Annotated in this window: 56 protein-coding genes and 1 pseudogene (2 of these 57 cut by a window edge); 33 read left to right on the top strand and 24 right to left on the bottom strand. The window is 47.8% G+C overall.

What is annotated here, in order from left to right:
- The 9 genes from HMPREF1207_RS27035 to HMPREF1207_RS27000 all read left to right on the top strand — a co-directional run.
- Positions 1-1,309 carry the 3' portion of an FAD-dependent oxidoreductase gene (locus HMPREF1207_RS27035; RefSeq protein WP_009674555.1) on the top strand. It extends 341 nt beyond the left edge of the window, so only the last 1,309 of its 1,650 coding nucleotides appear in the window; the start codon falls outside the window, past its left edge; the stop codon is at positions 1,307-1,309.
- Between the two features lie 174 nt (positions 1,310-1,483).
- On the top strand, positions 1,484-1,957 hold the full coding sequence (locus HMPREF1207_RS27030; RefSeq protein ID WP_016424189.1) for a DUF2975 domain-containing protein: 474 nt from the start codon (positions 1,484-1,486) through the stop codon (positions 1,955-1,957).
- Between the two features lie 16 nt (positions 1,958-1,973).
- The gene (locus HMPREF1207_RS27025) at positions 1,974-2,453 is read left to right on the top strand and encodes a DUF2975 domain-containing protein (protein ID WP_009674548.1); all 480 of its coding nucleotides are present in this window, start codon (positions 1,974-1,976) and stop codon (positions 2,451-2,453) included.
- Positions 2,454-2,463: 10 nt separating this feature from the next.
- Complete coding sequence (locus HMPREF1207_RS27020; RefSeq protein ID WP_004434885.1) at positions 2,464-2,682, top strand: helix-turn-helix domain-containing protein; 219 nt, start codon at positions 2,464-2,466, stop codon at positions 2,680-2,682.
- Positions 2,683-3,144: 462 nt separating this feature from the next.
- The gene (gene murD, locus HMPREF1207_RS27015; RefSeq protein ID WP_009674545.1) at positions 3,145-4,479 is read left to right on the top strand and encodes a UDP-N-acetylmuramoyl-L-alanine--D-glutamate ligase; all 1,335 of its coding nucleotides are present in this window, start codon (positions 3,145-3,147) and stop codon (positions 4,477-4,479) included.
- A gap of 127 nt (positions 4,480-4,606) precedes the next feature.
- On the top strand, positions 4,607-5,005 hold the full coding sequence (locus tag HMPREF1207_RS27010; RefSeq protein ID WP_016424188.1) for a hypothetical protein: 399 nt from the start codon (positions 4,607-4,609) through the stop codon (positions 5,003-5,005).
- A gap of 127 nt (positions 5,006-5,132) precedes the next feature.
- Positions 5,133-5,768, top strand: coding sequence for a CatB-related O-acetyltransferase (locus HMPREF1207_RS27005; protein WP_009674541.1), 636 nt, complete (start codon positions 5,133-5,135; stop codon positions 5,766-5,768).
- A gap of 1,029 nt (positions 5,769-6,797) precedes the next feature.
- Entirely contained in the window at positions 6,798-6,917 is a 120-nt protein-coding gene (locus HMPREF1207_RS30685; protein WP_331271715.1) for a GNAT family N-acetyltransferase, read from the top strand.
- The gene (locus tag HMPREF1207_RS27000) at positions 6,914-7,378 is read left to right on the top strand and encodes a VOC family protein (protein ID WP_016424187.1); all 465 of its coding nucleotides are present in this window, start codon (positions 6,914-6,916) and stop codon (positions 7,376-7,378) included. The genes HMPREF1207_RS30685 and HMPREF1207_RS27000 overlap by 4 nt, the downstream gene beginning before the upstream one ends.
- A gap of 121 nt (positions 7,379-7,499) precedes the next feature.
- Here HMPREF1207_RS27000 and HMPREF1207_RS26995 read toward each other — a convergent pair whose 3' ends face one another.
- Genes HMPREF1207_RS26995 through HMPREF1207_RS26980 form a run of 4 tightly spaced genes read right to left on the bottom strand, consistent with a single transcriptional unit; the run spans position 7,500 to position 10,283 of the window.
- Positions 7,500-7,850, bottom strand: coding sequence for a YxeA family protein (locus tag HMPREF1207_RS26995; RefSeq protein WP_016424186.1), 351 nt, complete (start codon positions 7,848-7,850; stop codon positions 7,500-7,502).
- A 22-nt stretch (positions 7,851-7,872) separates the two neighbouring features.
- Positions 7,873-8,604: an ABC transporter permease gene (locus HMPREF1207_RS26990; RefSeq protein WP_009673717.1), complete on the bottom strand. Its 732-nt coding sequence runs from the start codon at positions 8,602-8,604 to the stop codon at positions 7,873-7,875.
- A gap of 12 nt (positions 8,605-8,616) precedes the next feature.
- The gene (locus tag HMPREF1207_RS26985; protein WP_009673577.1) at positions 8,617-9,369 is read right to left on the bottom strand and encodes an ABC transporter permease; all 753 of its coding nucleotides are present in this window, start codon (positions 9,367-9,369) and stop codon (positions 8,617-8,619) included.
- Positions 9,366-10,283: an ABC transporter ATP-binding protein gene (locus HMPREF1207_RS26980; protein WP_009673863.1), complete on the bottom strand. Its 918-nt coding sequence runs from the start codon at positions 10,281-10,283 to the stop codon at positions 9,366-9,368. The genes HMPREF1207_RS26985 and HMPREF1207_RS26980 overlap by 4 nt, the downstream gene beginning before the upstream one ends.
- A gap of 164 nt (positions 10,284-10,447) precedes the next feature.
- Here HMPREF1207_RS26980 and HMPREF1207_RS26975 point away from each other — a divergent pair, with 164 nt between their 5' ends.
- The 6 genes and pseudogenes from HMPREF1207_RS26975 (at position 10,448) to HMPREF1207_RS29500 (ending at position 16,648) form a co-directional block, all read left to right on the top strand.
- Positions 10,448-11,161 (top strand): response regulator transcription factor, encoded by a 714-nt coding sequence (locus HMPREF1207_RS26975; protein WP_016424185.1) that lies wholly within the window; start codon positions 10,448-10,450, stop codon positions 11,159-11,161.
- Positions 11,161-12,579 (top strand): sensor histidine kinase, encoded by a 1,419-nt coding sequence (locus HMPREF1207_RS26970; RefSeq protein WP_009673782.1) that lies wholly within the window; start codon positions 11,161-11,163, stop codon positions 12,577-12,579. The genes HMPREF1207_RS26975 and HMPREF1207_RS26970 overlap by 1 nt, the downstream gene beginning before the upstream one ends.
- Positions 12,580-13,526: 947 nt before the next feature.
- Positions 13,527-13,616: pseudogene (locus HMPREF1207_RS30625) on the top strand (hypothetical protein); the annotation flags it as partial.
- Between the two features lie 52 nt (positions 13,617-13,668).
- Positions 13,669-14,025 (top strand): Mur ligase family protein, encoded by a 357-nt coding sequence (locus HMPREF1207_RS30435; RefSeq protein ID WP_269212176.1) that lies wholly within the window; start codon positions 13,669-13,671, stop codon positions 14,023-14,025.
- Between the two features lie 859 nt (positions 14,026-14,884).
- The gene (locus HMPREF1207_RS26955) at positions 14,885-16,357 is read left to right on the top strand and encodes a pyridoxal phosphate-dependent decarboxylase family protein (protein WP_009673905.1); all 1,473 of its coding nucleotides are present in this window, start codon (positions 14,885-14,887) and stop codon (positions 16,355-16,357) included.
- A 24-nt stretch (positions 16,358-16,381) separates the two neighbouring features.
- Complete coding sequence (locus HMPREF1207_RS29500; RefSeq protein WP_138918161.1) at positions 16,382-16,648, top strand: hypothetical protein; 267 nt, start codon at positions 16,382-16,384, stop codon at positions 16,646-16,648.
- Positions 16,649-17,691: 1,043 nt separating this feature from the next.
- Here the strand turns inward: HMPREF1207_RS29500 and HMPREF1207_RS26950 are convergent.
- The 3 genes from HMPREF1207_RS26950 to HMPREF1207_RS26940 form a co-directional block, all read right to left on the bottom strand.
- A complete protein-coding gene (locus tag HMPREF1207_RS26950; protein WP_009673848.1) occupies positions 17,692-18,582 on the bottom strand; it encodes an SDR family oxidoreductase in 891 nt (296 codons plus the stop codon).
- Between the two features lie 229 nt (positions 18,583-18,811).
- Positions 18,812-19,771, bottom strand: coding sequence for an AraC family transcriptional regulator (locus HMPREF1207_RS26945; protein ID WP_009673772.1), 960 nt, complete (start codon positions 19,769-19,771; stop codon positions 18,812-18,814).
- A 218-nt stretch (positions 19,772-19,989) separates the two neighbouring features.
- A complete protein-coding gene (locus HMPREF1207_RS26940; RefSeq protein WP_016424182.1) occupies positions 19,990-20,541 on the bottom strand; it encodes a TetR/AcrR family transcriptional regulator in 552 nt (183 codons plus the stop codon).
- Between the two features lie 163 nt (positions 20,542-20,704).
- Here HMPREF1207_RS26940 and HMPREF1207_RS26935 point away from each other — a divergent pair, with 163 nt between their 5' ends.
- The 3 genes from HMPREF1207_RS26935 to HMPREF1207_RS26930 all read left to right on the top strand — a co-directional run bounded on the left by HMPREF1207_RS26935 (position 20,705) and on the right by HMPREF1207_RS26930 (position 23,769).
- On the top strand, positions 20,705-21,631 hold the full coding sequence (locus HMPREF1207_RS26935; RefSeq protein ID WP_009673891.1) for a ketopantoate reductase family protein: 927 nt from the start codon (positions 20,705-20,707) through the stop codon (positions 21,629-21,631).
- Positions 21,632-21,808: 177 nt separating this feature from the next.
- Positions 21,809-22,087: a tyrosine-type recombinase/integrase gene (locus HMPREF1207_RS28965; RefSeq protein ID WP_370866951.1), complete on the top strand. Its 279-nt coding sequence runs from the start codon at positions 21,809-21,811 to the stop codon at positions 22,085-22,087.
- Positions 22,088-23,106: 1,019 nt separating this feature from the next.
- Positions 23,107-23,769, top strand: coding sequence for a DUF4145 domain-containing protein (locus HMPREF1207_RS26930; protein ID WP_009673693.1), 663 nt, complete (start codon positions 23,107-23,109; stop codon positions 23,767-23,769).
- Between the two features lie 856 nt (positions 23,770-24,625).
- On the opposite strand, the gene HMPREF1207_RS26925 is transcribed toward HMPREF1207_RS26930, so the two are convergent.
- The 4 genes from HMPREF1207_RS26925 to uvrA all read right to left on the bottom strand — a co-directional run bounded on the left by HMPREF1207_RS26925 (position 24,626) and on the right by uvrA (position 31,208).
- The gene (locus HMPREF1207_RS26925) at positions 24,626-25,339 is read right to left on the bottom strand and encodes a GntR family transcriptional regulator (protein WP_016424179.1); all 714 of its coding nucleotides are present in this window, start codon (positions 25,337-25,339) and stop codon (positions 24,626-24,628) included.
- Between the two features lie 160 nt (positions 25,340-25,499).
- Complete coding sequence (locus HMPREF1207_RS26920; protein ID WP_009673809.1) at positions 25,500-26,612, bottom strand: amidohydrolase/deacetylase family metallohydrolase; 1,113 nt, start codon at positions 26,610-26,612, stop codon at positions 25,500-25,502.
- A gap of 521 nt (positions 26,613-27,133) precedes the next feature.
- Complete coding sequence (locus tag HMPREF1207_RS26915) at positions 27,134-28,657, bottom strand: MDR family MFS transporter (protein WP_009673704.1); 1,524 nt, start codon at positions 28,655-28,657, stop codon at positions 27,134-27,136.
- Positions 28,658-28,703: 46 nt separating this feature from the next.
- A complete protein-coding gene (gene uvrA, locus HMPREF1207_RS26910) occupies positions 28,704-31,208 on the bottom strand; it encodes an excinuclease ABC subunit UvrA (protein WP_009673690.1) in 2,505 nt (834 codons plus the stop codon).
- Positions 31,209-31,472: 264 nt separating this feature from the next.
- Here uvrA and HMPREF1207_RS26905 point away from each other — a divergent pair, with 264 nt between their 5' ends.
- The gene (locus HMPREF1207_RS26905) at positions 31,473-31,910 is read left to right on the top strand and encodes a MarR family transcriptional regulator (protein WP_231392186.1); all 438 of its coding nucleotides are present in this window, start codon (positions 31,473-31,475) and stop codon (positions 31,908-31,910) included.
- Positions 31,911-32,188: 278 nt separating this feature from the next.
- On the opposite strand, the gene HMPREF1207_RS26900 is transcribed toward HMPREF1207_RS26905, so the two are convergent.
- The 5 genes from HMPREF1207_RS26900 to cls form a co-directional block, all read right to left on the bottom strand.
- Positions 32,189-32,878 (bottom strand): hypothetical protein, encoded by a 690-nt coding sequence (locus HMPREF1207_RS26900; RefSeq protein ID WP_009673618.1) that lies wholly within the window; start codon positions 32,876-32,878, stop codon positions 32,189-32,191.
- Complete coding sequence (locus HMPREF1207_RS26895) at positions 32,875-33,774, bottom strand: ABC transporter ATP-binding protein (protein WP_009673816.1); 900 nt, start codon at positions 33,772-33,774, stop codon at positions 32,875-32,877. The genes HMPREF1207_RS26900 and HMPREF1207_RS26895 overlap by 4 nt, the downstream gene beginning before the upstream one ends.
- Entirely contained in the window at positions 33,771-34,160 is a 390-nt protein-coding gene (locus HMPREF1207_RS26890) for a GntR family transcriptional regulator (RefSeq protein ID WP_016424177.1), read from the bottom strand. The genes HMPREF1207_RS26895 and HMPREF1207_RS26890 overlap by 4 nt, the downstream gene beginning before the upstream one ends.
- A gap of 178 nt (positions 34,161-34,338) precedes the next feature.
- Positions 34,339-35,055 (bottom strand): YebC/PmpR family DNA-binding transcriptional regulator, encoded by a 717-nt coding sequence (locus tag HMPREF1207_RS26885; protein ID WP_009673580.1) that lies wholly within the window; start codon positions 35,053-35,055, stop codon positions 34,339-34,341.
- A gap of 220 nt (positions 35,056-35,275) precedes the next feature.
- Positions 35,276-36,721 (bottom strand): cardiolipin synthase, encoded by a 1,446-nt coding sequence (cls, locus tag HMPREF1207_RS26880; protein WP_009673867.1) that lies wholly within the window; start codon positions 36,719-36,721, stop codon positions 35,276-35,278.
- Positions 36,722-36,935: 214 nt separating this feature from the next.
- Between cls and HMPREF1207_RS26875 the strand changes: the two genes are divergently transcribed.
- Both HMPREF1207_RS26875 and HMPREF1207_RS26870 read left to right on the top strand, forming a co-directional pair.
- Positions 36,936-37,121 (top strand): hypothetical protein, encoded by a 186-nt coding sequence (locus HMPREF1207_RS26875; protein WP_009673626.1) that lies wholly within the window; start codon positions 36,936-36,938, stop codon positions 37,119-37,121.
- Between the two features lie 163 nt (positions 37,122-37,284).
- A complete protein-coding gene (locus tag HMPREF1207_RS26870) occupies positions 37,285-37,857 on the top strand; it encodes a hypothetical protein (RefSeq protein ID WP_009673733.1) in 573 nt (190 codons plus the stop codon).
- Between the two features lie 154 nt (positions 37,858-38,011).
- On the opposite strand, the gene HMPREF1207_RS26865 is transcribed toward HMPREF1207_RS26870, so the two are convergent.
- Together HMPREF1207_RS26865 and HMPREF1207_RS26860 are read right to left on the bottom strand one after the other, a co-directional pair.
- A complete protein-coding gene (locus tag HMPREF1207_RS26865; protein ID WP_009673616.1) occupies positions 38,012-38,569 on the bottom strand; it encodes a hypothetical protein in 558 nt (185 codons plus the stop codon).
- 194 nt (positions 38,570-38,763) lie between these two features.
- Positions 38,764-40,065, bottom strand: a complete 1,302-nt coding sequence (locus tag HMPREF1207_RS26860) for a Stk1 family PASTA domain-containing Ser/Thr kinase (RefSeq protein ID WP_009673555.1) — start codon at positions 40,063-40,065, stop codon at positions 38,764-38,766.
- 258 nt (positions 40,066-40,323) lie between these two features.
- On the opposite strand from HMPREF1207_RS26860, the gene HMPREF1207_RS26855 reads away from it, so the two are divergent.
- The 4 genes from HMPREF1207_RS26855 to HMPREF1207_RS26835 all read left to right on the top strand — a co-directional run bounded on the left by HMPREF1207_RS26855 (position 40,324) and on the right by HMPREF1207_RS26835 (position 44,418).
- Complete coding sequence (locus HMPREF1207_RS26855) at positions 40,324-40,803, top strand: PH domain-containing protein (protein WP_009673581.1); 480 nt, start codon at positions 40,324-40,326, stop codon at positions 40,801-40,803.
- A 109-nt stretch (positions 40,804-40,912) separates the two neighbouring features.
- Positions 40,913-42,322 carry a PH domain-containing protein gene (locus tag HMPREF1207_RS26850; RefSeq protein ID WP_231392141.1) on the top strand — a complete coding sequence of 470 codons (1,410 nt, stop codon included), beginning with the start codon at positions 40,913-40,915 and terminating at the stop codon, positions 42,320-42,322.
- Positions 42,323-42,731: 409 nt separating this feature from the next.
- Positions 42,732-43,148: an organic hydroperoxide resistance protein gene (locus HMPREF1207_RS26840; RefSeq protein WP_009673630.1), complete on the top strand. Its 417-nt coding sequence runs from the start codon at positions 42,732-42,734 to the stop codon at positions 43,146-43,148.
- A 106-nt stretch (positions 43,149-43,254) separates the two neighbouring features.
- Positions 43,255-44,418: an iron-containing alcohol dehydrogenase gene (locus HMPREF1207_RS26835; RefSeq protein WP_009673688.1), complete on the top strand. Its 1,164-nt coding sequence runs from the start codon at positions 43,255-43,257 to the stop codon at positions 44,416-44,418.
- Between the two features lie 59 nt (positions 44,419-44,477).
- Here HMPREF1207_RS26835 and HMPREF1207_RS26830 read toward each other — a convergent pair whose 3' ends face one another.
- From HMPREF1207_RS26830 to HMPREF1207_RS26820, 3 genes are read right to left on the bottom strand one after another with little or no spacing between them, the layout of a single operon-like run.
- Entirely contained in the window at positions 44,478-44,720 is a 243-nt protein-coding gene (locus tag HMPREF1207_RS26830; RefSeq protein ID WP_009673773.1) for a hypothetical protein, read from the bottom strand.
- Positions 44,721-44,765: 45 nt separating this feature from the next.
- The gene (locus HMPREF1207_RS26825; RefSeq protein WP_009673729.1) at positions 44,766-45,278 is read right to left on the bottom strand and encodes a DNA-deoxyinosine glycosylase; all 513 of its coding nucleotides are present in this window, start codon (positions 45,276-45,278) and stop codon (positions 44,766-44,768) included.
- An 18-nt stretch (positions 45,279-45,296) separates the two neighbouring features.
- A complete protein-coding gene (locus HMPREF1207_RS26820; RefSeq protein ID WP_016424176.1) occupies positions 45,297-45,968 on the bottom strand; it encodes a DUF421 domain-containing protein in 672 nt (223 codons plus the stop codon).
- Positions 45,969-46,295: 327 nt separating this feature from the next.
- Here HMPREF1207_RS26820 and xerS point away from each other — a divergent pair, with 327 nt between their 5' ends.
- Positions 46,296-47,378, top strand: a complete 1,083-nt coding sequence (gene xerS, locus HMPREF1207_RS26815) for a tyrosine recombinase XerS (protein ID WP_009673862.1) — start codon at positions 46,296-46,298, stop codon at positions 47,376-47,378.
- Positions 47,379-47,607: 229 nt separating this feature from the next.
- Positions 47,608-48,162, top strand: coding sequence for a GNAT family N-acetyltransferase (locus tag HMPREF1207_RS26810; protein WP_009673611.1), 555 nt, complete (start codon positions 47,608-47,610; stop codon positions 48,160-48,162).
- Positions 48,163-48,288: 126 nt separating this feature from the next.
- Here the strand turns inward: HMPREF1207_RS26810 and HMPREF1207_RS26805 are convergent, their stop codons facing one another.
- A complete protein-coding gene (locus HMPREF1207_RS26805; protein WP_009673687.1) occupies positions 48,289-49,107 on the bottom strand; it encodes a methyltransferase domain-containing protein in 819 nt (272 codons plus the stop codon).
- A gap of 67 nt (positions 49,108-49,174) precedes the next feature.
- Positions 49,175-49,900, bottom strand: a complete 726-nt coding sequence (locus HMPREF1207_RS26800) for a YceI family protein (protein WP_009673840.1) — start codon at positions 49,898-49,900, stop codon at positions 49,175-49,177.
- A gap of 285 nt (positions 49,901-50,185) precedes the next feature.
- Between HMPREF1207_RS26800 and HMPREF1207_RS26795 the strand changes: the two genes are divergently transcribed.
- The 4 genes from HMPREF1207_RS26795 (at position 50,186) to HMPREF1207_RS26780 (ending at position 55,019) form a co-directional block, all read left to right on the top strand.
- Positions 50,186-50,866, top strand: coding sequence for a response regulator transcription factor (locus HMPREF1207_RS26795; protein WP_009673569.1), 681 nt, complete (start codon positions 50,186-50,188; stop codon positions 50,864-50,866).
- A complete protein-coding gene (locus HMPREF1207_RS26790) occupies positions 50,863-52,242 on the top strand; it encodes a sensor histidine kinase (protein WP_009673889.1) in 1,380 nt (459 codons plus the stop codon). The genes HMPREF1207_RS26795 and HMPREF1207_RS26790 overlap by 4 nt, the downstream gene beginning before the upstream one ends.
- A 75-nt stretch (positions 52,243-52,317) precedes the next feature.
- Entirely contained in the window at positions 52,318-54,552 is a 2,235-nt protein-coding gene (locus HMPREF1207_RS26785) for an MMPL family transporter (RefSeq protein WP_016424173.1), read from the top strand.
- Between the two features lie 26 nt (positions 54,553-54,578).
- On the top strand, positions 54,579-55,019 hold the full coding sequence (locus HMPREF1207_RS26780; protein WP_009673685.1) for a hypothetical protein: 441 nt from the start codon (positions 54,579-54,581) through the stop codon (positions 55,017-55,019).
- A 59-nt stretch (positions 55,020-55,078) separates the two neighbouring features.
- On the opposite strand, the gene HMPREF1207_RS26775 is transcribed toward HMPREF1207_RS26780, so the two are convergent.
- Entirely contained in the window at positions 55,079-56,293 is a 1,215-nt protein-coding gene (locus HMPREF1207_RS26775; RefSeq protein ID WP_009673844.1) for an MFS transporter, read from the bottom strand.
- A 204-nt stretch (positions 56,294-56,497) separates the two neighbouring features.
- Here HMPREF1207_RS26775 and HMPREF1207_RS26770 point away from each other — a divergent pair, with 204 nt between their 5' ends.
- Both HMPREF1207_RS26770 and HMPREF1207_RS26765 read left to right on the top strand, forming a co-directional pair.
- Positions 56,498-57,103 (top strand): TetR/AcrR family transcriptional regulator, encoded by a 606-nt coding sequence (locus HMPREF1207_RS26770; protein WP_009673876.1) that lies wholly within the window; start codon positions 56,498-56,500, stop codon positions 57,101-57,103.
- Positions 57,104-57,239: 136 nt separating this feature from the next.
- Positions 57,240-57,548, top strand: partial view of an AraC family transcriptional regulator gene (locus tag HMPREF1207_RS26765; RefSeq protein WP_009673892.1) — the 5' portion only. 561 nt of this gene lie beyond the right edge of the window; 309 of the gene's 870 nt are visible here — the first part of the coding sequence; its start codon is at positions 57,240-57,242; the stop codon falls past the right edge of the window.

Below are 57,548 nucleotides of genomic sequence, written 5' to 3'. Positions count from 1 at the left end.
CCTCAAAGAGATAAGTCCTGCTTCCAGCGTCCGTGCTACACAAAATCTGGTCGAACCCATCTTGCTTGAAGCAGCTCGCGAACGTGGGGGGGATCTGCGTTTTCATACAGAATTGACTGCTTTTGAACAAAATGAAGACCATGTTAGGGCTACCGTTCTCAATCGTACAACGGGTGTTGAAGAAACCATAGTAGCAGACTATATGATTGCTGCTGACGGTGCAAAAAGCCCGGTTCGTCAAATGCTGAACATCAAGATGACCGAAATGAATTCACACGGTCATATCATTAATATTTATTTTGAAGCAGATCTCGAACATTTTGTAAAGGGACGCGAATTCAGTGCGTGCAACATCACACGTACTGGGGCGGCAGGCGTGTTGCTTGCAATTAATAATCGTGACCGTTGGTGCTATCACGTTTCTTATGATTTTGAAGGCGGTGAGACTGCTGCTCATTTTTCAGAAGAACGATGCAGGGAAATCATACAAAAGGCGATTGATTTACCGGATCTCCAAGTAAAGATATTGAGTGTGCTGCCTTGGGAAGCAGCGGAAAAGGTCGCTGAGCAATTTCAACAGGATCGCGTCTTTTTAATTGGGGATGCAGTTCACCTCATGCCGCCGACTGGAGGTTACGGAGCCAACACGGGTGTACAAGACGCTCATAACTTAGCATGGAAATTGGCAGCAGCCGTTCATAAAGCGGCCAGCCCTGAACTGTTGAAAACTTATGAGGCTGAACGTCGTCCCGTCGCCCAAATGACGGTTTCAGAGGCCGGGCGAGTCGCCGACACGGGTGTGTTTTCGGCCATGAAAAAACAGACGGAAAAGAGAATATCTCCGTTTGACGATCTGATTGTATCGGTTGGCTATCATTACGAATCCAAAGCCATCCTTAAACAGGATGCCGCTCCTTCATCGCTCGATCATTTTGAACTAAAGGGGCGCCTCGGTACACGGGCCCCTCATATTTGGGGCGAATATCAAGGTAGGGAATGTTCCACGCTTGACTTGTTAGGATTAGGATTTGTTTTGTTTGTAGGGGAAAAAGCCGAGGGATGGGAGGATGCGGCGAAATACGTATCCGGGCAGTTTGGTGTCAAAATTAATACTTATAGCGTAGGACAGAATGGAGATTTCATTGACAAAGATCATGGCTGGCAGAATGCTTATCAAGCCAAGGAAAAAAGCGTTGTTCTCGTTCGCCCAGACGGTTTTGTATGTTGGCGTTGCGAAGAACATATTGAGCAACCGACCTTAACATTGGAAGAGGTTTTTGCCCAACTTCTCGGCAAAAAAAGAGCTTAACGTAAACGTCAAATAACCCCCGTCTGTTGAGACAGATGGGGGTTATTTGACGTTTAGACTCCAAACGCGCAATTATATTTTAATAACAATATAATAATATACAATATATATTTATTGTAAAACGATAAATCATGTGCTAAAATCATGTTGTCATAAATAAGTGAGGTGTTTTAAATGAATGTTAAACGAGGTTCAACCAATTTCTTAAAGGTAATTATTTTTCTGGCTGGAATTGCAGTGCTTGCTTTGTGTATCTATTGGTTGCCTGAAGCAACGAGGAGAGATGCCCTAGTAAATCCAGATTACCATTACCAGGTTTACCCCCTTTTAGTATGCGCGTATGGAATCTGTATTACGTTTTCTGTTGCATTGTATCATGTATTTAAGCTATTAACTTATATCGAAAAGAACAATGCTTTCTCCGAGTTATCCCTTAAATCTTTGAAGGTTATAAAGAGATGTGCCTTTACAGTCATTTTCTTCATTTTGTTAGTGATAGTAAACTTAATGGTGCTTGCTAAAACCACAGGAGATGACGCAGCGGGTCCGATATCGCTAAGTCTAATAGGTATTTTTGCAACAAGTATTGTTGCAGTCATTTTAGAAGTTCTTCAAAAACCAATAAAAAATCTCCTGGATAAAAAATAAAAAAGAGGTGTTATAAATGAAAGAAGCATCCACATTGTTTTTAAAATTAGCGGTTATTCTTATGGGGATTCCAGTTCTTGCTCTGTGTATATTTTTAGTGCCTAATGTAGCGAATTTTGCATCCGAATTATACCCAAATATCGCTTCAATGAAATATCTCGTTTTCATCCTTATGTATGGAGCGGCTATCCCGTTCTATTTGGCTCTCTATCAAGCTTTCAATCTTTTGCGTTATATGGACAAAAGCAAATCATTTTCGCAATTATCCGTAAATGCATTAAAGAATATAAAACATTGTGCGATTACCATCAGCAGTTTATATGTATTAGGCATGCCACTCATTCATTTTATAGCGAAGAAAGTTGACCCTCCTATTGGATTATTGGGGCTCATCCTCATTTTTTCTTCGTTGGTTATCGCCTTTTTTGCTGCTGTCCTACAACGGCTTTTACAAGAAGCGATTAACATAAAATCAGAAAATGATTTGACGGTCTGAGGTGGAGGATATGGCAATTATTATTAATATTGATGTGATGTTAGCAAAACGAAAAATGAGCGTAACGGAGCTTTCGGAGAGGGTTGGAATTACTATGGCGAATCTTTCCATTCTGAAAAATGGGAAAGCAAAAGCGGTTCGTTTTTCAACATTAGAAGCGATATGTAAGACTTTGGATTGTCAGCCAGGTGATATTTTGGAGTACAAAAGCGACGAAGACACTCAATAAAAACAGCGGGTACGATAGCTTAATAAACCTGCTAACTCGTAAAAAAATCTGCGGAATCGTATGAATGGATGGATACATACTTCTCACTGTATGAAAAACGTAGAAATAATGAATCGAAGGAAGGATCGTTTATTTCATATTCTGGCGCAGCCTTGGGATCCTCGCCATGAGACATGGGAGGAGTTTGAAAATAAACTAGATCAAGCATATAAGGAGTACTGTCGGATGACAAGAACATATATGCTAAAAAGTCGCGTAGCAGCGGCTTTTTTTATTTTAACGATATAAGTTCGTGCCACAAGTCAATGACAAGAACTTATATCGTTTGCCGTATTGGGACAAGAACAGTGATGCATTGACTGTAGGTGATTCTGTTTATGTATATAGTCCGCCAAGTAGAAGTAGAATAGTTACAGAATGTGGTATATTGGATGTAATGATACTTTCTAAGTGGAGGTGCTTATGAATCCTACTTTTAACACCTATATCCAATCGCTAGCCGGACGGGACGTGACCGTTATAGGGGCCGGCGTCAGCAACTCACCGCTGATCCGCATGCTGTGCTCAGCCGGGGCGCGCGTAATCGTACGCGACCGTAATCCAATTCTGCCACGGGATGAGTGGGACGAACTAGGCGTCGAGTTGCACCTAGGGGAAAGTTACCTAGATCGAGTTGGGGGCGATATAGTGTTTCGCACTCCAGGCATACGTCCAGACCATCCGGCGTTGGACTCGGCCCGCGCCGGTGGCAGCCGTGTGACTAGTGAGATGGAGGAGTTCTTCGCGTTGTGTCCCTGTCCCATTTTCGGTGTGACCGGTTCGGACGGTAAGACCACAACAACGTCACTGATCGCAGATATGCTGGCTAATGGGGGACATATGGTGCATCTGGGCGGTAACATTGGCACACCACTGCTGGCAAACGTGGGCGAAATGTCGCCGCTGGACACGTGCGTGGTCGAGCTGTCCAGCTTCCAGTTGATGGACATGACGTGTTCTCCCCATGTAGCGGTGATTACCAATATCTCTCCCAATCACCTCGACTGGCACCGCGACATGGATGAATATACCGCCGCGAAACGCCGCCTGTTGAATTTTCAGAGTAATGACGATCTTGCCGTTCTCAACGGTGATAATCCGGTGACCGCCTCACTGCGTGGGCGAGGGCGGACCAAGTATTTCGGAGGTCACACGATCCGCGATGGCGTGATCGACGGTCTAGTCCCAATTAATGACATTCGTTTGCCGGGGTGGTATAACGTGGAAAATGTCATGGCTGCCGTGGCCGCTGTGCAGGGGATTGTGCCGGACGAGGCAATCCTAGAGACGGTTCGTACTTTCGTTGGCGTGGAGCACCGAAATCAGTGGGTTGCAACTGTGGCCGGTGTGCATTATTATAACAATTCCATCGGTTCCAGCCCCGCCCGTACCGTCTCCACACTGCATGCTCACGTGGGCCGAGTATTGCTGATCGCCGGCGGACGAGATAAGAGGGTACCGTTTGACGAGATGGCCAAGCTGTTGCCCGATCATGTCAAGGTTTTGCTGTTGATCGGCGAAGCAGCCAGTCAAATCGAGATTGAGGCGCGCAAAGTGCCGAATTGCCCACATATTATCCGCTGTGAGGGTTTGGCTGAGGCAGTGGAGCAAGCGCACAAACTGGCCGTACCGGGTGACACTGTGCTGTTGAGCCCTGCCTGCACTGCATTTGACCAATACCGAAACTTTGAAGAGCGTGGGCATCACTTTGTAGAATTAGTCAGGAACTTATCAGTGGATGATAATCGGGTAAGGTAAGAGCAGCCGATCGATGTGATCGGCTGCTTTTTCATTGGACGGGCTTTAGCTAAAGCAAACTTATATAATGTGGCACATCTAAAAGATCATAAAAGAAGACCTTTGCACGGTTAGTTAAGAGGGAAATATGGGGAGCTATTTTCATCAATACTGTCCAGAGGGGACAGTTAGTAAGTACCGACTCATCGTATTTGATGATGAGAAGAAACCATTTATACCTCTCACCGAATATTATCATCATCAAATCACTAGAATTGGTGAGAGTTCTGTTATTGCGTATTTAAACGCTTTGGAACCCTTTTTCTACTGGCTAAATCATAAGAGTCAGTATCAGGGTAGATTAGTTCAATGGAATGATGAGGCAGCTGCTATACAAGTAGCCGTTAGAGATTACTTAATTTCGAGGATGGAATGTAAAGTTCGAGGTCGAGACGGTTATGAAGGAATCTACCTGACAAGCAAAAGCTCTAAGACGGTTAACCTGTTCTTAGCAGCGGCTAGAGGGTTTTACAAGTCGATGATATAGCTTAAACTTTATGCCAATCATAATCCACTGGTCGACATTCACTTCGAAGATCGAGTTGGTGGACAACCGTAAAATGGCGTATGGTATAATCGGATAATGAAATTGGATTTTGTGAAAGGTTGTGAAAATGATGGGTCCAGATATAAATAGTGTTTTTCCGATAAAAAATATCAGAAGCCTTTGTTTTTTAAAAAATGTAGTGATTAATCCAAATATTGAAGTTGGGGATTATTCCTATTACGATGACTTGAATAACCCTTTAGGTTTTGAGAAAAACGTCCTTTATCATTTTGACTTTATAGGAGATAAACTGAAAATCGGAAAGTTTTGTGCTATTGCATCCACCGCTAAATTTATTATGAATGGTGCGAATCATAATACAAATTCATTTACAACTTTTCCTTTTGGGGCATTTGGTGGAGATTGGGAAGTCGGATTAAAGAATTTAAGTGGTGGATTCAAAGGGGATACAGTTATAGGTAACGATGTTTGGATCGGTTATAATGCTACAATTATGCCAGGGATTCATATAGGAGATGGTGCGATAATCGCAACAAATGCTGTAGTAACCAAAGATGTTCCGTCTTATTCCATTGTAGGAGGGAACCCTGCAAAATTAATACGTTATAGATTTGACGAGGAAACGATTGATATTCTCAATACTTTGAAGTGGTGGGAATGGGATATTGAAAAAATAACTGAATTTATTCCCGTTTTGACAAGCAATAATACGGAAGCTTTAAAGGAACTTCTCAACACATAGTAAAAACTGTATTGAACTAACGGGTACTAGAGCTCAATAATACAACATGACGAGGCTGCCGACGAATCGATCGGCTTGCATATGTTTCAGGCCATGAGCAATCATAATCCACTACTTCGACTGTTTCCACTGGAGGACTTTGTTGAACTAACGGGTACGTTAGCTGAATAAACCTACAGCGGCAGCCGGCCAGTAAGTTGAATGGCACGAATCCCGAGACAAAATTCCAAAACACAACAAACAAGGAGCAAGATCGCCGTGGATCTTGCTCCTTGTTCTACATGAGGGAAAGAAAAGAGAATCCTTTGGCTGCCACGAAGACTATAAGAACAACAACTTAGTTTTTCAAGCGAGGAATAACAACTCATAAACAATGTCGGATGACAAGAACATATATGCTTACAAGTCGCGTAGTAGCGGCTTTTTTTATTTTAACGATATAAGTTCTTGTCACAGGTCAGTGACAAGAACTTATATCGTTTGCCGTATTGGGACAAGAACATATATCGTTAACCGTAATTGAAGATAATTTTCAATGAATTGTAAAAAAAAGCAACTTTAACTGTGACCAGAAGAGAGCACTGATGAACTTTCAATTGACAAGATCGATAAAATCAACCGAAAGGAATTAAAGGAACTAATGGTCTAAAATAACACCCGTATACGGAAATTTCACAGGTCGAGACTGGGTTAATAACGGATGCCATCGAGGTCTAAAAAGTGCGATGCGATGTCATTAATGGCACTGCATTTTTAGTTTTAGAGACAGTTAGAGACAGCATGAACAGAATGAGAAAGCAGCCGCGCATACGGCAAAAAAACAATGCCATTGTCGGGTGACAAAAACATAGTAACATTAGGAGTCGCTGATTATGCGGCTTTTTATATTCATGTTATCAAGTTCTTGTCATTGTGTTTTGACAAGAACTTGATAACATTCCCGATATGATTTCATCGACGGCGGTAGACGTCTTTTATTAAACTAACGGGCAGTTTAGTGGAATGTTATATGGAATATATTGGTGATATATGGTACATTGTATTTGTCCTTATGGGGAGATTTGTATAATTGTAGTAGGATCATCGGCAAAGCGACGTGGTATTGGAAGACAACTTATGAATTTTGCTGAGCGAGGAGCAGAGCTATGATTAAGAATCTATACGAGACTCATTTACAAGTTAAAGATTTGAATACTTCTATTGAATTTTATAACAAGTTGGGACTGGAACTTTCATTATTAATTGAGGAAAGAGGAATTGCATTTTTTTATATTGGAAAGGAACGTCAATTACTTGGTCTTTGGGAAGTTCCAAAGGGAAGTGATGTTAGCAAAAGACATTTTGCTTTTGGGACTGATTTGGATTTATTAAAGGATTCAATTGACTGGCTACGAGAAAGAGGCCTTGAACCCATTACAGCTTTTGGGAAAGAACCAATTGAGCCAATTGTACATACATGGATGCCTGCGGCAGCTATTTATTTTAACGATCCTGATGGTAACGAATTAGAGTTTATTTCATGGTTGCCGTCTGAACCTAAAAATTTGGGATATGCAGTTTATTTAAGTGAGTGGAACGATATGATAAAGTCCGAAAAATCACAAAATTAATAGTAACTGGTTTAGTAATTCATTCAAGTTCCAACCGCCTGAAGGTAACAGATTATTCCGTTAAAGCGAAATGTTGATTGAAAGACTAAAGGCTGCCTTATGGCAGCCTCAAAAAAACTTATTATTGTTGATATTGCTCCTGAACCGCCTTCGGCAACTCTGCGAAGGTAACCTCTTTCCAGTATGTTACGCCCCGAATCAACGTGTGATATAGCTGAACATAAGCTCCTTCTCTCAATTGCTTTCCTGCCGAAAAACCAAGCTTCTTTTCATTCCCTCCCTCATTATAGGAAGTCAGCTCATACTTATAACGCCCATTCTCATCTTGCACACCAAGTCCGGTTATCATCGCATAATAGATTGTTTTTCCCGCAGAAGTCTCAGGATTCAGCTTCTCCGGATTGAAGAAGAACATCCACAAGCATGTTCCAATCACGATGATGAGTCCCAGCACTAGCAACATTTTTTTCATTATAAATTCCTCCTAAGCGCAATCAGGATGAGACGATATCTTTACTCTTCAACCGGCGAATAGACATCGACGCAAAAATGATAATGAAAGCCAAATTAATCATCCAAAATAGAAAGATCTGCATATCAGTCAATTTATCCTGACTCATCACACGCATGCCAATGTTGAGTAATGAGAATGGGAACAATATTCCGAGCTTGGCAATATACATGCCAAGACCAATAAATACCGCACACAGGCTAATGCCGATAGGCGTAGCGAAGCTGCGGATCTGCAGCGAAAGTCTCAATTGAAGAGCGCTAATGGACATACATGCGTACCATCCACGTATCGTCCAACCTATCGTCTCTACAGGGAAAGGCCCTGGTAAGGAGAGCAAGGTACCTGCAAGCCAGTAGAGTCCCAAAAACAGCGCTTGCGCGAACAAGATTAAAATGCTAACGACAATCCATTTGGCAAGAAACACACTGGCAACTGATACAGGAGAGGTCATTACCATATTCCAATTTCGGTTTAAATGCTCCAGTCTGCATATGTAGGAACAACAGATGGCAATGAGAATAGGCAGGAAAAACACACCGTAAAACAGACTGACCTGGATCCACAGGCTATACCAACCATTTTGCAGGGCGCCCTGGTTCAAATAATAATTCGCACATCCAATCAACAGACTTATGATTGGAAGTACAGCGATGACAAGACTGATCCGGGAATGACGCAGTTTGAGCCATTCAGCAGAAATACTTCGTTTCATGAACTTCCCTCCTCAGATTTCCTGCCGGCTTACATGGATGTTCCCGGCGATATAGAACAGGACGGTCATTATTAACGCGCCCACTACAATTCCAAAGCTTACTGGCTGTACTAGATAGGCGCCCGCAGACTCGGCGTATCGATAAGTAACCGGACTGAGATCCAAATAGTAAGACCAGATAAAAATATGTCTAATTGCTGCTGGAAATAATCCAGCGGTCATTCCGATGAAACCGCCTAGCATGCCAATGCACAGCGCAAACGCCTGATTTTTAATAGCAAAAGAAATCCATTGTTGAAGTGCTGTGACAGCGAGAGTTGTCAGTAGGGTCCCCCCAATGAACCGGAATAGTAGATCAATAGGAAACGTACCGGGGAAATCCTTTATGACCCCAAACACGATGATGAATAAAGCTTGTACACAGATGCCATACAGGAGCAGACTATTGGTGCTAATATACTTCGCCGCGTAGAGATGCCTGCGTCCCACATTGGTAGCAACAAGCATTTTCCAGGTCGATCCCTTATGCTCCATATCACAAATGCGCGAGACAACAACGGCTGAAATAATCGGCATAAAAAAGCCATTCATGGAGGATATACTAAACAAAATAGATTCCCAAACGGCGTGATCCGGATTGCTCGCAATGGACCGGCTAATGGACATAAAAGCCCACAGCATCTCCACGACAAGAAATAAGATAATCATAATCCATATTTTTTTGCGACGGATTTTGAAATATTCCAGTCCTAATAACTTGATCACAAGCTCCGCTCCTTTCCTGTCAACTCAAGGAAGATATCCTCCAGACTTTTCTTCTGCTCCTCGATCCGAGTGACAGCGATTTGATGCTCAACAAGCAATTTGTTCATTTCCGCCACTTCCGAATCCTGAATATTGATAAGCTCAAGCCGGCCTCCGCTTTGTGTTGGACGGTATCCTTGCGTGAATAGTAGCTGCTCCGCTTTGGCATTGTCCCCCGTTTTCATAAAAATGGCGTTTCTATTTTTTTGCCGCAGGCTGTCCATACTGCCCTGATACAACAGATTCCCTTCGCTGATAATGCCTACTGAGGTAGCGATCTGTTCGATCTCGGAGAGAAGGTGGCTGGAGAGCAATATCGTTATTCCGTAGCGTTCGGGTAACAATTTGATAAGCTCCCGAATTTCACCAATGCCTGCGGGATCAAGACCGTTCGTCGGTTCATCGAGGATCAACAGCTTGGGGAAGGCCAGCAGGGCCATTGCGATTCCCAGTCGTTGCTTCATTCCTAGCGAATATTGTTCAGCTTTTTTGTTCTTCTGATTTTCTAGCCGTACAATACGAAGCGCCTCATCTACGTTTTTATCTGGCACGTTCCGCAGGCGCTGCATGACCTTCATATTCTCAAGCCCTGTCAAATGTCCGTAGTAGGAGGGAGATTCAATTAGTGATCCGGTACGTTGCAGTATGGATGGTCGATGTTTGCTCAGGCTTTCCCCGAAAATGTTAATTGTCCCTTCAGTAGGCTTAATTAGTCCGAGCAGCATTTTTAGCGTAGTCGTTTTACCCGCTCCGTTTGGGCCCAGAAACCCATAGATTTCTCCCTCCTGTACATGTAAATCAACTTTATTCACACTGTGAATTGCCCCATACGTTTTGGACAGATTTTGCGTTTGCACAATTGCTAATGCGCTCATAGAAAGTCAGCTCCATTCAAGTCTTTTTAAATATTTCCCTCTGTTTTAACAGTAAGGAATCCACCTTTCCTTAATCTTTAGAAGACCTTACGCCAACCTTAAATAGAATCTGAAAAACACAGCTATTCCCCCTGTTCATGTATAATAAATTCAGGTGGTGCAGCATGGAGAATTTAAAAGACAAAAAAATATTAATTGTAGATGATGAACCGGATATCAGAATTATGATAGAAAAATTTTTAAGAAAAGAGGGATTTTTCCGCATTTTCACAGCAGCCGACTGTGCTTCAGCTCTATCGATCTGCCACACAGGCAAGCCGGATATCGCGATTCTCGATGTCATGCTGCCTGATGGCGATGGATTCTCGCTTCTGTCTTCCATTAGACAGTTCTCGGAAACTCCTATTCTTTTTCTCTCCGCACGGGGTGAGGATGAAGACCGATTGCTTGGGCTAGGTTTGGGGGCAGATGATTACATTGTGAAGCCGTTTCTACCGCGGGAGCTGGTATTACGGCTTATGGCAATACTAAAGCGGGTCTACTCCTCTCCCGTGGTGGAGCGCTTGTCTGCTTTTCGATTGGGAGAACAAATCATTGATCTGGATAGCGCTGTTGTGCACAGGAATCATAAAGAGCTGCCATTGACGGCAAAGGAACATGCGATTCTTGTAAAGTTGTACGAAAACCAGAATCGCATTGTCACAAGTGACGCCTTATGTCAGGCCGTTTGGGGAGATGACAGCTACGGATACGAAAATACATTAATGGTCCATATCAGGCGGGTACGTGAAAAAATCGAGCTCGATCCCTCCAAACCGATCCATCTTCTCACCGTCAGAGGACTGGGATATAAGTTGCTGGTGAAGGAGATACGTTAGTGGAGGGAATTATTCGCATATTACGCCGGTTTGTCGCCACGACCATTTTTATCTCGATATTTCTGCTTATTTTTAATTTCGTACTCTTGGGCACGCTGGTGTTCTCAGAAAATTACCAGCACCCGTCCCCAGAAGGCATGGTTAAGCAAGTGGCCAAAAGTTTGGAGAAGCAGGTCGACAGCTTTCAACTGGACGAGCAGGCTACCGAGCTTCTGAAGCAGAATCATGCCTGGGCCATGCTGCTCGGTGAAAAAGGTCATGTGAGATGGGACTACCATCTACCTCATGATGTTCCTAAATCCTACAATCTAGTCGATGTAGCCAAGTTCTCGCGGTATTACCTTATGGATTATCCAGTGTATACGTCGGAACATAAGGATGGTCTGATGGTGGTAGGGTATCCCAAGGAAAGCCACTGGAAATATCAATTGGATTTTCTTCCAGATTGGATAAGTTCGTTGCCTCTGCGGATTGTACTATTGCTACTCTGTAATTTAGCGTTGGCTCTGCTGATATCTGTTGTCATTGGCACGCGTCTCATAAGTAAGATACGCCCTCTGGTGGATGGCGTTCACAATCTAGCCAGGGAGCAAGAATCGGTTCAGTTGGATGCCAAAGGTATATTCGGTGATTTAGCCCAGAGCATTAATTCCGCGTCAGCTATACTCCAGAGCAAGACAGCCGCGTTGCAAGCTCGGGATGAAGCACGCTCCAACTGGATTGCCGGGATTTCTCATGATATTCGGACACCTCTCTCGCTCGTGCTCGGTTATGCAAGTGAAATGGAGGATCATTCAGACTTGCCAAAGGAGCAGCGGCATCAGGCCGGTATTATCCGGCGGCAAGGCGAGAAACTTCGCTCACTCGTAAGTGACCTGAATCTGGTCTCCATGCTCGAGTATGAAATGCAGCCTTTGTATTTGAAGCCCCTCCGACTATCGGTTTTGGCAAGACAGGTTGTCACGGAATTTTTGAATAACGGATTGGATGACCGCTATGTGATTGAATTGAAACTGACCGATGAAGCGGTTCAGATCCATGGGGACGAGAAATTGCTTCTTCGGGCAATCAGTAATCTTGTTCAGAACAGCGTGCTTCATAACTCGCAGGGCTGCAAAATCATCATAGAAGCTTTTTTATCCAATGACCGATCCCATTATCTCTTTATCGTAAGAGATAGTGGACGAGGAATCCTACAGGAGCAATTGGCGGAGATTACCGAATTGCACTACTCAACGAGGAGAAAGCGGCCTGATCAGCAAGGTCACGGCCTGGGGCTTCCGATGGTGGCAAGGATTGCGAAGGCGCATCATGGCCGCCTCATTCTTACAAGTGGCGTAGACCAAAGAGGCCTAAGAGCGGTACTGGAATTCCCTGTACAGTCACCGAATGAAAAAGTAGACAATGAGGAAATTTGATTTTACATGTGGTTTTGGTGCGAAGCGGTATGCAAGTCTAATCTATGAAATAACACTTGTAGAATTTGACTAAGTTCATGTGAGAAAACCCGAAGGGAAGACATTCTTGATCAAGAGAAAATAGCTACCGACATAAGCTTGTTTAAGCGTCGTTTATTAAGCTAACGAGGAAACGTTAGTTGAATAGAAGACAAAAGAAGGCAGCCGTTTACGAGATCGGCTGCCTTTGTTCAACTAATGGGCAGGATGGTGGGATACAACGGCGAATACATACGTGATTTCAGTAAGGAGGTTCACTATGTCATGAGTACGGAACGGAAAAGAGGATCAAGTCAGGAAATGGGACAGGGGTATGCACACACAACCGGGATAAACATACCCAGGAGATGTCGGATGACAAGAACATATATGCTTAAAAGTCGCGTAACAGAGGCTTTTTTTGTTTTAACGATATAAGTTCTTGGCACAAGTCAGTGACAAGAACTTATATCGTTTGCCGTATTGGGACAAGAACATATATCGTTTTCCGTAATTGAGGATCTTTCTCAAGACGCAAAGAGAACGGTGTGAGTTAAACGTAGAAAACGCGACGTCCTGTGGTATATTTGATGTAGTGATACTTTCTAAGTTGAGGTGCTTATGAATCCTACTTTTAACACCTAAACTCACCGCTATCCAATCGCTTGCCGGACGGGAAGTGACCGTCATAGGGGCCGGCGTCAGCTGAGATCCGCAAGCTGTGCTCAGCCGGGGCGCGCGTAATCGTACGCGACCGTAATCCAATCCTGCCACGGGATGAGTGGGACGAACTAGGCGTCGAGTTGCATCTAGGGGAAAGTTACCTATATCGAGTTGGGGGCGATTTAGTGTTTCGCACTCCAGGCATACGTCCAGACCATCCGGCGTTGAACTCAGCCCGCGCCGGCGGCAGCCGTGTGACCAGTGAGATGGAGGAGTTCTTCGCGTTGTGTCCCAGTCCCATTTTCGGTGTGACCGGTTCGGACGGTAAGACCACAACAACCTCACTGATCGCAGACATGCTGGCTAATGGGGGACATACGGTGCATCTGGGCGGTAACATTGGCACACGTGGGAGAAATGTCGCCGCTGGACACGTGCGTGGTCGAGCTGTCCAGCTTCCAGTTGATGGACATGACGAGTTCTCCTCATGTAGCGGTGATTACCAATATCTCTCCCAATCACCTCGACTGGCACCGCGACATGGATGAATATATCGCCACGAAGCGCCGCCTGTTGAATTTTCCGAGTGATGACGATCTTGCCGTTCTCAACGGTGATAATCCGGTGACCGCCTCACTGCGTGGGCGAGGGCGGATCAAGTATTTCGAAGGACACACGATCTGCGATGGCGTAATCGACGGTCTTGACGGACATGAAGTTACAAAGCTATGTATTGACCAGCAATACATATTAAAGAATGAATAGAAAACATCCGATGTCGGATGACAAGAACATACATGCTTAAAATTCGCGTAGCAGCGACTTTTTTTTGTTTTAACGATATAAGTTCTTGTCACAAGTCAGTGACAAGAACTTATATCGTTTGCCGTATTGGGACAAGAACATATATCGTTTCCCGTAATTGAGGATCTTTCTCAAGATACAAAGAGAACGATGTGAGTTAAGCGTAAAAAATGCGACGTCCAGGCGGTAACGCAGGTGACTTATAGGAACCGGTTAAGTCCAAAGAAACGCCTTTTATCGCGCCCACTGATTAAGTCAATCAGATTTTGTTCACGTGCCGTTGGTAAGGATAAATTGTCACATATGATTTTGATTTTAAAAGACGTTTAAGCTTAGGAATAGCTTCTGCATTGTTTTTCTCTTTCACAGATTACGCTGGTGCAACAGCGCTTAATACCCCAAAGATTAAACAAGAACAAGACGAATGGCGCTGGGTAGCCTCAGATCAGATGATCCTCCAATTTTTTGGGAAAACAAGTGTGTTACAGTGTAGTTTATATAAGACAGGCAAGGGAACGACCTCTTGCGATAATAATCCTGGGTCTGACAAACAGGCACAAAAAGCTTTGTATGATAATGGCGTATCAGACGTGGGTCTCTGGTCTTAAGGATGCGTATAAATACAATTAAACTTGTTCACGTTTGGTGGAATATTCATTTCGGCTGCCGTCGCTGGCGTGTACCGACCGCGCTGCCGATAGGAAAGAGATTATTTCGAAATATTGCGGTTTCATTCGAAAATGCATACAACCAAGTTATGCGAGTGTATACTTTGAATCAGCAATGGAATTTTACAAGATGAAGGGGATGCATTCTTCACATGATGAAGCATAATTCAATTTTTAATCTTGATACGGATGAACGCATGGATATTGGAACCTACCTGTTGGAACAAATCAATGACTATATGACGAACATACGCGGGGTTCGTGTTTCACCTGAACTCAGCGTGGATGCGATTGCAGAACACTCACGTAAATTATCTTTTGAGCATCCCGTCAGTGCGCGCGAGGCGATTAATCATATCCTGGAGGGACTAAGACAATTCCAGGTGCATACGCCACACCCGCGATATTTCGGTCTGTATAACCCGCGGCCCAACTTCATGGGAATTATGGCGGACACGATTACTGCAGCATTCAATCCGCAGCTTGCAGCCTGGAGCCATGCACCTGTAGCGGTCGAAATGGAGAACTATGTATTGAAAGAGATAGCTTCAAGATTCGGTTATTCAGCAGATGCAGCAGATGGGACATTTACAACGGGGGGAGCGGAAGCAAATCTAACAGCCGTACTGACCGCACTAGTACATTATTTTCCATCTTATGCCAAAGAAGGGCTGAGGTCACTCCCTTCGCATCCTGTCATGTACGCCTCTGCTGAGAGCCACCATTCCCTGGTAAAGGCAGCGCGTTCCTGCGGACTGGGCACAGATTCCCTTCGTATTATTACGACGGGCTCTGAAATGCATATAGATGTTCATGCGCTTCATCATCAAATTCAAGTGGATCGCGCTGCTGGATACACTCCTTTTCTCATCATTGCAACAGGTGGAACGACCGGCGCTGGAGCAATTGATCCTATTAACGAAATGGCTAACCTGGCTGAACGTGAGCAACTGTGGCTGCATGTGGATGCTGCGTACGGTGGAGCCTCCGTGTTTGCACCAGAGCTACGAGATCTTCTTCGTGGTATTGACCGAGCTGATTCCATTACCTTCGACGCGCACAAGTGGATGTCAGTCCCGATGGGGGCGGGAATTTATATTACACGACATAAGGACATCTTACATAGAACTTTCAGCATAACGGCAGATTATATGCCGAAAGAAGGGGCTGATCTGGATGTTATTGATCCGTTTACCCATTCGATTCAATGGTCGCGAAGGTTTATCGGTTTGAAAGTATATTTATCGCTTGTGACGGCTGGTTGGGAAGGCTATCGCAGCATGGTACAGCACCAGACAGAGATGGGCAATCGGTTGCGACGGGAGCTTACTTTTTCTAACTGGAAGGTTGTCAATGATACCGTATTGCCTGTCGTATGCTTTACGGATTCCAATATTCAATCAAAGAGCCAATCGAATTTTGCATCATTTATATGTCAAGAGATATTACATTCAGGGCAGGCATGGATTTCAGTATACGAAACAAACAAGGCTCCAGTACTGCGGGCTTGTATTACGAACTACGATACAACAGAGGAAGATATTATGGTATTGATGCAGTTGCTGAATGGAGCAAGAGCAAAATATTTGGAAGAGACATCCGAACGGTCTGAGCTGAATCTATAGTTCAAGGAAGACATTATACCATCGTTGTTGATTGAATTAGGCTATGCCTTGAATGTGAATGAAGGTTTTAGGTTATGGCTCCAAATTGCACAAAATGGTGCCCAAAGTGAATCCGTACCAAAAAGCAGGCGAGTCTATCAAAATTCTCGTTTAAATACATCACAGAATATGAATTGTCCTAACCGTGCATTAAAACAAAAGAAAAAGATCAATTGTATGCAATCTTCTATTCCGCTCAAAGTAGCGATGGATGTATTTGATAAACAACGTCAGAAAACAAGCAGTTTATGAAATATGTTGACCTTTGTAGCCAAACTGAATTTCTAAAAAGTGAAAGCAGCGGCGCCGACAAGTCAAGATGGGTAAAGACCGGTGGAATCGGTTACCTATGAAAAATTGTCGGATGACAAGAACATATATGCTTAAAAGTCGCGTAACAGCGGCTTTTTTTATTTTAACGATATAAGTTCTTGTCATAAGTCAGTGACAAGAACTTATATCGTTTGCCGTATTGGGACAAGAACATATATCGTTTCCCGTAAGTGAGGATCTTTCTCAAGACGCAAAGAGAACGGTGTGAGTTAAACGTAGAAAGCGCGACATCCTGTGGTATATTTGATGTAGTGATAATTTTCTAAGTTGAGGTGCTTATGAATCCTACTTTTAATGCCTATATCCAATCGCTTGCCGGACGGGACGTGACCGTCATAGGGGGCCGGCGTCAGCAACTCACCGCTGATCCGCATGCTGTGCTCAGCCGGGGCGCGCGTAATCGTACGAGACCGTAATCCAATCCTGCCACGGGATGAGTGGGACGAACTAGGCATCGAGTTGCATGTAGAGGAAAGTTACCTAGATCAGGTTGGGGGAGATTTAGTGTTTCGCGGGAACCCCGAGACGTTCATATGAGTGAGGTAGGGAAAGGACTAATAAGTGTTGCTATCGAAATCTTGAAATAAATAGTTAAGGAATGCCGGAAAGTAGGATTAACGACCCCCCATGACTATCCGTTTAATACAAAAGATCAACTCGGACTGGACATGAAGTAGAAATCGTTGAAAAATTCATTATTGAAATTCTTGGTACTATTGATCAATAGAAAAAAGTTCCTTAGAAATATCCACGTCGTCAATATAAATCGGAAATTGAACGATGAAGATATTTATCGTTACTGCCGTACATCCTTTTCTGATATCGCGTAGGAATTGGGGATAAAAGGGTGGCTGTCCATATCATTTAATACGACAGGTCGTTAAGATTGGATTGTACTGGCGTCTTGATGCAGAATGATCGTTGTTTTGAATCCTGCGTTCCAGCCGCTATATACAATAACCCTAATTTCCGAAATACGCTTGGCGGTCAATATCTGAAAGAAGTGTGAGCTGACCGGGACGCCATTCGAAGCGTTCTTGGGTCAAAGCGCTGGAGGCAGGATTGTCCATCATCACGAAGTGCATCAGCCAATTAAAGTGATCAACCGCCTCCTCTGGAGATTTGCTGACTACAGGCACATTGAGGCGGCGGCCGATTAAGGCGGCAATATCGCGAAGCGCTACCCCTTCATCGCCAATCGCATGCAATCGGGTGCCGGCAGATGCAGATTCGAGCGCCAGTGGATAAAGTTTGGCTGCATCGAGCCGGTGCACAGCGGGCCAACGGTTCGTTCCATCGCCTACATAGGCGGAGACACCCGTTCTCCTTGCAACATCAATCAAAGTTGGGACCAATCCCTTGTCGCCGTCACCGTGGACGGATGCCGGAAGACGAACCACGGATGCGCGAACGCCTTGTGAAACCATGGCCAATGCAGTTTCTTCCGATGCGACGCGTGCGACTGAATGGGGATCGGCTGTATCCATCTCCGTACCCAGGCGTCCAGGTGTTAAGAGCGCAGTTACGGAAGTGACTACTAAGGGTCGGTCAGAACCGGCTAATGCCTCCCCGAGCGCTTTAACCACCTGGCTATCTTGATGGTTGGCCTCGGCGTAATCCCTAAAGTCATGAACAAACGCGGCATGGATCACCCCATCCGCTGCCGCCGTCCCGCTGCGCAGACTGTCGAGGTCATCTAGAGATCCGCGATGCACCGACACTCCAACTCCGGTGAGTGCCGCCGCCGCCGCTTCCGAGCGGGCAAGACCGACCACTTCATGTCCCGCTCCGATCAGTTCCCGCACTATGGCCGAACCAATAAAACCAGTTGCCCCTATAACAAAAACACGCATAATCTATTCCTCCCACAATGTAAGTAGCAACGCTATACGTCTATTGTAGTTCAGTCTCACCTGGGAGGTTTGCCTATTCCGCGCCGCTTTTTGCCTGATCCGTTGGAAAATGGGATAGTCCCGGTTCACCGCAGGAAGAATAACACCCGCACGCCTTGTGGCTGCGGGTAGAAGAGAAATCCTAAGCGAATCCACATCGCCTATGAAATGTTCTATCCCATTTGGTGCTTCAGTCGTGAGGAACTTGTTCTTGCTGCCGCCATCTGGCGATATCTCTGCTTGGCGAAATTCCAAAAAAACGGCTGTAATCACGGCTGAATTGAGAAATGCTTATATATCCAACCTGTCTGGCTGCCGTGCTGGCATTCCTTGAATCGGAAAACATAAGACGCCTTGCTTCATGCAGCCGGAGCGCTTTTTGGTATTGCAGTGGGCTCATGGAAGTGACGGATTTAAAATGCTCGTTAAACGAGGAAACACTCATATGCATCAAATCGGCTAAGTCTGTGACCTTCATCTGCTGGGAAAAGTTGGATCGGAGCCAGGCAATCGCTTTGGCGACTCGCTGCACGCCGGAATCAACGAAACCCATTTCAGCGACCTGTTTGCCAAAGGGACTTCGCAGGATACGTATCAAGATTTCATCCATCACAAGCGGAGCAATCCATTCCGTATCTCCAGGATCGGATAAGCAATCCAGAAGTCTGCTCACCGCCTTCATTATGCTTAAGCCGGTGTTCGCGGCGTACCCCGCACTCCGCTGACCAAGGGGGGGCAGCCCGTGAGCATATACTTTGAGGACAAGCTCGGAAATTCTTCTCGAGTCGAGATCCAGCCTGATACCAAGAAACGGCTCGGAAGGAGTGGCACTTGTAGTCTGCATGGTGACTGGCAAGGCAACGGGAAACAAGAGCATTTCTAATTTGTCCAAGGTGTATACTTGCTGACCAACCGTAATGACCTTTGTCCCTTGCACTGCAAATAATAGGGAAGGGGAATTGAAATCATTTACCGTGTCGGAATCGATCCGAGAAAAGCGGCTGATCAGCAATCCGGGAATGTGCTGTTTAAAAGCGCCGTCATAAGGGGCAAGGGCCAAAATCATTCGGGCCAGCCGGGATCTTTCCTCATCTAAGAGCCCTTTGCTCTGATTTGACACTTGCAGCGGTGAATCGGTTACGATGCGCATTCTTTCACCAACAACTCCTTATTCGGCTGTAATGGTGCTGATTTGATAAATATCTACCTGGGAAAGGTAGGGCTCTTTTGAGTGATAAGCTAGACTGGATTAGGATCAAAAAAACTTTAGTCCTCGGAAGTATTTCAACTGGCTGTAAACCCGTTTGAACATGTAAATATTAAATTAATCTCAAAACTTTTATGCAGGTATCACACTTCAAATTTCGTTTACCATAACTGCAGCCTTGCTTCCAAAACTCTAGCCATCTGTTCAACCATCTCTTCTGGCGTATATGGCATAGATTGGACGACCCACCACTCAATCAACCCCGTAATGGAAACGGATAAGAATTGCGCCAATACATCCCTGTGGATACCGGTTTCTAGCTTCATTTGGTTCACCACCAAGGTGATATTCGCTTCAATCATCTGTGTCATGCGGTGTCTGAACGTCGGAATACCTTTATTGGTAATCAAAACGCCATAGATTTCTGCATGCTCTTTCAGATACGTGAACGCACGAATCAGCAGTTCCCGAGACAGTTCATTGGTTGCCCCATCCTCCGGCACACAACTGTCAGCAAGCATCATCAGATACGTTTCCACGCTCTGTTCCAGCAGGTCATATTTGTCTGTAAAATGCAAATAGATCGTTCCGCGGTTGACATTGGCCCGATCCGCAATACCTTGAATGGTGACCCTCTCAAATTCCTGCTCTCCCAACAGCCCAATGAACGCTTGCATAATCATTTGTCTTGATCGCACGATGCGCCGATCCATGGTTTTCCCCTCTTTCCTGAACACATCCAGCATTCGTTGTTCATTTCTCAACAGAAACGAAAGCAATTAGCCATTGCACCTGCATCCGTTCCAATGATATCTTAATTGTAATGAACAGGTGATATATATTCAACAACTGTTAATTATAAAAGGAGGGATAATATTGAATATACTTGTGTACGGTGCAGGTGTGCAGGGAAGCTATCTGGCACATGTCCTAGTAAAGGGCGGTCATGACGTGACTGTGTTGGCAAGAGGAAAGAGAGCGGAGGAACTGGAAAAGGAGGGACTGGTCATTCGGCATTACCTTCAGCGCAAGACAACTGTTGATCGGGTTCGTGTAATTCGTAGACTAGATTCAGGTGACGCGTATGACTTGATCTTCGTTATGATGAAATATTCGGATTTCGGGGCTGTGCTACCGATCCTCGCAGAAAACGTTAGCCGTCATATCGTATTGGTCGGCAACAATATGAATACCTATGCCATGCAGGACCATTTGATTAAACATGGACAGTCGCCTAAACAGGTCGCTTTTGGATTCCAAGCTACCGCAGGTACACGTACCGACGGACGAGTCATTTGCATTCGTGGCAGCCATGGGGAGATGGTCATCGGGGGTCTGGACGGTCCCGTTCCGTTTCGCTCCCTGCTGGAGCAGGCATTCATGCGAACCAAGTACAAGCTCAGTTACCATGATCAGATCGATGCGTGGCTGAAAAACCACATGGTGCTGGTCGTGCCCATGAACATGGTCATTCTGTTCCATAGCTTCCAGATGAAACAGGTTGTCCGTGACGACAGGCGAATGCGTCAGTTAGTGGCGGCGATGAGAGAGGGCTTCCGTGTACTTGAATCATTGGGGTACCCGTTAACCCCTGCGAAGCAGGCGTCTTGGATTACCGGCTATCCAAACTTAATCCGCTGGGCGTTGAAGATCTTCTTCCTGCTTCCAGTTAGCCGGTTGATTGATGGGACAGCAGTTGAGCTCACAGCCTTGAATGAGGACTTTGCTGAATGGAGGGCAAGGTCGGATGTGCCTACACCAAATTGGAATGCGTTAGAGACAGATTGGCTTATTCATTCATAGTCACTGCTGCGTGAAGAGTGATGTCGGTGTCGGATGACAAGAACATATATGCTTAAAAATCACGAAACAGCGGCTTTTTTTGTTTTAACGATATAAGTTCTTGGCACAAGTCAGTGACTTATGAAATTTTTGAGATCATTAATGAAACGCTAGTGATTATTAATCAACTTTCAAAATTTGCACTTCTCCTTCAGTGAATGTTTTATCGGCATAACTATTTTTTGCAGGGTTCGAGATCAATTGAAAAACTTTGTAGCAAAATTTGCTGAAGCTTTTGGTAAGCCAGCTTTGAATTCATTGAGACATTCTTTTGCAACTCGTTACCATAAGGAGAACAACGACGTACCGAGATTGAAGAACCAGTGGGGGCATTCATCAATACAAACAACTATGATTTACACGCATATAACTGATGATGAAATGCAGAGTGCAATTAACAATATGGATAAGATATAGTAAATAAACATGTTGTTGTAGTTTAGTTCAATTTACGTATACTTTTTTGAACTTAAAGTTATTGCATTAGAAGAACTGTTCGTTCTAAACGGCATTATGCAATAACTTTAGGTTCAAGCAAAACGTTTAAGTTAAGAAGCATAGCAGCGGCTTATGTCGGATGACAAGAACAAATATGCTTAAAAGTCGCGTAGCAGCGGCTTTTTTTGTTTTAACGATATAAGTTCTTGTCACAAGTCAGTGACAAGAACTTATATCGTTTGCCGTATTGGGACAAGAACATATATTGTTTCCCGTAATTGAGGATCTTTCTCAAGACGAAAAGAGAACGATGTGAGTTAAGCGTTGAAAACGCGACGTCCAGGTAGTAACGCAGGTAACTTATAGGAATCGGTGAAGTCCGCAGAATCGCCTTTATAAATGCGGTATATTTGATGATACTTTCTAAGTTGAGGTGCTTATGGATCCTGGGTTTGACACTTATATCCAGTCAATGGCCGGTCGGAACATGAATACTTTCAACGGGTAACCTAATTATCTAAAAACTTAAAAAAGGTTTTCCTTGTATTGGTCAGCGAAATACCGAAGCGTTTCCGGCGACTGATGAAGGATAAAGTGCAGAAAGTTCACTTCACCATAGTTATTGGTACGTGCGCATGATTAATATCATCCTCACTCAGAACGTCAAGTACATCTTGTTTATGCCATAGTCCTTATTTATCAATAAAAGCTGTGTTTTTCCCTTCCGATGACCAATAGGAAAGGCACCAGCAAAAGCCATAACACCGTCTGGACAACGCCATGGAAGTTTAGGATAACGGGCCGATTTTCTGGAATTTTTGTTTTAGTAAATTAAAAATTTTGAGGCAGAGGTTTTACTAAAATTGGCTATAGCCTAATCAATTGAGTACTGTTGTTGTAATAGTTTTACCCTGTTAAAGTGCATGTGAAATATGACATAATTAGAAAACAAGCAGGCTATTTAATAAACAAATATTATTTATTGAAGGTGAAAAAATATGATATGCCCTTATTGTGCCAAAAATATTCACTTTGAAAGTTTAAAAGAAATGTCCTTTGAAATTGATCCAGAACATGGACGTGCCTTTGAAGGTGGATTTTGTCCTTCATGTTTCAGTTTAATTGTAATTAGTTACATCGGGGACTATAGATCCGGAGTAAATGGTGGTGAATACGTAATGCATGGAGGAGACGAGATCACGGTATACCCTCTCAACAAGAATAAGCTTATTGTTACAGAAGAGATACCACAGGAATATTTATCCGATTTTAACGAGGCGGTTAATGTTCTGTTTATCAGTCCGAAAGCGAGTGCAGCACTAAGTAGAAGGTGTCTACAGAATTTTTTGCATAATGAATTACAAATTAAGAAAAATAGTCTGGCGCAGGAAATTGATCAATTTATTAATTCTCAGCAAGTGCCGAGCTATATTATCGAAGCTGTGGATGCGATTCGAAATATAGGGAATTTTGCAGCGCATCCTTTAAAAGACACAAATACAGGTGAAATTATTGATGTTGAGCCTGGTGAAGCAGAGTGGTTGCTAGAAGTTTTGGAAATGTTATTTGATTTTTATTTTGTGTATCCTAAAAAGCTAGAAGTAAGGAAAAATGAACTGAACAAAAAGTTACAGAGACTAGGCAAACCTGTAATGAAATAGTGAAACTCGGGTAATTTTGAATAGGGTTGGGGGCGGTGTCGCTTTTCTTGACGCTTAGCACCTCATACATCTTTTGGAGAAAATCTGTGCTGCAGAAGACTCACTTTTATCGTGAATATATGAATGAAGATGATTTAGGAAGTCCAGAAATGAACTTCGCCGACATGCATGTAATTACGAAAATCATTAGTGAAGAATTCAAATATCTATCAAGCGAATTTTTACACCATATTTGTAGCCAAACTGAATTTCTAAAAAGTGCGATGTCGTTAAAGGCATTGCATTTTTATTTTTAAAGACAGTTAGAGCTGAACTATTTTCAAAAAGCGTAGCTAAGAACATGATTCATACAGACATATGTACAAAATACGGATTTTGTGAAGTAGATGTACTTGTTAACTTATGAACCATTCAACTACCTGCGATTCCATATTTACTACAATTTCTCCGTTAAATTCATTAGCATACATTTGAAAGACCTTTCAGTTCGCTCACTTATCGCACTGTTCCCCCAATTAATCTAATCGCCCGATAAACCAAACCTGCTCCACCAAATATATCGGTGAAAAATAAGAAGGAGCTGTCACGCCGTGACAAGCTCCTAGAAATCCAATTGGTCAACGTAAACCATATTCTTTTTTAGCGTCTCCTTAACTTGCGTTCTACTACTTTGAAAATGTGCTAAGTAAAAACGGCCATACGGAAATTTTCTCACGGCAGGATGGACATAATGTTCGTATTTCTTCATCTGCAAATGTATTTCGGTTTCTACAGAATTTGCGCACTTCAGCATTAAATGTAGAACATGTATTTGTGCTGTCCGTTGAACTTATAGGAAGCGATTTATTACTGCTGGCTAAACATTATAATTTACAATATAACTGTGCATTTCCGTATTGTAAAAGCCCTCGCTGTATTCGATCACCTCGCCCGTTTCGTCATAGGAATAACGCAATCTTTTCAATAAAGGGGTTTTCTCTTGCACGCGTAATTTCTCCTCTACAAGAGGAGAGGCAAATGCTACCGCAAAATGATCCCGATATTTCGCCAACGTGATTTCTTGCTCCTCAAGCCACTCGTACAGAGACTGAGCATTCAGTTCCCATTGATCGATTTCTCCTATACGCGTGGTCAAATAATGTGTGTAATGGGTATAGGGCACATTATTAAGGCTGTACAGACGTTCTATGCGAACGCACTGTGCTCCAAATAACTGATGCGGTTCCGTACCCTCTTCCGTCATGATCACTTCGACTTGCAACAATTGCTTCTGAACCTGATTGCCTTCTTCGACCAATAGCTCTGTAAACCGCTTCCATGTAGACAGCTTGGAAGTAGCCGTATTGCGTATAACCTTCGTCCTTTTGCCACTGCCCTTTTCCAGATAACCTTCTTGGCACAGTTCTTTGATGGCGTTGCGAATTGTAATCTTGCTGACTTCGAACTCCTTCTCTAATTGGGGCTCTGAAGGGATATTCGCCTTAATAGGATACACGCCATGCAGTATTCTATCCTTTAAAATATTTTTGATTTGCAAATACAAGGGCCTTTGATTCCGGGATAAGTTCACTTCTGCATCCACTACCTTTCTAAGTCCCTATTGAGCCCGACAAAGCCCGGTGTAGTTCACACTCCGATGACTTCGGAGATTCTCCCGCTCCGGGGGCGCGAATATGACTGCCGCCACAACATACTCCCGCTTGCGCTAATGACGCGTTAAAACCTCGTAATTAACATTCCATGTAAACACCATTCACAACGACCCCTTTGGCTTCTATGCTTCTATCGGCTGTCCACTTGACACCTTCGGAATCAACCAGTGTAATCGGATCGTTCCGAAGGGTGAATAAGGTTAAATTGGCAACGTCCCCAACTTGTATCCGGCCAAGCTCCGGTTTACCGAGCCAATTGGCCGCATGATCCGTAACAGCTGCAATCACTTCCTCTAGCGAATATCCCAAATAAAGAAATTTCGAGAGGACATTGGCCATATTATACACGGGTCCATTTAATCGGTTTCTACGGTAGATGTCCGTGCTAATCGTGTTTAAACCGATGCCATGCTGCTTTGCTGCCTCGGCAATTCTTAACGAAAAGCTTGCTGAACCATGCCCGACGTCCAAGTTTACGCCGCGTTCAATGGCATCCGCTAACACAGGAAGGGGATTGCCCTGATCATCGAAGAGATTATTCGGTTTCCCATTGAGATAGTGAGTGATAATATCTCCTTTCTCTAATAGAGGGACGATCTCCTCAATACTTGGCGGTGCGGAACCAATGTGCACCATTAACGGCAGTAATGTTTTATCGGAAAGAGCTCGCGCGATACGCAGAGGTTCAATGCCGCTTTCACCCACCACGCTTTTGCTGATTCGCGCTTTTAATCCCACTATGAAATCTTTGTGCTCTTTTACCGCTTGAATGACTTTTGACGTATCTATCCATTCCAGATTGGATAATTCATCGATTCTTTGCAAGCCTACTCGCGAAATGTTCAAAAAGGCGAATAGATTGGTTTGGGCATGCTGCTTGCTTGCGGCTAACTCGGCAATCCGGTCCGCCCCGCAGCTTCCCGCATCCACGATGGTCGTTACGCCCAGCTTAATTCCGATTTCATCGATTTCATCGCCGTAGGGTTGAAATTCGGGAAACGCATGGGCATGCATATCAATCCAACCGCTTGATATGTAAATCCCGGAGCAGTCTTTCACTTGTTTTCCTTGTCCACTCCCGGCTGTTGTTACCTCAGTAATTTTACCCTCTTCGATTACGACATCGATAGCTTCCCCACTCACACGCTTTACATTACGTAACACAAATGACTCTTGCTTCGGCTCATACATGAACTTCACCTTTTCCCTGGTTTTAGTTAAGAACGCTTGCAAACGATTATTTGTTATGGGTTCCCTAGGTATGTGCACGATCGCACTAAGCAAGTAAAATGATTATAACGTTATAATGTTAATGTAGCATATAGGAAGATTAAAGTAAATATAACGTGGTAACAAGCTGACTAAATATCCAAAAAGGTCGATTATAATACAAGTATTTATGGTTGAAAAAAATAGGACACTTACCTATGGTCTGTCCTAACTATAAAGGAGAAAAATTTTATGAGATGGGACCGGCAGTATCTGGAATTTGCGATGGAAGATCAAAAAGCCCGCAATATAATTGCGGACTTTTATATGGGGTTGGACAAATGAAGTCAACGCAACACTCTATGACATAGGATCGCTCATTTGTTCCCGCTGGAATGCCAATTGATTTAGGTGCTGCATGCAATGTCCCAGGCTTTACGATGATTATCACAATAGCGTTTTCTAAATTGTTTTGAAATACAAGTGAGTCTAAAATAGTTTTTTTAATGCGGCGCCGTATATTCTTCAAGCTCGGATGCCGGATCGAATTTCTCTTTACTCATGAAAAATGCCGCCATAAGCGCAATAACTGCCGGTATAATCGCCCAAGCAAACGTTTGAACAAGTGACGAAGACAACGCTTCGGTAATCTTGTCAAGTATTTGAGCCGGAATCTGGCCGCGAGTCTCCGGTGTTAAGATTTTACTTGGATCGCTGAGATTAAGATTTTCCGGCGTTTGTCCCCCGCTTCCGAACATCGCACCTAATTTATTCGTAAACAGATGACTTTGAATGATGCCGAAAACTGTAATTCCCAATGTCATTCCAAGTTCCCGTGTAAAGCTGAGCGTAGAACTTGCGGATCCCCGCTGTTTTGCTGTAAAACCATGGATCGCGGCGTTGCTCAGTACGGAGAATGACGAGCCAATCCCCAGACCGACCAGAATCATGAGAATGGTGACCATGAAGCGCGAAGAACCGGTCGTGAGTGTCGTAAGCAGAGCCATACCGGCAACAAGAAGCGCCAACGTTGCGATCATGATGGAACGGTAGGTAAACTTGGAAAGCAAGAATCCTCCGCCCGCAGCGGTGATGACCGATCCGACCATCATGGGCAGCAGAACAAGTCCCGAGCTGGTTGCCGTGCCGCCAAATACACCTTGGATAAAAATTGGAATATAGACGGAAGCCGTAATAAAAGCGGCACCGCTAAATACAGCCATGATGTTACTGGTTGAATAAAGACGGTTTTTGAACATACCGAATGTAAGGATAGGTTCTTGCGCACGTCGTTCGATGAATATAAAAGCAACGATAAGGACTGCAAAAGCAGCGAACAACCCCGTAATCATGCCGGAGTTCCAAGCATATTCCTTGCCGCCGAGCTCAAGGGCAAACATCAGGCAAAGGATTGAAGCAACCAGCGTAACCGCGCCAAGGTAATCGATTTTTTGCTTGGTATGCTCGACAGACTCTTTGTAGAAAAAAGCGATCATGAAGAATGCCACAATTCCTACAGGCAAATTGATATAGAAAATCCACGACCAATTGATATAGTCCGTAATATACGCGCCGATAAGAGGTCCGAAAATACTGGAAATTCCGTATGCGGCGCCGAATAACCCGCCGATTTTGCCCCGTTTTTCCGGAGCGACCACATCGAACATGATTGTAAATGCGATCGGCACGAGAGCCCCGCCGCCAATCCCCTGTACAGCGCGGTAAATACTCAGCTCAATGATGGAATCTGCCGTGCCGCACAAGGCGGAACCGATCATAAATACGATCATACCGAAGATAAAGAAACGCTTGCGCCCATACATATCCGATAATTTGCCGAAAATCGGCATCCCGGCCATCTCGGCTACCATATAGGCGGATGTCACCCACATCAGCTTATCAAAGCCGCCCAGGTCTCCTACAATGGTCCCGATTGCGGTGGCCACGATGGTATTATCCATCGAAGCCATTAATGTGGCTAGCAGCAGCGCCGCTATGATCAAACCTGCCTTATTTTTCTTTGCCATCGCCTCTGGTTTCCCCACCTTCTCTGTTACTATGCCCGTTTTATAGTTAAATCCCCTCGGATAAAACCCGCTTCAAGAACAGGCCCGTATAGGAAGCCGGCACATCGGCCACCTGTTCCGGCGTACCTTGCGCTACGAGCCGGCCTCCGGCTGCGCCGCCTTCCGGTCCGATATCGATTACCCAGTCGGATTCCCGGATCAGTTCCAGGCTGTGTTCGACCACCACAACGGTGTTTCCCGTATCGACCAGCTTATTGAGCAGAACATGAAGCTGTCTGATGTCAGTGGGATGAAGACCGGTCGTCGGCTCATCCAATAGATAGAGTGTGTGGTTTTTGGACGGTTTGCTCAATTCTTTCGCCAGTCGGATCCGCTGTCCCTCACCGCCAGACAACGTTTTAACCGATTGGCCCCATTTCAGGTAACCGAGCCCTACCTCACACAGCATGGTGATGATGCCTGCCATTTTAGTCTCCGTCTGGAGAATCGGCAGACTTTCCTGAACGGACATATTCAGCAAATCCGAAATGGACAGGCCTTTATATTGAACCTGGAGTACCTCTTCCGTAAACCGTCTTCCCTTGCAGTCGTGGCACTTTACTTCAAGATCGGGCAGGAAATTCATATCTACGGACAGCACGCCCAGCCCTTGACATGTCTCGCAGCGTCCCCCAGGTGTATTAAATGAAAAATGCTTGGAGGTCAGCTTTCTTTCCTTAGCTTCCGGTAAGCCCGCAAACAGCTGCCGCAAGTGGGTAAACACATCCGTGTAGGTCGCGACATTCGAGCGCTGGACTCTCCCCATCGGCGTTTGGTCGAAGATTACAATGTTCCCAACATGCCCCATGCCTGTTATTTCCTTGCATCCCGTCTTCTCCGGACCGTCCTGACCTCCTTGGGCAAGGATATCGAAGACGAGCGTGGATTTACCCGAACCGGAAACTCCCGTTACGGACACCAGGCTTCCAAGCGGAAAGGAAACTTCCGGGATTCGGATATTGCGGAGCTGAGCTTCCCGGATCGTGATCTGCTGTCCGTTTCCTTTTCTTCGTACACGTATGGGGGCCGGGAGACTTTCTTCTCTCAGGTAAGCTCCCGTAACCGAAAGCTCGCTTGCCATCAAATCTTCCAGGCTTCCTTCGCCGACAACAGTTCCCCCATATAGTCCGGCTCCCGGACCGATATCGATCAGATGATCGGCAGCGCGCATCATTTCGATATCGTGCTCGATAACGAGTACGGTGTTTCCCAGGTCGCGCAGCTCCTGAAGCACCCGGATGAGGCCGGCCGTATCCCGCGGATGAAGACCGGTCGTCGGTTCATCCAGGATGTACAGCACGCCGGTCAGGCCGGAGCCAAGCAATGAGGCGAGCCGAAGCCGCTGCGCTTCTCCGCCGGACAGCGTTACGGTCTGCCGGTTCATGGAAAGATAGCCGAGCCCCACATCTATAATCCGTTTCAGCCGTGTAGGCATATCGTGCAGAATCGGCTCCAGCAGATGAAGACCTTCGGCAGGGAGAACAGCCTGCAGTCCTTCCGTCCATGTGTAGACCTCGCCCAGCGACCAGTCCGAAACTTCAGAGATAGACGCGCCGGCTACCCGCACGAGCCGGATTTCTTTTTTCAGGCGGGCTCCATGACATTCCGGGCAAAGCTGCTCACGGAAAAACCCGCCGTCTTTCTCCTGGGCGCCGGACTCCCCTTCCTTCTCCTTATAACGCCGCCATAAACCGGGAATGACTCCTTCGAATTTTGTGCCTTGGACTGGCTTAACGTTCGGGAAGTGACGCTTGAATGCTTCGCTTTCCACTCCGTAATACAGCAGGTCGCGCTGAATATCACCGTAGTCTTTTAAAAGCTGGTCCGGATCAAATTCAAATCCGTAATGCTTACCGGCCGCCACCAGAATACGGATTTGGATGTCGCGATGAACACCGTTTAGTGAAGCGACTCCCCCGCCGCGCAGACTGAGTTCCGGATTGAAAACGGCTGCTTCATGGATGTTCGCCACATGTCCAAGGCCTCCGCAAGCTTCACAGGCTCCTTCCGGCTTGTTGAAAGAGAAGTGCGGCATCCCCAGCTTTTCGAGTTCAGCATCGCAGTGCGGACAGTAGATCGACTGGGGATTCAGATCCTCGTCTTCCTCCACTAGCTGCCCCGACGGTTCGAATGAAGGCGGAATACTGCCGCTGCATGACGGGCATACCCGCTCCCCAAGTCTGGAAAAGATAAAACGGACATACGTGTAAATGTCTGTCACCGTACCGACCGTCGAGCGCGGATTACGGTTTGTAACATGCTGTCCGACGCTGATAGACGGGGACAATCCCGCAATGGAATCAACTTTCGGCTTGCCGATCGAATCCGACGTCAATCCCATGGAATCCATATACTGTCTCTGGCACTCCCTCTGAAGCGTGTCCATAGCCAGCGTCGATTTGCCGGAGCCGGACGGACCCGTCAGGACAACCAGTTTGTATTTCGGAATCGAAAGCGAGACGCTTTTCAGGTTATTCTCTCTCGCACCTTTAATCACGATGCTGTCTTTCATAAAGAAACCTCCTCATCCAACTTGATTGGAATGTATCGTTATAAGGTTTACCTAGCACGGGAATCGGCTTTGCAAACGAGTCATGATTCCGATACTATAATGAATAGGGTTAATCATACGACGATCTAGTATCTTGATTGTGTATTATCTCATAAATCTAATATCTCGTTCATCGAGATATATACATCTTAAAAGGAGGGTTTTCTATTGTCAAGCGACCGGAAAGATCAACCAACCGAGCTTCAGGAAAATTTCACCCTGCGTATGCGCGGATTAGGAACCCGAACCGTTCTGTACCAGCAAAATGTAGCGGCCCGTCTGGGTTTGTACAATAATGATTTTCTATCCATAGATATCCTGCACGAAAAAGGCCCTATCACCGCCGGTGAACTGTCGAAATTAACCGGACTTGCAACGGGCAGTGTTACGGCTCTGATTGACCGTTTGGAGAAAAACGGTTTTGTCCGCAGGCAAATGGACCCGAACGACCGCCGCAAGGTCATTATTGTCCCTTTGTATGAAGACAAAGAAGAGGTCAGCAGTACGTACCTCCCCCTTCACGATGCGATGGTTAACCTCGCCGCCTCCTATACGGATGAAGAGCTTGAATTCATTAACCGATTCTTAACGAAGGCAAGTACGGTCCTGGAGGAGCAAATTCAGCACTTGAGCTCCGAAACTCGCGGCAAATCTCCTTCTTGAACGTGTCAGTTGAAAATAAAAAGGATGGTGTTCCGGATCGTTAAGCTTAATCCGGGAACCATCCTATTTGTGGGTACCCCCTCCTGCCGAAAACTCGTGCATCTTCTTGAACGTTTCTTCCTCGAGGTCAATCCTTATAGTTCCCTTTTACTCGTACCATAATATATATTATGTAAACAAAAACTCTTTTCACTTTCACCTCACGAAAACCTGAACTTTTCTCCGCTATGCAGCCGCAAAAAAAGACGCCCGTTAAAACGGACGTCCTCCATATCCGATCAAGCGCTCGCTCTTCTGAGCAGCACATAAGAAGCCGCGGCGAATATCAATGTCACGGGAAACAGCCAAACCGCTAATTGTACGGCCGTATGCCCGGCTATCCAACTGAAAATCGCACCCCACCATCCGTTGGCGGTACTAAGAAAAGCCAGTATCGTAATTACCAGGAAAAGAGCCGCCATCAGGATGAATGTACCTTTTCCTCCGAATTTACGCTGAAAGCTCCCGATCACAAAACCGGTAAATAGATTGTAGATAAGCAGGCTAAAGAAAATAATGAACTGCGCCAAGATCGTTCCGTCGCTCAAATAAGGTAAATGAAAAAAATGCAGATTGCTTCCCCAATTGCCGGTCCATACCTCCATACAGGATAACAGAAGTACCAGCAGAGCGCTCAGGACGGACACACCTGCAAACATGAGCAGAGTACCCAGGTAATAGTCGGTACGCCGTACACTGAATCCAAGCGCAAAAGGAAACGTCTGTGCGGCGGTGAGAATACCTCCGATAAACAGGCAGACAAAGATGGAGGCCAAGCCGCCGGTATAGATCTCAACGCCTCCCGTCAACCGGCTCACGAGGTAATTAACGAGAAAATTCCCCAGTAGGATCCCGCCGGGAACATACAGCCATAGCACCTTATTCCGATAATGTATACTCATAATTCCGGACAAACGCTGCAAATTCATGACCCGTTCACCACTTTCTCTTCGAGATTGGTCTTCGTCAGGTAAATGATCAGCTGCTGCAGGGAAACCGGTGCAATTTCAAGCCCCATGTCTGTGGCCAGCAGCTTAGCCCTGGATTCGGAATCCCCCATAACCGTGACGGAAAGCATAGACGCGAACGGTTCCCGGTGGATCACTTCTTTTCCTTGTACGAAAGATTCAACGCTGGCAGCCGGGCCGATCACGGTATAAGCCATTCCACGCAGTTCTTCCGTTTCGGCGTCCAGAATCAGTTTGCCGCTGTCAATGACAAGGACGTGCTCCAACAGCCGGCTTACCTCGTCGATCAGATGTGTGGATAAAATGATCGTGCGCGGATACCTCGTATAGTCCTCGATTAACCGGTCGTAGAAAAGACTCCGCGCCACGGCATCCAGGCCTAAATAAGGCTCGTCGAAAATAGTAAGCGGCGAGCGGCTGGCAAGCCCGACTACAACGCCGACCGAGGAAAGCATTCCTCTGGAAAGCTTTTTGACGTTCCGCTTAAGCGGGAGTCTGAAGTCCCGGATCAGCGCCCCCGCGTAATCGCCGTCCCAATTCGGAAAAACAGCTTCCGCGACTTTTAACACATCCGCTACCCGAAAGTTATCGGGGTATTTCTGGCTTTCTTTGATAAAGCAGATCCGCTTCATTACGTCGTAATTTTCATAGGGATGCTGTCCGAACACTTTCAGCTCCCCGCTGGTAGGAAACATTTGCGCGGTAACCATTTGCATGACCGTCGTTTTGCCCGCCCCGTTTCTTCCGAGCAGACCGTAAATTTTGTCCGGTTCTATGGAAAAACTGATCCCGTCGACCGCTGTAACCTCATTGAATGTTTTCGTAAGCCGGTTGACTTCCACTACAACTTCTTTCATCCGCTTCTATCCCCTTTCCGGATCATCTCGATCAACTGCTCGCTTGTAATACCGAGTTTCTCTGCTTCTTGAACCATCGAGACAACGAATTGCTCGTAAAATTGAGTTTTCCGCTTCTCCATCAATCCTTGTCGTGCTCCCTCAGCAACGAACATGCCGATCCCCCGCTTCTTGTATAAAATGCCTTGGTCCACCAGCAAGTTAACACCTTTGGCCGCCGTTGCCGGATTAATCTGGTAGAACGATGCGAATTGATTGGTCGAAGGAACCTGGGTTTCCTCTGGCAGCCGCTGCTCAATGATGTCATCTTCGATCTTTTCCGCGATTTGCATAAATATAGGACGGCTGTCATCAATTCTGAACGACACTTTTATCACCACTTTCATGTACAAACTTTGCTGGTTAGTTACTCATGTAATTAACCATACAAGAGAAGAGGCACCCCGTCAATAGGCGCCTGTTATTTTTCGCAATGAAGATACATAATATTTATTATGTAATCTATATAATAAAACACTTTCTCATACGCAAAAAAACCGCCCGAAGGCGGCTTATACACGTTTATTATCCGAGGTCTACGTTGTGATAAACCTGCTGGACATCTTCCAGGTCTTCCAGAACATCGATCAATTTCTCAAACTGGGCCTGCGCATCTTCCGGCAGTTCCAGATCGTTTTGCGCGAGCATCGTTAATTCGGCTACGGTGAATTCGGTGATTCCCGCGTTTTTGAACGCTTCTTGTACCGCATGGAACTGGTCGGATTCCGCATAAACGATAACGGTATCTTCTTCCTCGATGATGTCGCGGACATCCAAATCGGCCTCCATCAGAAGCTCCAGCACTTCTTCGGAAGACTTGCCCTGAACGCCGAAAACAGCCGTCGGATCGAACATATAGGTAACCGAGCCGCTGACGCCCATGCTGCCTCCGTTTTTGTTAAAAGCGGAGCGTACTTCCGAAGCGGTCCGGTTTACGTTGTTGGTCAGCGCATCGACAATCACCATCGAGCCGTTGGGCCCGAAACCTTCGTAACGAAGCGTGTCGTAGCTTTCTTCTCCTCCGCCTTTCGCTTTTTCGATCGCACGGTCGATAATCGCTTTCGGCACCATGTATGTTTTTGCACGCTCAAGAACGACCTTCAGAGCACGATTGGATTCCGGATCAGGCTCGCCCTGCTTGGCAGCCACGTAAATCTCACGGCCGAATTTCGCGTAAATCCGGCTTGTGCTTGCGTCTTTCGACGCTTTTTTCTCTTTTATATTGTTCCACTTACGGCCCATTAATGATCCCACTCACTTTCAGAAAAGTATTTACCGAGGATGGCAGCGGTGGAAGTCGATCTTCCGCCCTAGCAAGTGCTGCCTCTATTATAACGTGTATATTATATATCTAATGGGACCTCTTGAACAAGTTCGAATCCTTTCAAAATCGTCTGCAGCCCGCTCCGCCGCTGTATTGAAAACACAAAAACCCGCCGAAAACGCGGGTTTTTCTCTTGCGCTATAGAATCGGAGAAACCAGACGCGCTACCGATTCCTTGATACGGTCCATGAGAGACCGGGCTTTGTACATATCGGGCGTAAACTGCGAGCAGTGCAGCATGTCCTCCTCGAAAATAAGCCTCTGCCGCGTAGCGGTCCGGGTGTCGAACAGAAAAGCATTGACTTCAAAATTCAGCTTAAAGCTGCGCATATCGAGATTGGCCGTCCCGACTGAAGCGACTTTGCCGTCGATAACGATAGTTTTGGCATGGAGGAATCCTTTCTCGTACAAGTACCCTTTCACACCCAAATTGAGCAGTTCTCCCAGATAGGATTTGGTGGCCCAGTAAACCATTTTGTGATCGGGAATCGACGGGATCATGATCCGGATATCCACGCCCGACAGCGCGGCCATTTTCAAAGCGGTCAGAAGGCTCTCGTCCGGCACGAAATAAGGAGTTTGGATAAAAATGCTTTCTTTGGCCGCATAAATCATTTTCAAATATCCGTTACGGATTTGTTCCAGCTCATTATCGGGACCGCTTGATACGATCTGGATGCCTACCGATCCCTGATGTTTGATTAAAGGATAGTAGCGCGGTACCGCCTTGAGGTAGTGAGAAGACGCCAGGTTCCAGTCCATAAAGAACTGGGCCTGCATCTGCAGAACGGCGCTGCCCGTTACTTTCAGGTGTGTATCGCGCCAGTCGCCGAACCGCTCGTTGATGCCGAGGTATTCGTCGCCGATATTAAATCCGCCGATATAGCCGGTCATGCCGTCAATGATCGCAAGCTTCCGGTGATTCCGGTAATTGACGCGGAAATTCAGGTACGGAATACGGGACGGGAAGAAAATAGCCACTTCTCCGCCCGCATCCAGCAGCGGCTTGTAAAACTGGCGGGGCAGCCAAGAACTGCCGATATCGTCGAATAGAAAGCGGACCTCGACGCCTTCTTTCGCTTTCTCCGCAAGCGCCTCGATCATTCTGCGCCCGAGCCGGTCGTCTTTGACGATGTAATACATCAGGTGAACGTGGCTCTGAGCTTCTTTAATCGATGCTAGCAGAGAGGCGAACTTGTCGTTGCCGTCCGTAAAAATTTCGACTTCGTTGTCCTGGGTATAAACCGCGGAACTGCTGGTCAAGTTCATATAAATGAGATCCTGATAATCGGCCATAACCGGATCCTTGTATCTCACTTGGCTTTCACGGAAGCCTCTGCGCTGGGATTCGATCAGATTGTCGATATCTTTCTGATTAAATTCCTTCAGCTTGTAAATTTTGCGCCGGCTCATGTTCTGTCCGAAGATCAAATAAAGGATAAATCCTATTCCGGGCAAAAAAATCAGAACCATCACCCAAGCCCACGTAACGCTCGCGTTCCTCTTCTCCATAAACACGACAGCTAGAGCAAACAAAAAGTTCAATAGAGGAACAAAAGAATAAAGTTTCATCAAGATGTCCAAAGATGCGTACCTCCGTTTAACTAAGAGATCCGGGAATATTTTGGTTGCCGGTCCCTTTCATGATCATACATCATTTTGGATGAAATCGAAAAGTTTATCCCGGTTTCTTTTCGAATAAATTGTCGTATGCGGGAGATTCTTGACGTTCGCACCTGTAAACATGCTAAAATAACATGTCGAAGGTCACAATTTTTGTGGAAAGGTGCGGACCGCCATGCGAACAGAAGATCAAGTCCAAAGAAAGTTAACGGAGTTAAATAAACAGAAACAATCGGTGCAGGAACGCCTGAACAGCGACCCGGAGAACGATTTCCTGAAAGCGCAGCTGGAGAAATTGGACGATATGACGCTGATGCTGGAATGGGTGCTAAACGCGCCGACAGGCAGCTATCATAGTTAATCCCCTTAACTAAAAAAGAACGGGCGTATGCTGCGCCTGTTCTTTTTTTCAATGATCCGAATTAATATGTAACACATAGCCTCTAGCCCCAAAGCCCGAGGACCTCCATATGATTGTACTCTATTATTTAGATAAAAATTGAGATTATAAGGAGAATAAGAAGATGAGTAAGCCTGTAATGAACGTAGCATTGGTATGCGGACCTGATTGCGATATGGAAGTCCAAGCAATCCGAAGCACTCTGGAGTATTTTGGTGCAAGAGTTTTTACTTATTGGATTGGCAGACCGAATGATCTGATTGATCTTATATCCGGTAAGGACCTGTATCCGAATACGGATTTGATCATTCTTTGCTTCCATGGCGATGAAGGCCAATTTATCATGCCAGAGCTGGGCGAAAGTATCTATGAACCGGGAGAACCCAAAGGTAACTTTGGGCCGGAGGAGATCAGACGATTTGCCAAGCTGGCAGGGAAAACAGTAATCGGCACCGGATGCTCAGTAGGAAAACCAGAGACGGCACGAGCATTTCTCGACAGTGGTTGCGAAGTCTATATCGGGCCAAATGATTATCCGGATGGAAATGACGCGCTCATGTTTGTTTTGAGGCTTTTCTACGACCTCATTCAGAATAAACGAAGCGTCAAGGAAGCTTTCCAAAACGCCAAGTCTCTGGACGCGGAGATGGACATGTATCAGCTATATGAGAATGGGCAGCAATCTAGTAGGAAATGACCTTACGAAGCAAATTTTCCCGACGATGCCCCAAAAAGCTCAAAAAAAAGCTCCCGGAACATCCCGGAAGCCGCTAGTCGCTAATCATTTAAAGCTTTGTTGTTGTCTGTTATTTATGATTAACATGTTGAGGAAGGTGCAGGTCCTTACGATTTCACATAAAAATCTCTTTTCTTAATTTCCTGCGCGAATGCCGTAAAATCAGCTCCGCATCAAACAGCTCGTGAACCAGAAAACAGACGGAGCCGCTGCACGTAAGCTGATATTCTTTCACGGGAAAAAGATCCGCTTTGAGCTTAACCGGGTGGAAACAGACGTCTGCGCTTCGGTTGTTCTCATAGCCCGCGTACAGGATTTCCCGCTTCGTTTCCAGACTGTCAATCAGCTTCTCCAGATGAAGATCCTCGTGATTCATCCCGTCCAGCGCACCTTCCGGCAGCGCCTCAAGATGAGCGTAAATCGCCTTATGAAGAATGGTCTCTTCCCTATATCGGTAAGAACTGACTCTGCGCAGCAGCGGGCTTGTCTGTCCGAAGACGGCGCGAGGCTTTTTATGTAAGCTTTTAGAAGGGATCAGCACCTGTTCGACGACTTCCTCGCTCAATTGTTCTTGAAGGATGATTTCCAGCATCTTAATGGATGAGCCTTCCGAATGCATAAGCAGGTCAAACAAATAACGCTCGTTGCCCCACATCGACCACTCTTTCTCCACTCGCCCCCGTCCTCCTTGTTTACTTTTCGGTCTCCGTGAATAATAGTAAACGATTTCCAGTCTTTCAGGTAGGTTATCAAATGTCTTGTGAAGGGATAAATTTGCAGAGAATCGGTGAGATATGCGAAAAAAGAGCCGTCCACCCGAGGTGTAGGCTCTTTCGCTAAGGTTATAAGACTTGCGGCGGCCGGTTATTATCCTTTGCTGATATAGAACGTAACGCGGTCGCCTTTGTTCGCGGGCTGATTAGGCGCGGGCTCCTGCCTGAATACGGTGCCGCTCTCGGCGGGATTCGGTTCGATGAAGTACGAATACCGCATGCCGGCCGCTTTCACCGCCTGCTCCGCGGCTTCCTGGGTCATTCCGATCAGGTTCGGAATCTGGCCCGGCACCGCCTCGGTTGCCGGCGTTGGCGTCGGTGTAGGCTCCGGAGTCGACGTGTTAACCGTCGTTGTCGGCGTAGGCGCCGGCGTGGCAGTCGCCGTATTGCCTGCCGTACCGCCGCTGCCGGGACCTTTGCTGGGTCCGCCCGGCAGCAGCATATACATGAAGACAGCGATGCCGAGCAGGACCACGGCCACGGTCCCCAAGGTCCAGATGGTCCGCCTGAGCGGCATCTTCTCCCGGGTGTCGGCTTCTTCCGCTTCCGGCTCCTTTGCCCTAGGGGGCTTCTCTGTCCGCCGCACCCGTTCCGGCGCAGGCTCTTCTTCCTGGCGGTACTGAATGCGCGGCGGCGCCGTCTCCCGTACCGGCTCCGCCGGAGGAGCGGCCGGCGGGATGAACGCCTTAGGCGGAGCCTCCGGCGATTTCTCCAGCGCGATGATTTCCCGCAGGCTGAATATAAAAGAAGACAGCGAAACTTCTTCGCGGAAAACACGGCGCGACAAAGCAAGCAGCGCCTCTTTCTGTCCGGACGTCAGACCGGTCAGGCTCGGCACCACATTCTCCTGGTACTGGTCGAACGTCGCCGGTCCTTGTTTGGAATGCGTGCTGATTTGATAGAGCAGCGTGCATAAACCCAGCGAGCCGCGCGAAACCAGTTTTCCGGGTGACCAGTAATTCATCACTTTCAGGCGGTTATCCTCCGTCAGCCACATATTCTCGGCCGTTACGGAGAAGCCGGAGATTCCCTCTTCCATCGCTTCCTGCATGCCTTTGCCCAAATCGAAAACAGCGGAGACAATTTCTTTGCCCCGCATACGGTGGCGTCCCAGTTGAGCGGAAAGCGGTGTTCCTTTCTGTGCGGTCAATACCGTGTAGACATGATTTTCGGCAAGTCCCGCGTTTAAAATATGAAAAAAACGTTCGTCCGAAAACTGTGCGGCCTGACCGAGCACACGCAAGTAATCGGATGATGAAGCGTCCCCTGATTTTTCTACCATGAGCAGAAATACATCCCGGTGCAAAGACAGGTCTTTCCCTGCATACATGACGCCATCCGCCAAAGGATGAATCGGTTCGGTCAATACGTACCGCTCTCCAATGCGCTGTTCCATTCTAACAGTCCTCCCGTCCGTGCGATCCTCTACGATTCTCCAATCGTTCTCTTTCTATAGTATACCATTCGAAGCTTATTCATGTTTTGTGCGCGAAAACAAGCGTCTCTCGTGTCATTATGAAGGAAATCGGAGAAAATAGCAAAAATCCTTCCCTCTTCTTCCAGTTTTGAAAAAATGTCTTATAATGGGGAAAGGCCTTTGTGGATAAGGCTGGAAACCAGACAGAGAGAACCGTAAAGGAAAGGATGATGAGAAATGAATAGACCGCTGACCCGCCGTCTGGACCGGCGATTTGTGACCGTATCGCAGATCAGTTCGCTGCTGACAAACAGCATTTTGCTGCTGGCTTCGTTCGCTTACCTAATGGCGGCCCAAAGCCGTGACTGGTTCATGCTTCCCGGCTGGATTGCGGCAGCCGCTTCCGCCGTATCGCTTGTTTTGTTCACGTTCGTGATTCCGCAGGCCAGATACCGGTTGTATGCGTTCGAAGTAACCGAAGAAGAACTGGAGATCCGCAGCGGCTGGATCTGGATTACGAATATCCTGGTGCCGATGGTACGTGTCCAGCACGTTGAGTTGGAGCGGGGGCCGCTGCAGAGATATTACGGACTCGCCGAGCTGAAAATCGTGACTGCGGCTACGACCCACCGGATCAGAGGCCTCAGCGAGGACGACGCGGAAGCTTTAAAACACCGGCTGGGCGTGCTCGCAAGGGCGGTGGACGAAGATGAATGAGCCGCGCAAATTACATAAGTCTTATATCTTTTTCCCCGTCCTGAAGACCCTTCAAACGCTGGTGCCGGTTTTTGTGCTTATTGCCATACGGGAAGGAGAATGGAGATGGATGCCGTTTCTCATTCTGCTCGGCGTCTGCGCGCTGTTCGCGGGGTTCGGGGCCGTCGGCTGGAGCACGTTTCACTACCGGCTGGAAGAAGACCGTCTGATCATTCAAAAAGGCCTTATTTTCCGCGAGGAAAAAATCATGTATTATCCCAGAATCCATTCGATGAATACGGAACAGCCTTTTGTGCAGCGGCTGCTTGGCGTCGTGCAGCTCAAGTTCGAAATGCCGGGCGGCAAAAAGGAGTCCGACGGCGTACTGCCCGCCGTATCGGCTCAAGAAGCCGCAAGAATCATCCGGGAGATTAACGCGTTCCTCTCCTCGTCCGGTTATTCTCCCGTTACCGCAGAAAGCGGCGAAGGAAACGGAAGCATGGAGAAGGCAATCGAGCCAGACGCAGTACCTGCCGAAACAAAAGGCCGGCCGCCGCAAACCGCCTCTGCGGAAGAGACGGGCGTGTACGCTTATCGGGCAACGGCCGGAACGTTGATTCTTGCCGCGTTCTCAACGCTGAACATCGGGTTGATCGCGGCCTTCGTGGCCGGTGTCTTGTCTCTTGCCGACGACGTGCTTCCCGGCAATTTGTATGCACGGCTATGGAACGCGCGCAACGAGCTGCACGGGGGCTGGCTGATCTACGTCCTGCTGGGCCTGGGCGGTTTGGCGGCGGCATGGCTGCTGGCGGGACTCTTGTATCTGCTCAAATACGCGGGCTTTACCGTCCGGGCCGAGGCCGGAACGCTCACCGTTTCCTACGGGCTGCTGGAAAAAAAGAAGCACACCTTCCAAGAGGCGCGCGTACAGGCGGTGCTGATTAAAGAAGGACTGGTGCGGCAGCTTATAGGACGGGCGCAAATCGAGCTGCGGGTCGTTTCTTCATCCAAAGAAGAAAAAATCATGCTCATGCCGCTGGTGTCCGCCAAGCGGATTCCGCAGCTTCTGCCGCAGCTGCTCCCGCGTTTCAGCCTGCCGGCTATCGAGAACCGGCCGCCGGCTAGAGCGCTGCTGTATTACAGCCGCACCGACGTTGCCGTAGTGGCCGTTCTTGCGGCCGCCGCCGTCTATTTCTGGGGGCCGGCCGCCCTCTGGGGACTGCTGCTGCTTCTGCTGGATTTCCTCTGGTCTTACTCCCGCTTCAGAAGCTCGGGAATGACTCTCCAGGGAAGCCAGCTTACCGTTCGCGGCCGGATGATCGCAAGGTCGACCTGGCTCGTGCGGCGCCCTCAAGTTTTGAGCCTGCGCATGAAAGGCACCCGCTCTCAGAGGCGCAAGCATCTCCTCAGCCTCTCCGTTTCGGTGATGGGAGACACGAGCTCAACCGCATGCGAAGTCTCCTTCATCGAAGAACGGGATGCGCAGCGGGTGTGGTCCTGGTTCAGCAGAAGCGCAGATCACACGCACGGCAAGGACTAACTCAGCGTTGGCGCCGGAGCCGTACGGCCCGGTAAATATCGAAATGAAAAGCGTCAATCATGTCCGTCGAAATATCGAACGGATTGGCCGGCTTCAGGGGGTTTACTTCAAAAGAGTAAACCCCTTCTTCGTTATATGGTTTGAACCTTCCCCTTTCATAATTTACATCTGCCTTCACCGTTTTGCGCCCAGGCTTACCCAAAATGGAACATTTGTTCTCCACCCCGTAAAAAGCGCATTTCGTTATCCGAACGTTCCTTCTTGTTCGCTTTCAGATGATTTTTCCGTTATCCACAATTTTCCTTACCCCCCTTTTCGTTTCATCCTTCTTCCGTTGCTTTAAGGAATAGGAGCGGACAAATCCTTGATTTGGCTGACATTTTTCACAATCGAAAGGAGATAAACGATCATGAAAACCATGTATACGACTTCCGCAACAGCTCAAGGTGGACGCAAAGGACGGGTAGCTACCCCGGATGGCAAACTGGATTTACAGCTCAGCATGCCCAAAGAAATGGGCGGCGACGGTGGCGAAGGAACGAACCCCGAACAATTGTTCGCTTCCGGCTATTCGGCTTGCTTTTTGAGCGCGGTAGAACTGGTCGCCAAGAAAAAAGGCATCTCCACGGAAAACGCGAAGCTGACGGCAGATGTTTCGATCGGCAAAAACGAGGACGGAAGCCTGCAATTGTCGGCTAAACTCCAGCTATCCGTGCCTGGAGCGGATAAATCCCAGGTTGAAGAGCTGCTTGAAGAAGCTCATCAGGTTTGCCCGTATTCCCGTGCGACACGCGGAAATATTGAGGTAGAGCTTCAAGCGGTTTAATTCTTCCAATCCCTACCTGGATAAAGTGGATTGCGGCCCCGCTCATAGGCTACAATAGAAAAGACGGATAGTTCCGTCCATCTTCCCGGTAGAAGGAGATCCCTTTATGAAAAACTTTACTTTCCATAATCCGACCAAGCTCATTTTCGGCAAAGGACAGCTGGAGCAGCTTCCTAAAGAGCTTACCGCATACGGCAAAAGAGTTCTCCTCGTTTACGGCGGCGGCAGTATTAAGCGCAGCGGGCTTTACGACCAGGTCGTTTCCCTGCTCCAAGGCGCCGGTGCCGAAATTTTCGAACTGGCCGGCGTAGAGCCGAACCCCCGCGTAAGTACGGTCAAGCGCGGCGCGGATCTCTGCAAGAAAGAAAACATCGAAGTGATCCTCGCCGTAGGCGGCGGCAGCGTCATCGACTGCACGAAAGCGATCGCGGCGGGCGCTAAATACGACGGCGACGTGTGGGATTTCATGACCCGCAAAGCATCCCCCGCGGATGCCTTGCCGTTCGGAACCGTCTTGACGCTGGCGGCGACCGGTTCGGAAATGAACGCCGGTTCCGTCATCACCAACTGGGAAACCCAAGAGAAATACGGCTGGGGTTCCCCGCTCGTTTTCCCGAAATTCTCCATTCTCGATCCGGCCTTCACGGCAACCGTACCGAAAGATCAGACGGTGTACGGCATGGTTGATATTATGTCGCACGTATTCGAGCAGTATTTCCATCATACGCCGAACACGCTTGTCCAAGACGGCTTTTGCGAGACCATCTTGAAGTCTGTGATCGAAACGGCTCCGAAGCTGGTTGAAGATCTGGAGAATTACGAATACCGCGAAACCATTCTTTACAGCGGCACGATGGCTTTGAACGGCCTTCTGGCCATGGGTGTGCAGGGAGACTGGGCGACCCACAATATCGAACATGCGGTTTCCGCCGTTTACGATATTCCGCACGGCGGAGGTCTTGCCATTCTGTTCCCGAACTGGATGACGCACGTTCTCGATGAGAATGTCGGACGTTTCAAGCAGTTCGCAGTCCGTGTGTTCGGCATCCCGGCCGAAGGCAAATCCGACCGCGATGTCGCGCTTGAAGGGATTGAAGCGCTTCGCAGCTTCTGGAATTCCATCGGCGCGCCAAGCCGTCTGGCGGATTACGACATCGACGACAGCAAGCTGGACGTCATGGTCGACCGTGCGATGGTCTACGGTCCGTTCGGCTACTTCAAGCGTCTGGACCGCGAAGACGTGACGGCCATTTACAAGGCATCGCTGTAACGGTACGGACCTTCCCGGCAAAGCCCCCGCAAGGCGTACGCCGCGTGAAGCGGCCTAGCCTAAGCCCCTGCTGAACATAGAAGAAGCCCCGCTTCATTGACGGTTGTCAGTGAAGCGGGGCTTCTTTGCGTCAGCAGGGGCTTGACCCGCCCGGCAGGATGTCCCCGGCGCGAAGGCCGCTGTTCCTGCCTGCGGAGCCGCCGGCCGTTTTGGCACTGCGTGCGCGCTTTCAGCCGTGCGATCGGGCTGGCAGCCTGCTGCAGCAGGCAGTGCTTGCGATCAGCGATCGCAGTCAACGGCATGCCAGGTCAGCCGCCTTCGGAACCCGGCAGGATCCAACGCCGCGTTTATTCGTCCCGGCGGCCGGGCATGCCCTGCCAGGCTTCCCGCCAGGCGGCGAACTTGCGCTCCCAGCCCATGGCGTTGGCCGGACTCGAGGACGGCAGCCGGACAAAGCGGAGCCGGCTGTCGGCGAGCAGGTGCCCGGCATGCTTACGGAACAGTTTCTCGGAAGCTGCGCCGTTAAACATGACGGTGCGAAGGTTCGGATACTCCGCGAACAACGCGTCAAAATCGTTCACGGCCGGCTCCCGGATGTTCGCGTCCAGACTCCCCTCCCGCTCACAGGAAGCGAGCACGTCCCATAAAGCGATTTTGCGGTTGACCGCAAACCGAAGCCGTTCTTCATAGGTATCCGGCACACGGTCTTCACCATGCAGCGAAGCCAGCAGCCTCCAGAAATCGTTGCGCGGATTTCCGTAGTATTCCTGTCTTTCCAGCGAAAGCTCTCCCGGCATGGAGCCCAAAATCAGAACGACGCTGTCCGGAGCGATGACGGGCTCGAATCCCATACATAACATAAGTACCTTCTCCTCTTCTTATTTTCCCCATCCCGATGCGTAGAAGCCGTGTTCACGATGCCATTCCGCATAGAAAATATCTTTTATCTGCTTGAACCCCGACTCTTTCATTCGTTCCTTCAGCCACTCTTCGTCGCGGCCGATGCGGTTCAGCTCTTTGAATTTGATTTCTCCTTCTTCGATTAGAGGGACCGGGAGTTCGACGGGTTCTTCCGGCAGGTTCAAGTCTCCCCGGACGACCGTATCGTACGGCGATTTTTTCAGAATGCTGAGCGAACCGTTGTTTTCGAAAATACCGTAAGCGACTTCGTGAAGGGAAAAAATCCCCTGCTCCCTCAGCAGCATAAGAAGCTGTTCCAGATCAAGACTGTTCGATCGCATAGCCTTTACGTTCAACTTCCCTTTCTCAATGACGACAGCCGGACTTCCTTCGAAGGCGCGGCGCAGCTTTTTATATTTTTGGGTGATCTTTTCGAAGGTCAGGGAAAGCACGGTCCAGAAGGCGAGCGCAAACAGAAGCTCGAGATATTTGACCTCTTTATCATACACGGTGTTCCCCACAAGTTCACTCAGCATAAGAGCGGAAACGAAATCGAACGGGGTGAGCTGGGAAATTTCCTTTTTGCCGAGCAGCCGGGTCATTCCCCATAAGCCGATGAATCCGGTAATCAGTTTGATGCCGATGTACATAAAATCCACACTGGAACACCCGCTTTCTGGTCTACGTAATATCGGTAACCTGAAGACAGCCGTCAAGGCGTTCAGATAGTACTCAATAACCGGAAAAGCCTGCTTGCAAACAGGAATTCCGCGTCAGCCGGGCATGGTATATAATAGAAAGACGGAGATCACGGATAAAACAGTGAAGAACAGCTTTGTTAAATTACATAATAATTATTATGTAAACAATTGATTGTCTTATTTTAGATTGCCAAATTATACCAATGACGCTCCGATCTGTGGATGGTTCCATGTTTCAGGCTCGCTTGATTTAAGAAAGGTATTGAGGTGCACCCGATGAATATTCAAAAACAAAAAGACCGCGAAGAACTCGATAAAAAGATTCCTTTTATGCCTTGGTATGTGGATAAATTCATTCATCACAAGCTTCCGGACCTCTCCCCTTCCACTCTGCTGGAGTATGTAAGGGATTATGAAACGTTCTTTTCCTGGCTTCTGGCCGAGGGACTCAGCACCGCGGAACGGATGGCGGACATTCCACTGGAGGATCTGGAGAAGCTCCATATGGAGAGCGTCGATCATTACCGGGCTTATCTGGCGACGAAGAAAGATCAAGCCAACACGAAGATTACGATTAACCGAAAAATTTCGTCTCTGCGTTCTTTATTTCATTACTTGAGCCAGATCGCCGAGGACGAAAATTATTATCCGCTGCTTAAACGGAACGTGATGGCCAAGATCGAGATCAAGCGGACGAACAAGGCCAAAGATCTGGCGGGAAAATTGGAAGGAAAGCTTCTTCAGGAAAATGAGATCTTCGAATTTATCGACTATATCCGCAGCGGGTACGAACATGACATTGCGAACAACAAGCAGGCCCTGTATGCGTACGAACTGAACAAAATCCGTGATGCCTGCATCGTAAGCCTTATTCTTCATTCGGGCCTGCGTGTGTCGGAAGTCGTTAATTTAACGCTGGACGATCTCGATATGAAAAAAAGAACCGTGTACGTGTACCGCAAAGGGAACAACGACGGTTCCTTCAAGACAAGGGTTTTCTTCCGGCAGGAGGCCGTGGACGATTTAACCTGTTACCTGCAGCTTAGAGAAACCCGGTACCATCCCCCCAAGAAGGAAAAAGCGCTTTTTCTTACGATTCCTAATGGTAAAAAGGAAGGGCAGCTGATGTCCAAACGGGCCATACAGGAAATGGTCATCAAATATGCGAAGCGCTTCGGCAAGCCTTTTCTAAGCGTACATAAGCTGCGGCATTCATTCGCAACCGACTATTATTTGCAAAATGATTTGTACAAGACACAGGAACAGCTTGGACACGCGTCGTCCGATACCACGCAAATTTATGCCCACTTGACCGATAAAACGATGGAAGAAGCGATCGATAAGCGGAAAGAAGGATAAACTTTTATTCGTGCCACTAATGATTAACACCATTAAATATATCCGTTTTTTCTTTGACCCGATTCGAAACCGTTAGGGCCGGCGCGTCCAGGCCGGTAAGGAAGGACAAGGCTTTTGTAAGATGATTAATAAGGTTAATTGACTATAGTTAATGCCATAAATGAATATTGTTTTCCGTCAGATTCCATTACACTCACTCCACTCTGTCGCAAAGGATGCCGTGACCATCATGCCTATAACCACTGATCTTATTTACTTCCGCTATTTGACCCAGGAGGATGCTCCCGCTCTCCTCTCTCTTATGCAAAGAAACCGGGCCCACTTTGAGCCCTTTACGATTACACGTCCCGACTCGTTTTATACGCTTGATGAACAGTCCGCACGGATACGGAAATGGACCGAGGACCGGGCAGCGGACAAGAGCTACAATTTCGGGATATTTTTTAAGGAAAACGATGAGCTGATCGGCGAGATGTCCTTGTTTCACGCCGCCCGAGAACCGGCGCACAAATGCATGATGGGATACTGTCTGGATCACGCCTACCAGGGCAAAGGGATTATGTCGCATGCGGCACGCCTCGCCCTGGACTTCGCTTTCGATGAAGCGGGGTTTCACCGCGTGGAAGCGGGCGTTATGCCTCACAACATCGGCTCCATTCGAGTGCTGGAAAAGGCGGGGTTTCAGCGTGAAGGAGTCGCCCGCAAAAACGTGAAAATCAACGGAGTCTGGCAGGATCATGTAATGTTTGCCATCCTCGAAGAAGACGAGCGGCCGCGGTCTTAACTCTCCCGGCCGGATCACTTCCGACATGACAAAAGACAGTTCACACGAAGCTTGTATAAGCTCTCCTGAACTGTCTTTTTTCCATGCGCCTTACGACCTTGACCGGTGTATAAGCTTTGTTCCGGTTCACTGTTTCCGTTTACGCAAGCCTTTTACCGGTTTTCGCGCAGCCGGTTTCTTTTTCACTGGTTTCTTGCTCCCTTTCCTTCGTTTTGGGGGAACCGGCAGGGGATCCCGCTGGGGAAGGACGGAGCCTGGCTCATGCCGGAACGTGTTCTCCGGCGGCAGCCTGCTCTCCTCTCTGGCGGCCTCTTCCCTTCTGCGCTCCGCCAGAAGAAGCGGCTCTTCGTAAGTACCCTGGGCCAGCTCTTCCAGCTCCTGCCGAGAGATCGGCTCCTTGACGGCTACGAAATAATACAAGATTTCGTCCACCACATTTAGCGTGGATTGCCGGAGCATACGCCGGTCTTCTTCATCGTAAATGGGAGACAGATACTGCGGCAGATAAAAGAATTCGCAGCGCAGCAGCTTTAAATCGATCTCGGTCACGGCCCCCTTATCCCATCCGGCGGGCACGTCAGTCATATAGCTGTTTTCACGCAAAGGATCGTATACATACAACTCGTTCGTAAAAAACCGGGGCAGCTGTTCGTCAAACCAGGAACGGAACTGCGGGTTTACCGCATGATAAGAGGTATGCGCATATGGAGCAAGCAGACAGATGACTGCTTTATGCCGGCAAACACGGTAAATCTCCTTCATCACGTTCATAAGATCGGGCACATATTCCAGTGAACGGCTGGCCATAACGAAATCAACCGTACCGGTTTCTAGAGGGATACCGTCGTTTAAATCGCACTGGAGATCAACACCGGGGAGCGGCGCTTTGTCGATGCCGATAAAACCGGGATGTTTGCGCAGGCCGCATCCCAAATCGATTTTCATACCCATCGCTCCCTATCCCTTTACCAGATACTATTACCGTATGGATGAAAAGGATGTTTGGCATGGGTCAAGCGCCAATCTCACGGAAATTGTGCGAATCGGCTTGCCTGTGTCTAGAGGTATCGGGATCTTCAGGTTCCAGAATAAGCGTCACTTCAAGCGTGGCCGTATTTTTCCCCGTATAGATCGGTTCGAGAAGCTCGGGAATACCGAAATTTTTGGTTTCCAGGCCGCTGCACCTTGCTTTTAGCTCCATTCGGCCCCCGATATGCTTGATCTCCCCTTTAAACTGAATCGGTTGGGTCATATTCCGAACGGTCAATTCGCCCTCGATCGTCAGCGGGTGAGGTTCCCCTTCCAGCAGCGGTTTTTCGAACCCGCCCACTTTAACGATCCGGAACGAGGCTTCCGGGTAAGCTTTTACGTTAAAAAAATACCAGTCCCGCAGTTTGGCGTTCCAGGCAGGATCTTCCGAATAAAGAGAGGTCATGTCGGCAGCAACCGTACCGACTATGTGTTCCGTGTCTTCCTGGTTGATTTTTAACAGCCCCGAAAGCTTCGGAAACGTCAAATCCAGCGATTCGTGTGGAGATATGACCGAAAGCGCCGCCGAAGACCCCGCAGTCACTTTCCACGTCTTTCCCAATTGGAGCGGACCCAGCTTATCCCCTTTTTGTATTTCTTTCTCCTGTATCCACAAGGGTTCCCTGGCAATTGCGATATATCCCGTCAAACTCCCCAAAATCAGAACAGCTCCAAGCGTACCGAACCACCAATAGCGACTCCGATTCATTCGTAAGCAATGCCCCCTTTTTGGCATAACCGGATGGCCTTCTATTGTTTACATAACATATATTATGAAAACCATTATGCTTTTCTAATAAGCGCTTTCAGTTCATCTCCTAAAAGCCACCGTTATAGGAAATTTGTCCTAGATAACTAATTCGTCATAAAAATTCATATTCCTCTCCTTATTTTTCTGGGTATACGGAATTATTCAAATTTTAAGACAATTTTTACATTCGCCAGGATTCGAGTACAATAATGGAACAACCATTTCCTTTAAGAAGGTGTTAGCTTGAAAACTCATCTCTTGATTGCCGATGACGATGCGCATATCCGTGAGCTTCTGCAATTTATTTTCAAAAAGGAAAATTACCTCGTTTCCGAGGCAGCTGACGGCGAAGAAGCCGCCGCGCTGCTGGAACGGGAGCAAATTCATCTCGCGGTTATCGACGTTATGATGCCGGGCAAAAACGGACTGGAGCTTTGCGAAGAAATCCGCAGCTATTACGACATCCCGGTTATTTTACTCACCGCCAAAGGTGAACTTGAGGACAAGGAAAAAGGATATTTGTCCGGTACGGACGATTATCTCGTAAAACCGTTCGAGCCTAAAGAACTACTTTTCCGGGTGAAAGCTCTGCTGCGTCGGTATCAGCTCGTTTCCTCGGATGTTATCGCACTGAACCGGACCGTTATAGATCGCAAGAGCTATGAAATACATATGGACGGAGAGACCTATGTCATTCCGCTCAAAGAATTTGAACTGCTGGCTCAACTGGCCAGCCAGCCGGGACGCATTTTTACGAGGGAACAGCTTCTGAAACTGGTTTGGGGAGCTGACTATGAAGGAGGCAGCCGGACAATCGATGTGCACATCAAACGGCTGCGGGAACGTTTTCACGAGAAAACGAGCGACTTCGTGCTGACAACGGTGCGCGGCCTCGGCTACAAATTAGAGGTGTGCTCCACATGAAGACCTTATATGTACGGATCGTTATCACTTTCCTTCTGATCGCCGTGGTCAGCAGCGCGGCCGCACTTCTCTTCTCCAACGGCTACTACTCCGCCAAGCTCCGGGACTATAACGAACAAAAGATTTTAAAAATTTCTCAGGAAATCCGGGGCCTGTACGAGGAAATTCCGGGACTTGGGCTGGGCGAGTATTTGACCCGCATCGCCAATATGGGGTTCCAGGTTTACGCGGTAGACGATGAACTCCGGGGAACTTTTTACGGATCGCCTTTTAAACATAAGGAGATCGAACGGGACACGATTGTCCGCGTGCTGAACGGCGACACTTATCACGGAGTTATGGAAGAGCGCCACCTCCTCCTCGTCACGGGTTTTTTCGAGAACAGCATCCGCAACAGCATCGGTCTTCCGGTTCGAAGCGGCGGCAAAACCATGGCCTTGTTCATTCGTCCCGACATGGAGCAGCAGATCGGAGAAGTCCGGATTCTGATGGCGCTTCTGCTCGGTTTCACGTTTCTGCTCAGTCTGGTGCTGATTATTGTTTCCACCCGCTTTATCGTTAAGCCCGTACAGAAATTGACGGAAGCCACGAACAAGATCGTAGGCGGAGACTACAACATCCACATGGACGTCACGCGGCGCGACGAAATCGGCAACTTGGCCCGGCATTTTACGCAAATGGCGCAGTCGCTGGAGAAACTCGATCAGATGCGGCAGGAGTTTGTCGCCAATGTCTCGCATGAAATTCAGTCTCCTCTCACAACAATTCAAGGTTTTGCCCAGAGCATCCTGGAAAAAGGCGCTACACCCGAGGAAGAACGAAGATACCTCCGGATTATTGAAGAAGAAAGCCGCCGGCTGTCGTCCCTCAGCAAAGAGCTTTTGACGCTCGCCGCTCTGGACAAAGAAACGAGCGCCCTCAAACCTTCTTCCTTCCGGCTGGACGAGCAGATCCGCCAAATTTTCATTACGACGGAATGGCAGTGGACGGAGAAAGAGCTTCAGCTTCAGCTGGATCTCCCCGAACTGGTCATTCGCGCGGACTCGCAGCTTCTGCATCAGGTGTGGTTGAATCTGATTGCCAACAGCATCAAATTTACCCGGCCGGGGGACACAATCTCCGTTCAAATCCGGCAAGAACAACATGAAATCCTCGTCTCAATCGGCGATACCGGACCGGGTATCCCTCCCGAAGACCTCCCCCATATTTTTGACCGCTTCTATAAAGGGGATAAATCCCGCAACCGCTCCCGCTCCGGCAGCGGCCTAGGACTGTCCATCGCTCATAAAATCGTCACCTTGCACAAGGGCAGTATCGAAGCAAAGAGCCTTCCGGGCGAAGGAACGGTATTTCAGATCCGGCTTCCTCAACTGTAATCTTCCGTTCATCGTCCGTTCATAATCCTGTCCTACAATTCATTTTGAGAATAAGGACAGGAGGTTATGAGCATCATGAACAACCCGTGGAACAAACTCGCGCGCGCCGTGAGCTCCCCCCGAGGGGCTAAAATCGTGGCCGCCCTGTGGATAATCGCGATCATAGCACTCAGCCTGGCTGCGCCGGGATCGAAACAAGTTGCCGTAAGCAGCGGAGAAGGCAGCGCCTTTAGTCAATCGCCTTCGGAAGAAGCTCAAAAAATGATGGATGAGCGATTTCCATCCGAGGACGGTTTGACGGCGCTGCTCGTTTTTCACGGCAAAAATTCGATTACCGCGGAAGAGCGATCGAAGATCGCCGCTATCAGCGAATGGCTGGCCTCTGACGGCAAACCGCCGCAGATTGCCGGTGCGCTCCCTTTTCACACGCTGCCCAAAGCGGTCCAGGACAAGATGTTTTCCGATGACGGAACGACAATCCTGCTGAACGCCGCTTTCCATAAGGATTTGGAATCCGGACAGATATACGAAGGGCTGCAGCAAATCCGCACGCACGTCGAACAGACGGGAATCGGTTCGCTCGAATTCAAGATCACGGGCCCGGCCGGCATCGCGGCAGACACCACTTCCCTCTTCAAGAACGCCGACTTCGTCCTCATGTTCGCTACCGTCGGCCTGATTCTGGTGATTCTCATGATCATTTACCGGTCTCCGCTTCTTGCCGTTATCCCCCTGGTCATTTCCGGTATGGTCTACATGGTCGTGGACCGGATACTCGGCCTTGCCGGGAAATACGGCTGGTTTCTCGTCGACAAACAGGCACTGTCCATCATGATGATCCTGCTCTTCGCCGTGCTGACCGATTACTGCTTGTTCGTACTAACCCGCTATAGGGAAGAACTCCAGACGTCCGCGGACAAGTACGAAGCCATGCAGCATGCCCTCAGCCGGGTGGCTGAGCCGATCCTGTTCAGCGGCGGAACGGTCCTTATCGCCATGCTCACGTTGTTTACGGCCGTTTTCAAGCCGTATCACCATTTTGCGCCCGTTTTCTCGGCAGCCATGGCCGTTATCATGCTCGGCGGCCTTACGCTTATCCCCGCTGTCTTTGCCCTGCTGGGCCGGAAAGCGTTCTGGCCTTTTGTTCCGAAGCTTTCGAAATCTTCAGCGGGCAAGGCAAGGGGGTTTTGGGCTTCGATGGGCGGATTCGTTACGCGAAAGCCCGGTTTAACGGCAGGCGTTCTACTCCTTGCCCTGCTCGCGTCTTCGCTTTCCGTTACTTCGATGAAATATTCGTTTAATCTCTTGAAATCTTTTCCGGACAGTACTTCGTCCCGTCAAGGCTTCGAGATTCTTGAAACCAAATTCCCGCCGGGACAGCTCGCTCCGGTATCGGTTCTTTTAACTTCGGAGAAAAGGCTGCCGCTTGACGCCGCCTTTTACGAGAAGGTCGCCGCCCTGACCGGCCTCTTAAAAAATCAGCCGGGCGTGAACGCCGTCTCTCCGGAGATTACGCCCGCTATATCCGCAAGCGGTGCGCAGCTTCCGAAAAAGGTGTTATCTGCGGATGGAACCGCCATGAAACTGCAGCTGACGCTGGAGAGCAATCCGTACGAACCGGTCTCGCTCGATCTGATCGGTCTGCTTCGCGGCAGCAGTCCGGCGCTTCTGGAGAAAAGCGGACTGAATCCGTCCGAGTTTACCCTGCATTACGCAGGACAAACGGCGGTGCAGCTCGATGTCAGGAATATGAACAAGCGGGATACGATTCTTCTTTTCTCTCTGATCACGATTTTTATTACGATTATGCTGCTCATTCAGACCCAATCGTTTAAACATGCGCTCACCATGATCGCCACGATGCTGCTGTCCTACACGGCTACACTCGGCCTCGGGTGGATGATCTTTCATTTCGTGCTGGGTTATGATTCCATCAGCTACCGCTTGCCGGTATACACCTTCGTATTCCTGATCGCGCTGGGCGTCGATTACAACATCATGCTCGTATCGCGGATCAAAGAAGAGGCGGCACGGTACCCTTGGAAAGAAGCCGTAAGCCGCGGCGTCGCTTTGACGGGAGGAGTAATCTCATCCGCCGGCCTCATTTTGGCCGCCACCTTCACGGTGCTCATAACCCAGCCGCTGCAGGAGCTCTTTCTGTTCGGGTTGACGATGGCCCTCGGCATTCTTCTCGATACGTTCCTGGTCCGGGGCATGCTTCTACCCGCTCTGCTCGTGTTTGCCGGGGAGCGCAAGAACAGCGCGATGAAACGCGAAACCTTGAAAGATCACACTGCGCCCCGGCAATAAAACTAAACTCAGGAGGAGCTTTTGACATGTTCGGATGGATGTTATTTCTTCATATAACGGGTTTACTTGGCTGGCTGGGTGCTCTGCTCGGTATTCTTGTCACCATGCTTTTGCTGAGAAAACAACTGGGTACACCCGATGCAAACAGTCTCGCCGGAAAAACGATCCGAGTATTCGGACGAATCGCTCATCCCAGCTCGATTCTCGTTCTTCTCAGCGGTGTTTACCTCATTCTCCAAATGGGCCTCGGCTCCGGAAAGCCGTTCTGGCTTCAAGTGATGGAAAAAGGCGGAGGCACGATCATTCTGCTCGCAGTCATCTTTACAGCCGTACTGGGCAGCAAAATGAACAAACGGTTGAACTCAGCGGGCGGGACTTCCGTCCGATTAACCGGCTACCTCAGCATGGTGGGAGTCTTCATGTTCCTGATCGTTTCGGTTGTTCTTGTCGTCAGCTTGAAGCTGTAAACCGGCTTTTTCGTGAAAAACAAAAAAAACGCCTATTACGGCGTTTTTTTGTTTACCTTTTAATTAGATCCGCCGGCCGGAACCAGCTTGCGTTTGTTTTTACTGCTCCAGGAGGTCGAAATGATGAAAGAAATGACCAGGATAACCGCACCGAACATATACGGGAGGTTAATTTGTACGTCGAACAGAATACCCGCGATGGCAGGCCCGAAAATATTCCCGAGGCTCATGTAAGCATTGTTCATACCAGCGACGAAGCCCTGCTCATCTCCCGCCATTTTGGACAAGAGTGTATTGATTGCGGGGCGCATGATGGAAGTCAAGGTGAAGAACAGCATGGTAATCACGAGTATATACCAGAAGTTGCCCGAGAGAAGCATCAGAATCAGACACAGTGCCGACAGGATAAAGGTCAAGTTAATGAGCTTCTTCTCTCCGAAACGGCGGATCAGCTTATCGATCAGCATCGCCTGAATAACGGCGCCGATCAACGCTCCGACGGTAATCAGAATCGAAATATCCTTTGCTGTGTAACCGTACTTGTTATCCACGAACAGCGGGAACACCGCTTCAAAGTTAGCCAGACCGAAGGTCAGGGCGAATACAAGCAGCAGCAGGATGAAGTACGGGGCTTTGAACGACTGTCCCAGCTGGATAAAAATGCTTTCCTTCTTCACCTGAGACGAACGGTTAGCGGCAAGCTCTTCTTTGGACAGCGACTCCGGCAGAACAAGCAGGGAACCGATCATAGCCAAAGCGCCGACCGCGGACGACACGTAGAACGGAGCCCGCAAACCGAGTTCCGCCAGAAACCCGCCGATGCCGGGTCCGATAACGAAACCGAGCGACATGGCCGCCCCGAGCATCCCCATTCCTTTTCCGCGTTTCTCGTCGGTTGTAATGTCCGCGATGTACGCCATCATAGATGGAATCATGGCAGCCGCACCGATACCGCCGATAAGACGGGAAGCATAAAGCATCCAGACTTCGGAAGCCATGGCGAAAAGCAGATTAGAGACCGTGAACAGCGCCAGACCGGACACGATCATTATTCTGCGGCCGTATTTATCCGACCACTCTCCCCCGATCGGAGAGAAAATAAACTGAGTAAGACCGAAGGCCGCTACGAGATAGCCCGCTGTTTTGCCTCCGAGACCAAATTCTTTCAAAAATTCAGGCAGGACCGGAATAATAAGTCCGATACCGAGCATCGCGATAAACATATTGATCATCAAGATGACCAACGGCGAGCGGCGGTTTTTCATTGTGCTCATTTGGATTCTCCCTTCAGCTATCCTTATATAAGGGTAACTGCTTCTTTTTGTATTACAGAAGTATAGCGCACAGATTAACTTTTAGTCAATTTGTAAAGTTGTAAAGTTTTTTTTATAAGATAACTCTCCGGGACAGGCTTGACTTTGAACAAATCTCATTCCTATGATAAGGTTGGTATTTAATGCTTAACCGAGGTGAAAAGATTGCCGAGAAATCCAGAAAGAGACCAGGAAATCCGTAAAGAACGCTGTGACCAGATCTTATCCGCGGCGGTCGAGCTCTTTGCCAAAAACGGGCTCAGCTCCACGAAGATTTCGGATATCGCCCATAAAGCCCACATGAGCCACGGCCTTATTTATAACTATTTTCAGTCCAAAGAAGAAATTTATATTTCGATCGTAGAGAAAAATCTGTGCATCCTGACGGCGCTGTTCGAACAGGCGCATAGGTTGCCGGATGCTTCTTCCTACGAGAAGCTGACTTGGCTGCTGGATCAGGTCTACAGCGAAAGATGGGACGACGCCGTGTTCTACCAGGTCGTCGCCGATCAGATTCTTACGTCCGATTCCGTGTCGGACCAGCTGAAAACTTCCGTACGCACAAGCATCGGTGACAATTTGAAACTGCTCACCCGTATTTTCCGGGAAGGTCAGGAGAAAGGTGAATTTATCCAAGGAGATCCACGAGAGCTGGCCTTTTATTTTATGAATATGATCCAGGCCGTACTGCTTGCGGAGACAAGAGGGATTTATTTTACGGGCACTCCCCTGCACCGCAATTTGCTTCAGCTCTTTTTGCCGAAAGCCTGAAAAGCCCGCCAGATTTTCAGCCGGTCGCTCCTTTCAAGGACGGCCGGCTTTTTGCACCCCCTGCAATACGGGGCACGAATTGTCGGATGCGAAAAATCGGATTCTGCTATTGTAAAGTTGAAAGGAGGTCATGAGCATGAACGGGCTTGAAAAGATGAACAGTGCCCTTGCGTACATCGAAGCAAATCTTGCGGATGACATTGATTTCAAAGAAGTCGCCAGACTCGCGGTATGCTCGGAGTATCATTTCAAACGGATGTTTTCGACACTTGCGGGAGTTACGCTCTCGGAGTATATCCGCCGCAGACGTCTTACGCTTGCAGCCTTCGAGCTGGCCAACACGGACCTCAGACTGCTGGATGTGGCCGTTAAATACGGCTACAGCTCTTCGGATTCTTTTGCGAGGGCATTTCTCAGTCTACACGGGATTAATCCTTCCGAAGCG

The sequence above is a fragment of the Paenibacillus sp. HGH0039 genome (assembly GCF_000411255.1).
Lineage (GTDB): Bacteria > Bacillota > Bacilli > Paenibacillales > NBRC-103111 > Paenibacillus_F.
Note: the sequence above shows the minus strand (reverse complement) of the source record. Positions and strands in the feature narration are given on the sequence as shown.

What these genes read in the sequence shown, in the direction of transcription:
- HMPREF1207_RS27030 (WP_016424189.1), top strand. Translation starts at nt 1,484, where the DNA reads ATGAATGTTAAACGAGGTTCAACCAATTTCTTAAAGGTAATTATTTTT.
- HMPREF1207_RS27025 (WP_009674548.1), top strand. Translation starts at nt 1,974, where the DNA reads ATGAAAGAAGCATCCACATTGTTTTTAAAATTAGCGGTTATTCTTATG.
- HMPREF1207_RS27020 (WP_004434885.1), top strand. Translation starts at nt 2,464, where the DNA reads ATGGCAATTATTATTAATATTGATGTGATGTTAGCAAAACGAAAAATG.
- murD (WP_009674545.1), top strand. Translation starts at nt 3,145, where the DNA reads ATGAATCCTACTTTTAACACCTATATCCAATCGCTAGCCGGACGGGAC.
- HMPREF1207_RS27010 (WP_016424188.1), top strand. Translation starts at nt 4,607, where the DNA reads ATGGGGAGCTATTTTCATCAATACTGTCCAGAGGGGACAGTTAGTAAG.
- HMPREF1207_RS27005 (WP_009674541.1), top strand. Translation starts at nt 5,133, where the DNA reads ATGATGGGTCCAGATATAAATAGTGTTTTTCCGATAAAAAATATCAGA.
- HMPREF1207_RS30685 (WP_331271715.1), top strand. Translation starts at nt 6,798, where the DNA reads ATGGTACATTGTATTTGTCCTTATGGGGAGATTTGTATAATTGTAGTA.
- HMPREF1207_RS27000 (WP_016424187.1), top strand. Translation starts at nt 6,914, where the DNA reads ATGATTAAGAATCTATACGAGACTCATTTACAAGTTAAAGATTTGAAT.
- HMPREF1207_RS26995 (WP_016424186.1), bottom strand. Translation starts at nt 7,850, where the DNA reads ATGAAAAAAATGTTGCTAGTGCTGGGACTCATCATCGTGATTGGAACA.
- HMPREF1207_RS26990 (WP_009673717.1), bottom strand. Translation starts at nt 8,604, where the DNA reads ATGAAACGAAGTATTTCTGCTGAATGGCTCAAACTGCGTCATTCCCGG.
- HMPREF1207_RS26980 (WP_009673863.1), bottom strand. Translation starts at nt 10,283, where the DNA reads ATGAGCGCATTAGCAATTGTGCAAACGCAAAATCTGTCCAAAACGTAT.
- HMPREF1207_RS26975 (WP_016424185.1), top strand. Translation starts at nt 10,448, where the DNA reads ATGGAGAATTTAAAAGACAAAAAAATATTAATTGTAGATGATGAACCG.
- HMPREF1207_RS26955 (WP_009673905.1), top strand. Translation starts at nt 14,885, where the DNA reads ATGATGAAGCATAATTCAATTTTTAATCTTGATACGGATGAACGCATG.
- HMPREF1207_RS26950 (WP_009673848.1), bottom strand. Translation starts at nt 18,582, where the DNA reads ATGCGTGTTTTTGTTATAGGGGCAACTGGTTTTATTGGTTCGGCCATA.
- HMPREF1207_RS26945 (WP_009673772.1), bottom strand. Translation starts at nt 19,771, where the DNA reads ATGCGCATCGTAACCGATTCACCGCTGCAAGTGTCAAATCAGAGCAAA.
- HMPREF1207_RS26940 (WP_016424182.1), bottom strand. Translation starts at nt 20,541, where the DNA reads ATGGATCGGCGCATCGTGCGATCAAGACAAATGATTATGCAAGCGTTC.
- HMPREF1207_RS26930 (WP_009673693.1), top strand. Translation starts at nt 23,107, where the DNA reads ATGATATGCCCTTATTGTGCCAAAAATATTCACTTTGAAAGTTTAAAA.
- HMPREF1207_RS26920 (WP_009673809.1), bottom strand. Translation starts at nt 26,612, where the DNA reads ATGTATGAGCCGAAGCAAGAGTCATTTGTGTTACGTAATGTAAAGCGT.
- HMPREF1207_RS26915 (WP_009673704.1), bottom strand. Translation starts at nt 28,657, where the DNA reads ATGGCAAAGAAAAATAAGGCAGGTTTGATCATAGCGGCGCTGCTGCTA.
- uvrA (WP_009673690.1), bottom strand. Translation starts at nt 31,208, where the DNA reads ATGAAAGACAGCATCGTGATTAAAGGTGCGAGAGAGAATAACCTGAAA.
- HMPREF1207_RS26905 (WP_231392186.1), top strand. Translation starts at nt 31,473, where the DNA reads ATGCGCGGATTAGGAACCCGAACCGTTCTGTACCAGCAAAATGTAGCG.
- HMPREF1207_RS26900 (WP_009673618.1), bottom strand. Translation starts at nt 32,878, where the DNA reads ATGAATTTGCAGCGTTTGTCCGGAATTATGAGTATACATTATCGGAAT.
- HMPREF1207_RS26895 (WP_009673816.1), bottom strand. Translation starts at nt 33,774, where the DNA reads ATGAAAGAAGTTGTAGTGGAAGTCAACCGGCTTACGAAAACATTCAAT.
- HMPREF1207_RS26890 (WP_016424177.1), bottom strand. Translation starts at nt 34,160, where the DNA reads ATGAAAGTGGTGATAAAAGTGTCGTTCAGAATTGATGACAGCCGTCCT.
- HMPREF1207_RS26885 (WP_009673580.1), bottom strand. Translation starts at nt 35,055, where the DNA reads ATGGGCCGTAAGTGGAACAATATAAAAGAGAAAAAAGCGTCGAAAGAC.
- HMPREF1207_RS26875 (WP_009673626.1), top strand. Translation starts at nt 36,936, where the DNA reads ATGCGAACAGAAGATCAAGTCCAAAGAAAGTTAACGGAGTTAAATAAA.
- HMPREF1207_RS26870 (WP_009673733.1), top strand. Translation starts at nt 37,285, where the DNA reads ATGAGTAAGCCTGTAATGAACGTAGCATTGGTATGCGGACCTGATTGC.
- HMPREF1207_RS26860 (WP_009673555.1), bottom strand. Translation starts at nt 40,065, where the DNA reads ATGGAACAGCGCATTGGAGAGCGGTACGTATTGACCGAACCGATTCAT.
- HMPREF1207_RS26855 (WP_009673581.1), top strand. Translation starts at nt 40,324, where the DNA reads ATGAATAGACCGCTGACCCGCCGTCTGGACCGGCGATTTGTGACCGTA.
- HMPREF1207_RS26850 (WP_231392141.1), top strand. Translation starts at nt 40,913, where the DNA reads ATGCCGTTTCTCATTCTGCTCGGCGTCTGCGCGCTGTTCGCGGGGTTC.
- HMPREF1207_RS26840 (WP_009673630.1), top strand. Translation starts at nt 42,732, where the DNA reads ATGAAAACCATGTATACGACTTCCGCAACAGCTCAAGGTGGACGCAAA.
- HMPREF1207_RS26835 (WP_009673688.1), top strand. Translation starts at nt 43,255, where the DNA reads ATGAAAAACTTTACTTTCCATAATCCGACCAAGCTCATTTTCGGCAAA.
- HMPREF1207_RS26830 (WP_009673773.1), bottom strand. Translation starts at nt 44,720, where the DNA reads ATGCCGTTGACTGCGATCGCTGATCGCAAGCACTGCCTGCTGCAGCAG.
- HMPREF1207_RS26825 (WP_009673729.1), bottom strand. Translation starts at nt 45,278, where the DNA reads ATGTTATGTATGGGATTCGAGCCCGTCATCGCTCCGGACAGCGTCGTT.
- HMPREF1207_RS26820 (WP_016424176.1), bottom strand. Translation starts at nt 45,968, where the DNA reads ATGTACATCGGCATCAAACTGATTACCGGATTCATCGGCTTATGGGGA.
- xerS (WP_009673862.1), top strand. Translation starts at nt 46,296, where the DNA reads ATGAATATTCAAAAACAAAAAGACCGCGAAGAACTCGATAAAAAGATT.
- HMPREF1207_RS26810 (WP_009673611.1), top strand. Translation starts at nt 47,608, where the DNA reads ATGCCTATAACCACTGATCTTATTTACTTCCGCTATTTGACCCAGGAG.
- HMPREF1207_RS26805 (WP_009673687.1), bottom strand. Translation starts at nt 49,107, where the DNA reads ATGAAAATCGATTTGGGATGCGGCCTGCGCAAACATCCCGGTTTTATC.
- HMPREF1207_RS26800 (WP_009673840.1), bottom strand. Translation starts at nt 49,900, where the DNA reads ATGAATCGGAGTCGCTATTGGTGGTTCGGTACGCTTGGAGCTGTTCTG.
- HMPREF1207_RS26790 (WP_009673889.1), top strand. Translation starts at nt 50,863, where the DNA reads ATGAAGACCTTATATGTACGGATCGTTATCACTTTCCTTCTGATCGCC.
- HMPREF1207_RS26785 (WP_016424173.1), top strand. Translation starts at nt 52,318, where the DNA reads ATGAACAACCCGTGGAACAAACTCGCGCGCGCCGTGAGCTCCCCCCGA.
- HMPREF1207_RS26780 (WP_009673685.1), top strand. Translation starts at nt 54,579, where the DNA reads ATGTTCGGATGGATGTTATTTCTTCATATAACGGGTTTACTTGGCTGG.
- HMPREF1207_RS26775 (WP_009673844.1), bottom strand. Translation starts at nt 56,293, where the DNA reads ATGAGCACAATGAAAAACCGCCGCTCGCCGTTGGTCATCTTGATGATC.